A 49,889-nucleotide genomic window follows, 5' to 3' on the forward strand; every position below is an offset into this window, starting at 1 on the left:
ATCTTTTGCACAGCACGTACCAGAACAGGATACTGCTGTCCACGGTCATATATTTCATGCGATATAACGTGTCCTCATCCAGCATTCCCGCACGGTTTAACAGAATTCCCCGTCCGAAATACACCGCAAACAATCCCACCACAAATCCCGTCAAAAACAAAAAGTGCAGCGGGAGTTTTCCCGCAGGCAACATGGATCTGTTCCATTTCATATATTCTCGTCTCCCGTCAGGCGTTGTTAGTAATATATGCGGACAACATGGAAAATCATGCTTTCTTATTCGTCTTTCAGAAAAGAAAAAGCCCATCCGGACAGGTACTGCCTGTCTGGATGGGGTTCCCTAAAATCATTATGTAGCAGCCGGTCGTGACTGCTTTTGTCTGTAACGGAATTACTCACTCAGGTATTTGGACGCGTAAGTTAAAATGCCGCAGATTGTCTTGGCATCCTGGATCCTGCAGTCGTAGATCATCTGCTTTAATTCTTCTACGGAATAAGCCTCTACATTGATGAATTCATCTTCATCCAGATGCTGGTTTCCTCTGTCTTTCAGTCCTCTGGCCAGATAAATATCGATCTTCTCATTGCAGAATGCCACTGTGGTATAAATAGAGGTCAACAGTTCCACATGGTCAGTATGATACCCGGTCTCTTCCTGCAATTCCCGCATAGCTGCCTGATCCGTGGGTTCTTCTCTCCCGTTCAGTCCGCCTGCCGGAATCTCTAACGTCTCACGCTCCAGGGCATTGCGGTACTGACGCACCATCAGAAGCTTACCGTCTTCTCTCACGGCTACTACTGCAGCCGCCCCTTTATGGTCGATCAGATCCCATTTTGCTATATTACCGTTGGGAATCTGCATGGTATCCTGATAATAGTCGATAATAGCACCCTTTGCTACCAGATCACGGCTGATACGCTTGAATTCTTCCATGACTTATCATCCCTTCTCATCCAAATCGAATACTTACCTGTTTTCCAGTAATTTATCTACGCTCACCATCTTGACACAAAGCACGAACAGATCCGTAGCCATTGCCATCTCCTCCGGTGTGGGGAAGGAAGGCGCAATACGGATATTGGAGTCCTTGGGATCCTTCTTGTAGGGGAACGTAGCGCCTGCTCCGGTCAGAGTCACGCCTGCTTCCTTACACTTTGCCACGATAGCCTTGGCACAACCTTCCAGGGCATCAAAGGAGATGAAATATCCACCGTTGGGCTTAGTCCAGGTACCGATGCCTAAGCCTCCCAGCTCATTCTCCAGCACTTGCAGTACAGCCTCGAACTTGGGACGCATGATCGCTGCGTGCTTCTTCATATGTTCACGTACACCATTGATATCCTTGAAATAACGTACATGGCGTAACTGGTTGATCTTGTCATAGCCAATGGTCTGGATAGTCATGGACTTACGCATATCATCCAGGTTTGCCTTGGAAGATGCAATAGCCGCAATGCCGGCTCCTGCGAAGGTTACCTTGGAGGTGGAGCAGAACTCGAATACCATGTCCGGATGTCCTGCCTTTTCACACTCGGAAAGGATCTCTAACAGCTGATCCTGTCTGTCATCATATAAATGATGGATGGCATAAGCATTATCCCAGAAAATACGGAAATCCGGTGCAGCAGGCTGCAATGCAGCGAAACGTCTTACGGTCTCATCGGAGTAGGAATATCCCTGAGGGTTGGAGTATTTGGGTACGCACCAGATACCCTTGATGGCGGGATCTTCAGACACCAGTTTCTCTACCAGATCCATATCCGGTCCTTCGGGTGTCATGGGCACATTGATCATTTCGATTCCGAAATGCTCTGTGATTCCAAAATGTCTGTCATATCCGGGTACGGGACACAGGAACTTTACATGATCCAGCTTACACCAGGGGGTATTGCCTAAGATGCCATGGGTCATAGCCCGGGATACGGTATCATACATGATGGTCAGGCTGGCATTACCGCAGACGATCACATTCTCCGGCTTCACTTCCAGAATGTCAGCGATCAGTTTCTTTGCCTCAGGAATACCGTCCAGGCCACCATAATTTCGAACATCCATTCCATCCTCAGCCTTCATAGCGCTCTGAGAATTTACAACATCGAGATAATCCATTGTCATATCCAGCTGGTTAACTGCCGGTTTTCCTCTGGACATATCCAGTTTCAGGCCTTTGCCTTTTGCATCTTCATATGCAGCGTTCAGCTCTGCCTTCAATGTTAAAAGTTCTTCCTTGGATAATTCCTGATATGCTTTCATTTCGTACCATACCTTTCTCGTTTTTTCCCATAGGGAATACGCTTTCTTCTGTGGACGTTGGATAATCGTATACAATCATACACTTCGAATATCATACTATAAGAAAGTTCTTTGTACAATACCTTTTTTCGAAAATTTTATCAAAAAAGCTGCTGTGCTTTAACAGCACAACAGCTTTTCTTACTTCGTATGAAATTGTCATTTCTGACTGGTCAGTTATTTGGCGTAATCAATTACGCGGCTCTCACGGATCACATTTACCTTGATCTGTCCGGGATATTCCAATTCAGCTTCGATCTGCTTGGAAATATCTCTTGCCAACAATACCATATCGGCATCTGAAATCTGCTCGGGCACTACCATAACACGAACTTCACGACCTGCCTGAATAGCAAAAGATTTATCTACACCTTTGAAATTGTTTGTGATATCTTCTAACTGTCTTAATCTGCTAGTATAGGTTTCCAGTGTTTCCCTTCTAGCTCCCGGTCTTGCAGCGGATATTGTATCAGCAGCTTGTACAATACATGCAATCAGGGAAGTAGGCTCTACATCGCCATGGTGAGATTCCACGGCATTGATAACCGTAGCGTTCTCTTTATATTTCCGACACAGTTCAGCACCCAGCTGAATATGGGAACCTTCCATCTCGTGGTCTACTGCCTTACCGATATCATGCAGCAGTCCCGCTCTCTTGGCAAGTCTCACATCCAGTCCCAGCTCCGCTGCCAGAAGACCTGACAACTGTGCAACCTCGATGGAATGCTTTAATGCGTTCTGACCATAGCTGGTACGGAATTTCATCTTACCGAGTAATCTTACCAGTTCGGGATGAATGCCATGTACACCAACCTCCAGAGTTGCGGCTTCTCCCTCTTCCTTGATCATTACTTCGACTTCCTTCTGCGCCTTCTCTACCATCTCTTCGATTCTGGCCGGATGGATACGTCCGTCCACAATCAGCTTCTCCAGCGCAATTCTCGCTACCTCACGACGAATCGGATCAAATCCGGACAGGATTACTGCTTCCGGTGTATCATCTATGATCAGGTCTACACCTGTCATGGTCTCAAGGGTACGGATGTTACGTCCCTCACGTCCGATGATACGTCCCTTCATTTCGTCATTCGGTAACTGTACAACGGAAATTGTAGTCTCAGAGACATGGTCTGCTGCACATCTCTGTATAGCGTTAACCACATATTCCTTTGCCTTTTTGTCTGCTTCTTCTTTGGCCCGACTCTCCATTTCCTTGATCATCACGGCCGATTCATGTTTCACTTCATCTTCAACAATTTTCAATAAGTAGTCTTTTGCTTGTTCAGAGGTTAATCCTGAAATTCGTTCCAGTTCCTGCACACGCTGCTCATTCAGTCTGGAGACTTCTTCCTTCATGCGATTGAGGGATTCTTCTCTGGATGCTAAACTTGCCTCGCGCTTCTCGATGGCATCTGCTTTCTTATCGATGTTCTCTTCCTTCTGCTGAACTCTGCGCTCATACCGCTGGGCTTCCGCTCTGCGTTCCTTGATTTCTTTGTCCAGTTCATTCTTGGTACGAATGGACTCTTCCTTGACTTCCAGGAGTGATTCGCGCTTTTTGTTCTCTGCAGTCTTCAGAGCTTCATCAATAATCTCTCTTGCCTTCTCCTCTGCGTTGCCGATGGTTCCCTCCGCGTTCTTCTTCAGACGGTTCGTGGTAACCTTTGCTGTGATCAGCACTGCAGCTATAATGGCAATAGCAGAAACCACTAATACTATTACAATATTAGTGTCCACTACAGGAGCACCTCCTTATGAAATTTTCATTGTACATTTTGCTCCGATAATACAAATTATCGTTCATAATAGAATGCAATTTATGTACATTCTAACAAGCAATTCACAACAGTATTAGTGTAAACTGAAATTACACCCATGTCAAGTACAAGTCGCAATTAGTCCAAAAATAGTTCCTATATCAAAACAATCTTTGTGCATTATTTCTTGCTGTTATGCGTCATCCGGTATTCTCAGAAATCATCGCTATGCATGCCACCGATGGCTTTGCGGATAGCTTCTGCGGAGAATCCCTTTCTGGCCAGAAAAGCGTAGATTTTCTGACGTTCCTTCCAGTCTGTCTCTGCTTCCGGATCATAGTGCTTCTTATGAAGCTGTTCCCGGATCATACGCTGTTCGTCCTGCTCCCCACCGTTCTCCCGCCAGACCTGCCAGGCCTCTTCCATGGTAGCTGCCGGGATTCCCTTGCCCTGCAGATCCTGTTCGATCCGCCGCCTGCTGCGGCTGTCCTCGTGATAAGTAATATAATCCACGGCATATCGCAAATCATCGATATAATGAAAGCCCGCCACATAGACGATAGCCTGCTCTATGATCTCCGCCGGATAAAAGCCCTGCTGTAATTTTGTCCGCAGCTGTGCCGTCGTATATTCTCTTCCCTGCAACAGGTTCATGGCACGAAGCTTCGCCCGCTTGGGAAGTACCTCCTGCATGATAGTCCGATAGTCTTCCTCGCTTAATTGCTGTCCTTCCTTTATATGGTAAAGACGCAATTCGCCTTTGTACAATACAAAGGCGAATTCCTGATCAATATATACTTTGCTTCTCGATTTGGAAAGTTCCGTAACCTGTGTTACCAGCATGGATCTACTCTTCCTTCTCTGCTGCGGCAGTGACATCTGCCTTTAGTCCGTAATGATCTCTGACCTTCTCGGCAATCTCATCGCAGATGGCGGGATTGTCTTTTAAATACTGCTTGGCATTCTCACGGCCTTGTCCGATCTTGTTGCCCTCGTAGGCATACCAGGCACCGGACTTTGCCACAACGTCACAGCTGGCTGCCAGATCCAGAATATCTCCTACCATGGAAATACCTTCACCGAACATGATATCAAACTCTGCTTCCTTGAAAGGAGGTGCAATCTTATTCTTAACGACTTTGACACGGGTACGGTTACCGATCACTTCACCGCCCTGCTTCAGAGCTTCGATCCTTCTGACATCCAGTCGTACAGAAGAATAGAACTTCAGCGCACGTCCGCCAGTAGTGGTCTCAGGATTACCGAACATTACACCTACCTTCTCACGCAGCTGGTTGATAAAGATAACCGTACAGTTGGACTTGCTGATCACAGCGGTCAGCTTGCGCAGCGCCTGGGACATCAGTCGTGCCTGTAAACCCACATGGCTGTCTCCCATATCACCGTCAATCTCGGCCTTGGGTACCAGTGCGGCTACGGAGTCCACTACGATAATGTCAATGGCTCCGGAGCGTACCATGGTCTCCGTGATCTCCAGTGCCTGCTCACCGTTATCCGGCTGGGAAATGTACAGGTTGTCAATATCTACGCCGATGTTCTTCGCATAGACAGGATCCAGAGCATGCTCCGCATCGATGAATCCGGCAATACCGCCTCTTTTCTGTACTTCTGCGATCATATGTAAGGTAACGGTGGTCTTACCACTGGATTCCGGTCCGTAGATCTCAATGATTCTTCCCTTGGGAATACCGCCCAGTCCTAACGCTATATCCAAACTTAAAGAACCGGTGGGGATGGTCTCCACATTCATCTGTGCCGTGGGATCTCCCAGCTTCATTACCGCGCCCTTTCCGTACTGCTTCTCGATCTGGCTCAGCGCCGCATCCAATGCTTTAAGCTTATCGTCTTTTTCCATGTCAATCTCCTTTTTGTTCAAGGAACAAATGTTCTGCTTTTTATTTAGGATAAAACATTTGTTCGTGTTTGTCAATGTCTATTTTTATTATACATATTTTGTGTACATTAAAGCTCCCTCATAAGCATTCCCCCTTATTTTTTCGTTCCGATGATCGTCTGAAATTTTGGCGAATGCCTGAACATCCTGAAATGTCTGTCGATAATCAGAGATAAAAGATACAAAAAGAATGTATCACACATCCCCGCTTCCCGCAAGGACGCATGATACATTTCCTGTGTTTTCGTCACTATCTACAATTTTTTACCCCTTCGTTTTGAGGGTATCTCACAAAATATTTTTCTGTTACTTTTTACCAAAAGTAACTTTACTGAAGTATTTCAGAATACAGCTGCGCATAAGAATCAGTGCTGCAGAGGTAGTTGCCTCTCTGATCTGGCTGCGGGTTCCGGAGAAATGATACTCTTTCACCGTAACTTCTCCCTTTACGCTGCATCCGATATATACCAGTCCTACCGGCTTTTCCTCGGTTCCGCCGTCCGGTCCCGCAATTCCGGTCACTGCCACAGCCACATCCGATTTCATTAACAGTGCGGCTCCTTTTGCCATCTCTGAGGCAGTCTTGCTGCTGACGGCACCGTATTTGTCCAGCGTGCTCTTACGCACTCCCAGGAATTTCCGTTTTGCCTTATTGGAATAAGTCACCAGTCCGGCCTTGTAGCACTCCGATACCCCGGGGACATTGATGATCCTTGCCGCGATCATGCCGCCGGTACAGGATTCCGCGGTTGTCACCGTCAGATCATTGGCCATCAGCAGATCTGCTACCGCCATCTCCAGGGTAGTCTCCGCCTTGGTACTGTAAATATCCGCTCCGAAACGGGATTTCAGTTCCTTCACCACAGGTTTAATGGCTTTTCCAGCTGCCTTGGTATCTTCCCCGGAAGCGGTGACACGGATATGTACTTCTCCCGTCTTGGCATAGGTAGCTATCGTAGGATTGGTCTGTCCGTCGATCAGATCCTTCAGGGTATCCTCCACCTGGCTCTCCGGCACACCGCAAAGCTTTACCATCTGAGAACAGATCACCCCGGGAGTCAGTGTATCCAGATAAGGAAGCACCTGCTGTTCGAACATGGGAACCAGTTCCGCAGGGGGTCCCGGCAGCAACACAATACGGTTCTTCTCCGTCTCCAGAATAATGCCCGGCGCTGTTCCATTATCATTGTCCAGCACCTTCGCTCCCTCTGGCACCATGGCCTGTTTCCAGTTGTTCTCCGTGGGCTGAATATCTCTGACTGCGAAAAATTCGGCAATGCGCTCCATGCTGTGATCATCCACCGAGAGATTCTTTCCACAGACTTCCGCCACAGTCTCCTTGGTCAGATCATCCTCCGTGGGTCCCAGTCCACCAGATAACAGGATCACATCCGAACGCTCCATGGCACATTTCAACACACCTGCCAGTCTCTCCACATTATCTCCCACCACTGTCTGGTAGTAACAGTCCAGTCCGGCTCCCGCCAGCTTTTCCGCCAGATAAGCTGCATTCGTATTCACAATGTTCCCCAGTAATAATTCGGTACCTACACAGATGATCTCCGCTGTCATATCTTTACCGCCTTTCGCTGTCACTTGTCCTATATCTTTCCCACAGACAGTATACTACACTTCTCGGGCGGAGAAAAGGAAATATTTTACTCCAGAGAATTTTCACTTTCCACTTTTTCCTGATTCCAGAGCTGGTGTCGTATTTTTTCATCCGTTCCCTTGTGACTCCGCTCCCGCCACTGAGTAGGGGTGCATTCATACCTTTTCTGAAAACAGCGGTGGAAGGTCCGCATATTAGGAAATCCGCATTCGTAACTGATCTCTGTCACCGTCTTTCTGCTGTCCTTCAACAGATTGCAGGCCAGGATCATCCGCTGCTGCGCTACATAGGAAGGAAAAGAGATATTTAACTGGGAGGAAAAAATATGGGACAGATAATACGGACTAATACCCAACTCTTTTGCCACCTTCTGTGCCGTCAGTTCCCCGGTGATATTATCGTTGATATATTGCAAAAGTTTCTGCGTGATATTCAGATCCGAAGGCTTGTCCTTTTTGATCACTGGAATATTTTCATACATATCCGCCAACAGCGCCATCAGAAGTCCCTTGTCCTGCCGAAATGGCCGCAGTTCCTTATGCAGACCAATATCTGCCAGAATGTCCAGTACCATCTGTCCGTAACGGCTGAGCATGCTTTTCTGAAAACAGGGAGACTCCATATCATAATAGGTAAGTTCTTCCTGAAATTCCCCGATGGAATCCATATCTGCAATGATCAGAAGCATTCCCACCTCTCCCACAGAACTGTAGGAATGGAGCTGGTTCGGGTAGATCATTAGGCAATCTCCGGCAGTCAGATGATAGCTCACCCCCGCTACCGTAGCATCCATCTCTCCTTCCGTCACATGAACGAATTCCATATGCTTATGCAGATGGAACGGAAAATTCGGATGCCACCAGACATGACAGTCATAGACCTTTTTCCGGCTCTCATAAAACGGTTTTACTGTGTTCATACCAATCCCCATTCCTTTCACAGTCTGCAAACTTTGGGCCGCAGGCACAAAATTTAAAGCTCTCTGTATTCTACATACCATATTCCGTCCCGAATTTCTACCTGTTTTGTTAAAAATAGCAATTTTTGTCCCATATGTAATTTCTTTTTGTCGTGCAGTCCACACTTTTTTCACTTACAATAAGCTTAAATGAAAGCAGTTCCAATTTAAAAAACAAAAAGTGAGATATATTATGAATCGTACAGAAGCCAGAGAAAAAGCTACCGCACTGGTAGCACAAATGACAATAGAAGAAGCTGCTTCCCAGCTGTTACACTCGTCTCCCGCGATTCCCCGTCTGGGCATTCCCGCCTATGACTGGTGGAGTGAAGCCCTTCATGGTGTTGCCAGAGCCGGTACTGCCACCTGTTATCCGCAGGCGATTGGCCTGGGTGCAACTTTTGACCGTGAATTATTACAGAAAATCGCCGGTTCCATCGCTTTGGAAGCCCGGGCAAAATATAATGCTTATTCCCGCCTCGGAGACCGCACCCGGTACAAAGGTGTGACCATGTGGTCGCCCAATATCAATATCTTCCGTGATCCCCGCTGGGGAAGAGGCCAGGAGACCTACGGAGAAGATCCCGTACTTACCGCTTCTCTTGGCTGTGCCTTTGTGGAAGGATTACAGACCAAAAGAGACGGTTACCTGACCACTGCCGCCTGTGCCAAACATTTTGCGGTGCATTCCGGTCCCGAGGCTCTGCGTCACAGTTTCGACGCCAAAGCTACGAAGAAGGATCTGTGGGAAACTTATCTTCCCGCTTTTGAAGCTCTGGTGACACAGGCTGATGTGGAAGCTGTCATGGGTGCTTATAACCGTACCAACGAGGAACCCTGCTGTGCTCACTCCTATCTTATGGAGGAGGTGCTTCGCGACAAATGGCATTTTGAAGGACATTACGTTTCCGACTGCTGGGCGATCCGTGATTTCCACGAGGGACATCATGTAACTGCATTTCCGGAGGATTCCGCCGCTCTTGCCCTGGAAAAGGGTTGTGATTTAAACTGCGGCTGTACCTATGAATATATTTTACAGGCATATAAACAGGGAAAGGTAACCGAAGAAGAAATCCGCCGCAGTGCAGAACGTCTTTTCACCACCAGATACCTGTTAGGACTCTTCGATCACAGTTCCCTGGACGAAATTCCCTACAATGTGGTGGGCTGTAAAGAACATCGGGAACTGGCTTATCAGGCCGCTGTGGAAAGCTGTGTTCTGTTGAAAAATGACGGTACACTGCCTCTGTCCTTGAAAGATAACAAACGCATGGCTGTCATCGGCCCCAATGCCGACAGTCATGCCGCACTGGTTGGTAACTACAACGGTACCCCGCCCCGTTCCATCACTGTAGTGGAAGGAATTACAAGAATCTGCGAGGATACCGGCTGGGATGTCAATTATGCAGAGGGATGTCTGCTCTATGATGACCCTTCCGTACGAAAGGTATTTCAGAACTACCGTATCCCCGAAGCTGTGGCATTGGCAGAATCCTGTGACCTAGCCATTGTATGTGTCGGTCTCGACTCCACACTGGAAGGAGAACAGGGAGATGTGGGTAATGCATTTGCCAGTGGAGACAAGCCAGATCTGCTGCTTCCCAAGATCCAGAGGGATCTGGTAGAACAGGTCATCGCTACCGGTACTCCGGTGATTCTGATTGATCTGGCCGGAAGCCCCATCGATCTGTCCGCTTACGAAGATCAGGTGCCTGCAATACTGCATGCCTGGTATCCCGGCGGAGAAGGCGGACGGGCCATTGCAGACATCCTGTTCGGCAAAGTATCTCCCGGCGGCAAGCTGCCCCTTACCTTCTATTATAATGCCGGACCGCTGCCAGACATTACCGATTATCATATGACCGGACGCACTTACCGTTATTTTGAAGGCAGACCCTGGAAGCCTTTTGGTTTCGGACTCACCTACGGAGAATTGCAGATCACAGAAGCAAAAGTAACTGAAGTTGATTACACGAAGGAGATTCCTTCCGCACAAATCACAATACATTGCCAGAATCCCACGGATCGTGACTTAAGTGATGTCATACAGGTCTATGTCCATGTAAACGGTTCTTCCAACGAAGTTCCCAACCACAAGCTGGCTGCGTTCGAACGGATCCGTCTGGATGCCGGAGAAAGCAAAGAATTCCGGATCACCATTCCGCCCATGGCCTTTACCACGGTAGACAATTCCGGCAACAGAGTATTTGATGGCACTTCTGCTACACTTTATCTGGGATTTTCCCAGCCGGATCTCACAGAAGAAGATCAGAAGATCTATACAGGCAACAGAGGCCAGGTATTCGCGGTCACTTTATAATGAGCATTATGGTGGTAAACCATTTGCTATAGAGAGATGTATTTTTAAAACAAGGAGGATAAATCCTCTCCTCGCCATAAGGGGAAATTTCACTTTGTGAAATTGGATTTTCCTTCGGAAAACAAGGAGGATAAATCCTCTCCTCGCCATAGGGGCTCGGATTTTCCTTCGGAAAACAAGGAGGATTACAATGAAAAGAAACAAGATCTTAAGCCTGTTGCTGTCCGTTTCCATGCTGACTGCACTCACCGCCTGCGGAAGTCAGAGTTCCGATACTCCCGCAGCATCCACCACCGATAACGGAAGCACTACTGCTGCTACCGAAAGCACCGCTTCTTCCGATGACGGTTATGTACTGGACAAGGTTACCCTCGTCGTAGACGGTACCTTCAATGCATCTGTGGATGCTTATCAGGACAAATTCGTCGAACAATGGGACACAGCTGTCAGTGAAGCACTGGGCCATCCCATCAGTCTGAATATCCAGCAGTTAGACCATTCCAGCTATGTAGATGGCGTTGGCCGTCTGTTTGCCAGCGGTGATTACCCCGATGTCATTCTGCTGAATGCCGGTCAGTATGCAGAATATGCAAAAACAGGTCTTCTGTGGGATATGACAGCTGCTTATGATAATGCAAAGTTCCACAGCCACATGGTACTGCCCGCAGTAAACGAGAATGTCCGTATCGACGGCAGACAGTATGGTCTGTCCACCGGTCTTGGCGGCGGCTGTATCACTTATGTAAAGCAGGCATGGCTAGATGCAGTCGGCATGAAGGCTGAGGATATTACCGACTGGGATTCCTACTATGCAATGTTAAAGGCATTCACCGAGCAGGATCCCGATGGCAATGGCAAGAACGATACCTACGGCGTAGCTGCAGCAGGCTTTATCGGTTCCGAGGCTCCTTACACCAACTATCTGCCTCAGTTCTGGCAGAACGCATATCCCAGCTTCACCTATGATGAGAACGGTGTATGGTATGACGGTTTCAACACCCAGGAGACCAAAGATGCTCTGCTTCGTTTACAGCAGGCTTACGCAGACGGTGTCATCGATCCCGAATCCCTGACCATGGGTACCAAGGATGTCCGTGAAAAATGGTGGTCTTCCGATCAGTCCGGTTCCTTCGGTGCTTTCACCTACTGGTCCGGTTACTGGAACGATAACTTGGTTAACAACATGGATAAGAACGGTGTAGATTCCGGACTGGCAAGACTGGCCCCCATCGCTGAAATGGATGGCTACCTGAACAGAGAATCTCCTGTATACTGCATCATTGATGACGGTGACGGCGATGATTCCAGAGAACAGGCAATCTTCGATGCAGTCTTCGAGACCATGTTCGACGGCGGTACTGTACAGACCCTGTGGGTATACGGTGCAGAAGGCTACCATTGGTCTACTGAGGCTGAGACTATTGTTACCGGTGAAGGTACTGACAATGCCAAGACCTATGAATACAAAGACGGTGAGTTCCATCTGCGTCTGAATCCTTCCGATCCCAGTGCATTATGGAAAAAGAATGCTATCGATCCTTCTTCCATGATCTGCTCCTTAGAGAATGGTTTTGAATCCGCTACCGATCTGACCAAGGAATGTAACGAGTTCTTCTCCGAACACAGCGTAGACGCTCCCCACTCTGCTTCCTGTGACGGTATTACCAACTACGGCGGTACGATCAATGATGCCAAAAACGTAGTCATCGCCGAGGTTGTTGTAAAGGGCGGAGATGTAGATGCCGCTATGGACAATTATGTTAAGACTACCCAGGATATGGTAGACGAGATCCTCGGACAGCTGAATGCAGACTAAATAGTAAAAAATAACCGATTAGCAACCTGCTCCGCCGGGCGCACTAAAAAAGCCGCTTCACAAAAATGTGAGACGGCTTTTTACGGTAACTGGAAGGTTAGTTAAATACATTGGCAAAATCCACGAACTCCCGGAGCATACGATACACATGTCTCGATGTAAGGTCTCCGGATGTGAATTTTCTATGAAAAGTGATGAGTAGTTCTCGTCATGACGGGGCCGCCTACAGTCGACATCCATGTCGACAATCGGCTGACGCGGACATCGTGTCCGCTTTCCCCCTGCCTTTCAGCACTTTTCTAGAAAATATCAACATCCTCCGACAAACATCTTCGACATGGCACCGCATACGCCGGGAGTTCTGCGTTTTGGAAAGCTTTCAAAAAAACCAGTAGCCCCGGCTGGGTATAAGAATAAGCAGTGCCGTAAGCAGACGTCGGTACCATAGCGTCCCAAGGGACGCATTGCGGTCGTATTGTGACCGCTTATGTACCGCTACGCTCTGCGACAGGAGCGCATCGTACTAAAGTACGAGCGTGCCGCGTTTCTTATACCTTGCCAAGGGCTACGGGGATTTGATAGCATTTCTTAACTAACTTTCTATTTACTTCGTATCCTTCATAACATCTTTGTTCTTCACGAGATAATCGATCAGAGATACTACGGTGAGGATCAGTGCGATCCACATAATAATATCGGTGAGGATCTGTAACTGCGGGAAGTTGGCGATCATCAGACAGATCATAACCATCTGGAAGGTGGTCTTGAACTTGCCCCAGTAGCTTGCGGCGATGACTACACCGTTGTCGGAAGCGATCAGGCGGAAACCGCTGATGATGAACTCTCTGGCAATAATGATGATGACCACCCAGGAAGGGATGCGGTTCATCTCGATCAGTGCGATCATGGCGGAACATACTAACAGCTTATCCGCCAGCGGATCCATGAACTTTCCGAAATCTGTGATCAGATTGTATTTTCTGGCGATCTTACCGTCGATCAGATCCGTCAGACTGGCGATGATGAAGATAGCCAACGCGATCATATCCGTCACGAAGGTATTATCGCCGAACCATCCGGCCTGGCCTCCCAGCAACAGGATAATAAACGGCACGATCAGGATCACACGGAAAATAGTCAGCTTGTTAGGCAGATTCATCTTACTCATGGTATATCTCTCCTATCAGATCATATTCATTGGAATCGGTGACCAGAACCTTGACAAAATCTCCGGTCATCAGATTCGCTGAAGTATTTACAAACAGATAGCCATCCACATTAGGGGCATCTCTGTAGGTTCTTGCGACATAGGTCTCTTCGTCCGCTACCTTGCCCTCGATCATTACAGTCAGGATACGACCTACCATATCCTCCGCTTTGTCAAAAGCGATGGCCTGCTGCAGTTCCATCAGTTCATCTCTCCGGAATTCCTTGACTTCCTGCGGCACCTGATCTTCCATGGTGGCTGCGGGAGTATCTTCCTCCTGGGAATAAGGGAATACGCCCAGACGATCGAATTCCATCTCGTTAACAAAGCGATACAGTTCCTCAAAATCCTCCTGAGTCTCTCCAGGGAATCCGCTGATCAGAGTCGTTCTCAAACAGATATCGGGAATCTTCTCCCGAAGCTTACCGATGATAGCACGAAGTTCTGCCTGGTCGGTACGTCTTCCCATGCGCTTTAACACATTGTCGGAAGCATGCTGAATGGGAATATCCAGATAATTGCAGACCTTGGGCTCTGCAGCAATTGCATCAATCAGCTCGTCCGTGATCTCCTCAGGATAGCAATATAAAATACGGATCCAATAAATGCCGGGAATCTGCGCCAGTTCATGCAAAAGTCTGGGCAGTTCCTTTTTACCGTACAGATCCATACCGTACAGCGTGGTCTCCTGTGCTACCAGGATCAGCTCCCGTACGCCCTTGTCCGCCAACTCTGTGGCTTCTTTTAACAGACTCTCCTTGGGAACGCTGCGGTAATTGCCTCTAACCTTCGGAATAATGCAGTAGGTACAGTGTTTGTCACAGCCCTCTGCAATTTTCAGATACGCAAAATGTCCGCCTGTAGTGACAACACGGTTGGTCTCTGTCACAGGGGCGGCATTGATATCTTCATAATGATTCTGTTTCTGGCCTGCCAGAATCTCTTCCAGAGCGGCCACGATCTCATCGATGGCAGTAGTTCCGATAATGGCATCCACCTGCGGGATCTCCTTCTGGATTTCCTCACGGTAACGCTGTGCCAGACAACCTGCTGCGATCAATGCTTTGATCTGTCCGCTGTCCTTCAGTTCTCCCATCTGCAGTAATGTATTGATGCTCTCTTCCTTGGCATCACCGATAAAGCAGCAGGTGTTTACTACTACTACATCTGCCTCTGCTTCATCGTCCGTGAAGGTATAACCTTTTTCCTGGAGCATGCCAAGCATCTTCTCGGAATCGACAAGATTCTTGTCACAGCCCAGGGATACAAACAATATCTTCATGCGTCTTATGCTTCCTCATCATCACCAAGGATTTTAATCTTACCCTGATTCAGCTCTTCTACTGCGATAGACAGGGGCTTATCCACCTTGGCTGTTACCAGAGGCTCGTCACCTGCGATGATCTGTCTTGCTCTCTTAGCAGTTGCCATAACAATAGAATAACGGCTGTTGACTACAGGTGCTTCACCGGGTTCTACCTCGCTGTTTACTACTTTCATTAAATCGGTATAAGAGGGATGTAACATTTTATTTTGCTCCTTTCGCGAAACCTTTCAGTTCCTCTCTGATCTTTTTGATAAATTCTCTACGACGGGACGGTACATTTTTCGCTGCTTCCACATACTTCTGTACCGCTGCAGCACACTCGTCCAGATCGTCGTTCACTACTATATAATCATAGGCATCCATGCCTTCTGATTCTTCATAAGCCCGTGCCAGTCTCTGTGCGATCACATCTGCTGTCTCGGTTCCTCTGCCCACCAGTCTCTTCTGCAGTTCTTCTGCACTGGGAGGGGTAACAAACAGTAACAGGCTCTCCGGGAACTGCTCTTTGATCTTCATGGCTCCCTGGATCTCGATCTCTAAGATCACATCCTTGCCTGCCTGCATCTGCTCTTCCACATATGCTTTCGGTGTTCCGTAATAATTGCCGCAATACTGAGCATACTCGATAAATCCGTTTTTTGCAATATTTTCTTCAAATTGTTCTCTGGTACGGAAGAAATATTCTCTTCCGTCCTCCTCGCCTTCTCTGGGCTGTCTGGTAGTCATGGAAATGGACAACGCATAATTGTCATATTCCGATAACAGCTTTTTCACCAGTGTTCCTTTGCCGGCTCCGGAGAATCCGGAGATCACCATCAATATTCCCTTATTCTGCATCTTCTCTGTCCTCTTTTTCCTCTCCCGGCCACAGTGCCTGTGCTCTTCCCGCGATTGTCTCGGGAAGCAGTGCCGACAGAACGACCTGACTGTTCTCCATGACCAGTACCGCTTTCGTCTTCCGTCCCTGTGTGGCGTCGATTGCCTGTCCGGTCTCCTTGGCCTTCTGCACCAGTCGTTTGATGGGTGCGGCCTCCGGGCTGACGATGGCGATGATCTTATCCGTATTTACAATATTGCCAAATCCTATATGGATCAATCGGTTCATGGTATCACCTTTCGTAGCCATGCAGTTCCCATTCGCATAACCGCACGATATCGTGCTTCCCGCTGCTTCGCAGCTTGTTATTCAATATTCTGTATCTGCTCTCTGACTTTTTCGATCTCGGTCTTGAGCTCAATCGCACAGTTGGAGATCTCCAGATCGTTGGACTTGGACAGGATGGTGTTGGCTTCGCGGTTCATCTCCTGTGCCAGAAAATCCAGCTTTCTTCCGATACTGCCACCGGCCATCAGCGTACTCTTCGTGGTCTCGATATGGCTGCGCAGTCTCACCAGTTCCTCATCTACGCATACCTTATCTGCGAAGATCGTCACCTCGGTCAGAAGTCTTCCTTCATCTACAGTAGTATCGCCCAGCAGTTCCTTCACACGGTCTTCCAGCTTCTGACGGTACTCAGTAATGATCTGGGGAGAACGTTCCGTAATGAAATCCACCAGCTTCAGCATGCCATCCAGCTTGCTAATTAAGTCATCTCTTAAATGCTCGCCCTCGGTGATCCTGGTCTGTACAAACATCTCGCAGGCACCCTTCAGGGCTCTCTGCAGTTCTTTCCACAGTTCTTCCTCATCGATGTCCTGTTCTTCCATCACAAATACATCCGGATACTTGGACAAAGTGGACACTCGGATATCGCAGTCTAAGTCAAAATCACTGGCCATCTGCTTCAGGTATCCCAGATACTCCGCCGCCAGTTCCTTGTTGTAACGGACATTGGACGTGTTCTCGGAAAAATCCTCGTAGGTAATGAACAGATCTACTTTACCTCTGGAAATATAATTCTTCAGTTCACTGCGGATCGCAGATTCAAAGAAATTCAACTTCTTCGGCATTTTGATGTTCACATCAAGGTAGCGATGATTCACAGACTTCATCTCTACGGTAAACTTTCTGTTATTCTCGGCAGTTTCACATCTGCCAAATCCCGTCATACTCTTGATCATAGCTTCTCCTGTTGTAAGGGCGTGTAATACCTTCCGCAATTTACGGTTTTCATTCTATTATAGAATAAATATGCCCTTTCCGTCAAGTGCAGGTGCCCTATTTACACTATTTCCACTCGTCGTAATGCTCCAGAAAATGATGCTTCACACCATCCTCTTTGTAGGCGATGATCGTACGTAAGTTTACATTCTCCACACTCTTGAAAATATTCCCCTCGATAAAAGGGTTAGTCTGTTTCAGCGAAGCGATCAGGTTCTTAATCTCCATACGCTTGGAGGGACTGCTGCCATCGGTACGGCAAGTGGTACAAGTGTCAGTGAACCGGCAGGCACACTGAATAAAATGCAGATCATTGTAATCTCTCCAGTGCTTGATGTCATCCTCCCTGATCAGGTACATAGGGCGGATCAGCTCCATGCCCTCGAAATTCGTACTGTGAAGCTTCGGCATCATGGTCTGTACCTGTCCACCGTACAGCATTCCCATCAGGATCGTCTCGATGACGTCATCGTAATGATGTCCCAGAGCGATCTTGTTGCAGCCCAGCTCTTTCGCATGACTGTACAGATAGCCTCTGCGCATTCTCGCACACAGATAGCAGGGGGAATCCTCTATGTCATACACCGCATCAAATATCTGGGATTCAAAAATGGTGATGGGAATATCCATCAGCTTCGCATTGTTCTCAATGATCTTACGGTTTGCCTCGCTGTAGCCGGGATCCATCACTAAAAATACCAGTTCAAAGGGGAACTTGTTATGGCGTTTCAGCTCCTGGAACAGTTTTGCCATCAGCATGGAATCTTTACCGCCGGAAATGCATACAGCGATCTTGTCGTTTTCCTGAATCATATCGTATTCGTTGATAGCTTTGGCAAACCGGGAAAACAGGACTTTGTGGAACTTTTTGCGGATGCTCTTCTCAATTTCCCTTGCCCGTTCATTTTCCTTTTCTCCGGGCTGTTCCTTCTGCATCAGGTTCAGCAGCCATCCGGTATAGCCGCCCTGTAAGCTGTAGGCCTCCATTCCCTGTTCTCTGAAATACTCTGCAGACACCTTACTGTTCTGTCCACGGCTGCAATACAAAATTACTTTTTTATCCCCTGCTGCCGCCGCCAGTCTGTCTATAAGTTCACATTCGGGGATTGCAATGGCTCCGGGAATCATTCCATAGTTTACTGCTTCATCCCCTCTGGTATCCACCAGGATGTATCGGTCAAGGTCCCGGGACTGTAGTTCTTCCCATGTGATCTCAATGGGCCGTATTGTCTCTTTTTCTTCCATTTTTATATTCCTTTACTCTGCCCGAACAGGCAGTCTATTGTTTTTCCTCTCTCAGTCTGCTACACTGTTATTAAAAATATGGTAACTGAATCGTTACATTACATCCATAGAAAGGCACACAAATGATTCCTTATACTACTTTAGATTCCATTATAGCTCAAATGCCCGAACGCACCGGGCACACTCTGTTAGATGAAGACCAGGGGTGTGTAAAAGGGTGTCGTATGGGCGTATCCCTCTATCGCAACACAGAATATCACATGCCGCAAAAGCATGACGATCAGGAAGGCTTCTTCGTATTGGACGGAAAAGGATATGCTCTCATCAATGGCGAAGAAATCCCTCTGCTGCCCGGTACCGCCTTTATGGTACCGGCTCACACGGATCATGTGATCAGACGGGATCCCTCCTGTGACTGCTGTAAGGTTCTATGGTTCCATGCCGCAGTAGAATGATCCTCAGTCCCCACATACCGCCAGAAGCTCCGGCAGCTGTGCCTGAAGCTCTGTCAGGCTGTCGCACTTTTTGTCTACCAGCGCAAGAATCTCTTCTGTGGGCGGCAGCTGGTCCGGCACCATCACAGTATATAAACCTGCCGCATAGGCGGACCGGATACCGTTGAAGGAATCCTCCACCGCCAGTGCCTGTCCGGGTGCAACCCCAAGCTCCTCGCATGCCTTCAGATAAATATCGGGTGCAGGCTTGCCATGCTCCACCATGTCGCCGCAGATAATTTTCTGAAAATAAGATGTGATACCCGCTCTGTCCAGATGCTCCATAACTGCGGTCCTGCGTGTAGAGGATGCCAATGCTGTTGGAATGCGGTTCTCCTTCAGATATTCCAGGATCTCATGCACGCCCGGCTTCTCGGGAAGGCCTTCCCGTTCTTCCTTTTTCTTAAATCTCCGGCTGCAATCCTCATGCAATTCTTCAAAAGACACATCGATGCCCTGCTCTGCTTTCGCTGCCTCGAACACTTCCTTCGTGCCCTGCAGTGTCCTTCCGATACAGGCTTTGGAAATCTCGTCCACATTTTTAAGGCCCCTGGGCTCCGCCGCTTCTCTCCAGCACTCCATATACATCCTCTCGGTATCAAAGAGGACACCGTCCATATCAAATATCACTGCGGTTATTGTTGTCTTCATAATTCTCCTCACATCCAGAGCACCATCAGATTGTTACCCATACCGATGATCCTCATCATTTTGCGCGTAAATAGTAATCGATGATATCTGTCTCTTCCATGGAAATATAAGTTCCGTACATGGCTATGTTGCAGCACAATACCCTGCTTCCCGCAGGGAAGATCATCTCATATCCTTTAGACGAAGCCAGCCCCGGATATCTGTCATCCGCTCTTCCGTAGGAAAAATAAGCAGCGGAATTACCTATCTTCAAAGGTTTCGGTGCCCCAATCCCTCCGGCGATCAGAGCCTCGTCCTTTTTCCATTCAAAAAAGCTCCAGTTCTTTTTCTCTCCGAGTTGCCTTGGTTCTCTGCTTCGTTCCGTCAGCAGAATCTTACCCTGTGTATTTAAAAATGTCAATGCTCCCGTCTTTTTATCCACACGGATCTGAGCATATCCCGCTGTAATTTCCACCAGGGAAGGATTCTCCCGCACCGTGCATCTGAGGTCTCCTGCTGCCGTCACCGCCGCTTTCGGGAATTCACGACACTGCCCTTTGGCAAAACAAATCCGGAACAGATCCACCGCAAGGGGTGTGATCCGCAAGGTTCCGTAACTACTCAAAAGATCCACATAGCCCTTGCCCTTCATGACCATGCGCACAGCGCAGTCGATCCTGGAATGTCCGGCGGGCATCAGTGTTTTGGCATCCGGCATATCGCCGTACTCGCCGTTATTTTCTACCATCCGCGGCTCCTGTCTGCCGGTTGCTCTGCCAGCATTGCCGTTTCCTGCCCCGTATACTTTCGCAGGTGACGGCTGTCCCGTCCGCCTCGATTCAGGTCCCCCTGACTGTCCTGCTTTCTTCGGTGTAGCGCCGTCTGTTGTCCCCTGACTGTTTCTTGTCACGATGATCTTCTTTGGGCCGTAACGCTCTCTGGCCACACGTTCCTTTTCCGCTTCCTGTGCCCTCTGTCTGTAGATCTCTTCTTTTGTCTTCTCCGGCTCTGCCTGTTTTACCACCGTTTTCACCGGCTTCTTCTGGGCATCTGCGGCAAGGCGCATTCTCTGCTTCTGCTCTGGGGATACCGGATCTACGATCAGTCCGGTGAGTTTCCCCCGGTACAGCACCGTCAGTTCATGCAGGGCTCGGGTGGCTGCCACGTACAGCTGCTTCACATACCCGTCTTCCACCGGGTAATCTTCCTCCGAAGCGTTGAAGATCAGTACTGCATCGAATTCCAGACCTTTGGTGTATTTTAACGGAAGCACCATGACGCCCTCGCCGATCTCCCATTTTCCCGCATCTCCGGTATTCAGGTCCACGCTGCCCTGTAAGGCTGCTGTTACTTTTTCCGCCTCCGCTTCGTCAATGCAGACTACGGCAATGGTATCCAGCCCCTTGCTCTGCCATGCTTTGATGACCTGCTCCGCCTGTGTCACCTGCTCTGTAAAATCCACACATTTTTTCACCGCGACCGGTTCCCCATGACGTATGATGGGCTCCACCGAATAGACCGGAAAGCTTCCGTGATACAGAATGTCCGTGGCAAACTCCGAGATTTCCACCGTGTTACGGTAGCTTTTCTGCAAAATGCCGAAATAATCAAACTCTCCAGGCAGCATCAATTTCCGCAGTTCCGTCCAGTCGTTGAGACCGTAGCGGTCGGAAATATTCTGGGCCACATCTCCCATGATCGTATAGGTACATTTGCTCAGACAATATTTTAAAGACGCATAGGCCATCATGCCGAAATCCTGGGCTTCATCAATGACCACATGCCCCGCCTCCCGGATCACCGTGTCCTCCTTGATGCGCTTGTAGAGGTAGGCCATGGCCGCCAGATCATAGACATCGTAGCCACCTTCCGGCGCCTCGACCGTGAAATCTTTCTCCTGCTCTTCCTTCAGGAACTGTTCGTAGAGTTCCGCCACAGAGCCCTTCCATTCCCTTTTTCCGAAATAGGTCTCATAATAATGCTTGAGCTTCTGCTTTTCCGGCTGGGTATAGGAATAATATTTTCCGCTCAGCTCATTTTCCAGCCGTGCCATCAGATAATCCGTCAGTCTGCTGATTTTGTCCGCCCGGGACAGATCCTTTGTCTCTTTCAATAAGCGTGCAATGGTGGCCCGGTCCAGCAGCACTTTGCCAGTCTTTTCGATCACCACGTCCTCTCTGGGTATCGCGCGGTATTCGTAACGCAGGCAGAAATTCTCCAGCTCTTTAAACCAGACAAGAGTTCCCTTCACCGCCGGGGTCACACCTTTTACCACCGGCTTGATCTGCCAGGACTTGTCCCAGTCCTCGTACAAAAGCCTTACGAACAACTGCTCCATGGTCATCTGGGAGACACCGTAAACATTCAGTTCCGGCAGCACTCCCGTTATATAGTTTAAGAGCACCTGATTGCTTCCCACAATATAAAAATCTTCCGGTGCAAACTCCTGATCGTAGTTGTACAGGATGTAGGAAATACGGTGCATGGCCACTGTGGTCTTGCCGGAGCCCGCCGCTCCCTGTACGATCATGTTGTGCTGGGGCTTTTTGCGGATGACTTCGTTCTGCTCCTGCTGGATTGTGGCAATGATCTCGCCCAGCACCGCCTTTTTGTTCCGCGCCAGATATTTTGTCAGCAGTTCATCGTTGGCCACCACATCCGAATCGTAGAAGTCCTTCAGCTCATCATTTTCGATCTCATAGGTGCGCTTCCGCGACAGGGTGATGTCGTATTTTCCCTCCCCTTTTACGGAATAAGAGACATCCCCCAGGGCGGCATCGTAATATACGCTGGCAATGGGTGCTCTCCAGTCGATGACCTCCGGTTCTGCCGGGTTATCCGCAATGACACTTCTGCCGATATAGTAGACCTCGTCTTTTTTCAGTTTTTTGTCCCGGAAATCGATTCTGCCAAAGTAGGGCTTTTTCCTCGCCTGTTCCGCCCGGCGCAGATCCTGATTCACGAACTTGAAGCGGGCATCCGCATTGTGCCACAGGGTCTGGGCTTCCTTGTCGTTCTCGTCGAATTCCTCCTGCATGGCATGCAGTTCTTCCGCCAGAGCCTGTACACTCTGCCTGTTGGCATCCACCTTGCGCTGTGCGATCTCTAACGTATGCTGTAATCTTTTTTCCTCATCCTGCCTCGTAATGCCGGGTAAACTGCTCATATTCTCTCCTGTTCAAAACCATAAAAAAGAAAAAGCAAAGGAAGCCTGTCGAAGACTTCCTTTGTATGTATTCTAAATCACATTTTACCAGTCAGAGCCCCAGTCATCGTATCCTGAGTCCCAACTGTCATTGGAATCCCATCCGGAATCCCAGCTGTCATCATCCCAGCTATCGTTATTATCATCGCTGTACTCATAAGGAGTGTAATAGGACGAATCCTCAAAATCCTCATATTCCGCATCGCTGTCATAGCTGTAGGAATCGTAGTAATTCTCATAATCACTGTCCATCCAGGATTGCGACGGTGCGTATTGCCAGGAATTATCCTCCCACTCGTACCAGTCCCCGGAATAATAGTAATAGCTCTGGTCTCCATAAGTGTAGTAGCCGGTACTCGGTCCGCTTTCCCCTATGAGTGCAAAAATAACGGACAATGGTATGATTGCTATTATTGCTATCAGGAAAATCGAAAAAAGGGTTTTGGACAAGGCTTTTTCCGATTGCTTTTGCTGCGCAGAAGCAGTAGGCCCGGAAACCGGCTTTGCAGCTTTCGGCTGCTGGTGCGCCTTCTGTACGGCCACCCTTTCCTTCATCTTCTGGTAAAGTTCGTTGACCGCATAGGCTTCGTCCGATCCCTTGTAGCGTACCGCCCGGGTGCCATCCTCCTTGTTCTTATAGACGACAAAAGTGCCGTCGGTCTCATCCTTGTAAATACCGAAGGCTTTAGCTCCCTTGTAATCCTCACCGATAAAGGTCCGCATTTCCTCCAGCGGAAGGTTCATCTCCTTCGCCCAGGCTTTCAGTTCCTCAATGGTCTGAGGCACGCCGTTGGCATGACGGTTATAGTTGTTGTTTACTCCTCCGCAGTTCGGGCAGACCTGGTCGAAATCATTGATCCAGCTGCCACACCAGTCGCATTTTATCTTCATGTTCCCCTCCTGAAAATACACGTTGCAATAGTTTCTGTTTTATTGTACCACGTTCTGCACCTGCTGCCAACCTAGGAAATTGCCAATAAAATGCGGCTTTCTCTGAGGGTCTTGCTCTGGTCGTAATCATACTCTATGGTCTGGATACTGACATCCGGAAAACGGGCATGCAGCCGCTGCAAAATCCCCCGCTCGCAGACATGGCTGACCAGACATCCGAAGGGATGCAGGATCAGCACACTTCCACAGCCTTTTTCCACATATTGTATCACCTCTGCGGCAATCAGCCAGCCGTCACCGGTATTGCAGCCCTCCGCCAGAATCCCCTGCACTTTCTCCTTCAGTTCCGGGAACGGCAGATCCGTCTGGAACCGGTCTGTCTCCCCGATCACCGTAAGCAGATGTTTTTGTGCCTCACACAACCGGTGGAGCACAAAGGCACAGGCTTTCGCCATGATGGGATTGTGCTGGTACTTTTCTACCTTATACCGCTCTGTATCCACCAAATACAGACAGTAGTTGACGAAACCACCGCTGTAAGGCTCCATTCCCTGCCGGAGCAGAAAACTTTCGATATCGTCATTTCCCAGTTTCGAACATTTCATATAGATCTCACCGGTGATGCCGACTCTCTTTTTCTTCCCGGGTTTCACCGGTACCTTCGAAAATACTTCGCAGGCATACCGGTAATTTTTCTCTCTGGTGTGCCGTCCGTTCCTGTGTCTCCGAATGCTCTCGCACAGTTTCTTTTCCACCTGACTGCGGATGCGGTCCGTCTCTCCCGGATTCTGTTCGTAGGGCTTCACCTGCTGGTACAGGCACATGATCAGATCGCCATAGCATCCGGCAGCGATCCCACCGGACAACAGCCCCGGAGTAATACGAAAGCCGGTATGTTTTTCCTCTCCCATGAGATTTAAGGAAATCACGGGGATCTGCGCATACTCCGTCTGCCCCTGCTCCGCCATGCGGTACAACACTCTCTGGAGCAGATTGTAGATATTCCCGGCTCTGCAGGCACCACCCGCCTGCGGCTCCATAAAAGCGATCTCCCCCGGATCCCGCTCCCCGCTTTCCAGATATTCCAGGAACTGTGCAAGGATCAATACCGTCGGATAGCAATAGTCGTTACTGATATAGCGAAGTGCCAGAGTGCGGTCCTTCACCGGGTTCTTTAAAGTCTCGAAGGAATACCCCTCCGCCCGGAATGCCGCCTCCAAAAATACATTCGTGTACTCCAGCATCTCGCACAGCAGGATCGTACGGGTCTTCTTGTCATGACGTGTGAAATTTTTACATACTCTGTGCAGTTCCCCCATACGTTTTCCTCATCTGACCGGGTATCTCATCTGACAGGCCTTGTTCCATGATCATCATCAGCTTTTTTTAGTTTGTATTTTCTATTGGTATTCGTTCCTATTCTCTCAATATTTTCCATTTCAGAAATGATTGCCCTTGTTCTTGCCGGACTTAGCCCAATATAATCGGCAATTTCATTTGTCTTAGCTTCTCCATGTTGTGCGAGATACTCATATATTTTTGCAATATTACCGCTTGTTTTCTTTGCTTGTTTTCTTTGCTTGTTTTCTTCGCTTGTTTTCTTCGCTTGCTTTCTTCGCTTGCTTTTCTCACTTGTTTTTCAACAAATTCAAGTGTCAATATCGTCCGATCCGGATCAAACCGTTCTTCAATTACAGGTTCCTTCCATCCTTCATCTTCCCATGTATTAAATATATTAGGAACACCACTGCCGGAACGTTCACCGATATTAATAAGGTTAAACATCTTCATAAGAGATTTATTTCTCGGATCTGATTCTCCACCCTTACACATTTGTATTTTACCTGTCCTTATATATCCGGGATTCTCCAATACAAGTTTCTTAGGTTTTTTCACATCCATAATTATTTTATTATATACCCTGAAATAGAAATCACAAATATTTCCGGACCATTCCCCTGAACTGGATTGCAGACGATCTGTCCATCGAATAGCAGGATCAAGCATTTCACGATAATCCAGAAAGTATTCCGGAAAATGTCTTACAATGTTATATTCCTCTCCAAACATCAGCATCCCAGCCGCCGTAGGATGAAGTTGTCTGTCCTCTCTTGATATAGCTGCCGCGCCAATACTTCTCAAGTATTCACTATCGTTTAATCTTTCAAAAGGATGCCCCGGTTTCAATGTTCTGTGACGGTTTCTATATCCCTGTATCGTCTCATAGTTCAAATCCTCCATCGGGACCTCGTCCAGTACCTCCATATCCATAGTATTTTCAGCCTGATCACGAAGCATTGTTTTTACCTGTAGACGTGTACAACGATAATCGCCTTCATGATTTCTTCTAAATGTAGCGCCAAACAGATCATTATCAACATATACCGGCTTTTCTTCCCGTTTCGCCATTGGGACATGAATAACAATAATTAAATCCCCGTTTACATCATATATTTCTACATCATCGTCTTTTAAAATATTAGCACTTACTTTTTTGCGATTATTAATTGTATCCCAGAATTGCTTTATAAGTTTCTCTTTATCCGCCGCTTTAAGTCCTGTAGTATGCCAGGAACCATCCTTATTTTCTACAACACCAAGAATGATTACTCCACCATAGCAATTGGCAAATGCAGAATACTAGTCCCATAAGGACACTGGTAACCCTCCATTTGCCTTCTTAACTTCCCGACGATTATCTTCTTTGTATGAGTCAAATTTTGATATATCAAACAGATCCTTCAAACAATATATCCCCCTTTATTCATTTCCCGTCTTCTTTTCCTATATATAGCCACACAAATATTAACTGGTCATTTTTATTGTACTCATATCTTTGCCACAACGCAATGGTTCCCCAAAAATCTATTTTTATATTCCATTGTATTTCTTTAACTGCAACGCTTCCGTTGATTCTATGGTTGTATGCTTGCTACTTATATATCTACAAAAATATCCGTCAGTTCTTCACGGGATATCGCCGGTTCAAAATAATAGAGCTGTGTGTAAATTCCCGTATAAATAGTACTATCCTCAGGATCTGTGCCAAATGACATTCCACCGGTATCTACGATCCATTTCACTTTGTCATTTTCCCATACAAAATATAGGTTTCTGTCTCCACTGGTTAAATAATGCTCCCAGTAAAGAATATGTCCATCCAGATCATAATACTGAATTCCACCATCCGTATAATAATCTACATTATCTCTATAACTTATCTTTATGTAATCCTCATAGGATTCCCTTTGAAAAATATAATCCTCGGAGTCTCTTGCAGGGAAATTTCCAATAAAATCCAATTGCAGTCCATCATATTTTTCCAGACCATCCATGTTTATTAAAATACATGTATTTTTTATATCCGTGCTGTCTGGGACCGGTTCTTGAAATACAAAAACAGTATTTTCAGCAGAGGTCTTATAGGAGAACATTTTTATCCCTGCTATGTCTAATAATTCCTCTTTTGTTTCCATGTCCGCATTATATGTTTCCAGAAAATTCCTTACAAAGCCATTTTCACTCTGTCTGTCTGTTTTCATTTTGGATGTTAATACATCGTTTCCTTCATTGTCCCAGTAATATACCTGAACATCCTGCTTTCCGCAGCCGGAAAACATTAACATGAATCCTATTAACAATATGCTGATTTTTTCTTTCATTTTTCTCCTGACTTTCTATTTTTCCAGCATAAACCAGCCTTCTTCAATACGCATGATCATCTGGTTCTTATTCACCGGCACACAGACAATGTCCTCTCCATCCTGACATTTTATATTGCACACAAGAATCTCATCATCATAAATGCTCAGGCCATCGTGGATATCCATTTCCTGTTCAAAATCTTCCCGCCCCGTCTTTCTGACTTCTATTCCAACTGTCTGGCGGGCGGTCTCCAATATTCTGACTTCATCTTCCGAGACGATAACACTTTTTCCCAGCCAGTCTTCCGCCTTAAAATTCGTGCCCTGCAATATTCTTCCCGGCGCCTCCTTTTCTATTTCCTCAAAACCGCCTTCGTATGAGTTTTCATAGCTGTCCAGATATGCAATTTTCCATGTTCCGTTCAAATCTTTTTCACTCACCTTAGGGTCACAGTATTGAAACGGTTCTAGCAAATAATCCCCGCCGCAAAACCCATAGACTATATGTGTTTTATCTAAAATAACAATGTAATCCACGCAGTAGTCAGATTCATCATACATTTCATCAATATATCTAAGGAACCGGACCTGTTCTATATCCGCATAATCTTCTATCATCCAGAGAGAATCGATATCCAGCCATTCATCCTGAGTAGAATAAGAAACTATATCCGAATCATCAAATTGTATTTTTTCCCATTCCAGGTAATCCGGCCATGCCACAATGCTCTTTTCTACGGAATTTTCGCCAAGAATAACTGTCCTTCCCAAATAGTGCTGTCGAAAAAAATAACTGTATGCTCTATAGTACGTCGTGAGATGACGTGTAACCTTCCATTTTCCATTGTATGCCGCAGCAGTATTTTGGCCTTTGAAAACAACCACGCCTGCAAATACCAACAGCAACATGACTATTATTCTTCGAAATATTTTTCTTTTCACCCCTAAGTGCACCTCATTCTATGTATATATTTTTAACTGGTATATTAAGTTCTCTGATTATATTTTCTCCAAAAGGTAAAAAACACAATCCATCGTAAGAATAACAAACTGCTTATCACTGGAAATCATTATGTTCACTGCCGGAGATTTTCCCTTTATTCCATCTCTTGTGCCTCTTATTTCCAAATCCTGAAATTCATCATAATTTAGAATCCAGTCATATAATTCCGGATCTTCTTTTACGGCTTCACTTATATTATAGATCCAATTACGATCTATTATAGGAGATACCTCATAAGAAGGTTCTAAAACCTCACATTGATAACGTTCATATTTTTCAAGTCCTTCACTGGAAAATACATCTTCATTTATCACAATATGATTGCCTATGATGTCATGTCCCTCCGGATAATTCGTATAATCGTTCTGTATTTTTGTAAAGCCAAGCAATTTCGTAACTTCCCACTCGCCAAAAAACAATTCTTCAATTTCATCCATGGAAAATTCCTCTATCTTGTCATCTGCTTTTTCCGAATTTTGCTCTATCATTTCTTCCTCATTAACATTCTCCGTCTCATATAACGGTGCTAATAATCTTTCATATTTATCACCACTAAAAAAATCCGGAATCATCTTAATATCCTCTATATACCAGCCATCTTCACAATAAGATGCTTCTGTGCATTTTACTGTATTTTGACTTTTATCATTATCCTGGAATGAAATAAAACGAACCATTACCTTTCCATCTTTTTCAAACAATGTAGCACCGAGATAGACTTCATCATCAAATGTATCCGGCTGTTCTAAATCAATATCAGGATTATGAATAAAATTGTATGAATACTCCATCCAGCCTGTATTCTCCAAATGCAGAATAGAGATATTAACAGTACCGGAATCGGTTCCTCGTGTTGCTCTTTTCAACAGTACATCTGCTTTCCCATTTCCTGTTAAGTCACCGGTAGTAACTGTCGATTCACAATATCCTCTATAATCTTTTATTGCCACATCTATGCCATTTACATTTGCTATGATTGTTGTCAATCCAACATCACGTCTGTCAATCACACGCACCCTGTCTTCTTTTCCGTCTCCGTTTAAATCTGTTCTCGATTCAACTCCAAAATCGATGGGAATAGCGCTCTTCTGATAAATTGCTCCACTTTCATCAGTATCATGTGCACACCCCACTAAAAAAATTCCAATCATCATTAACAATACTATTTTTCTGACTACAAATTTTGTAACTGATAATGTTTTCATGCACCTTCCCTGCCTCATCCTATGTATTTATTTTCAGCTGATATCCTGAGTTTCATTATTAAAATAACATGCCGTTACATCATAGTTGCATCATTTTCCTGATAAAATAAAAAAGAACCGGCGGGCATTTTATTGCCTGTCGATTCTTTCTATGATTTTCATTTTCTAATTTTCCCTATTTTCTACCAGTGTTCCATACCCTTCATTTTTGCCAAGCTTATTAACCCATTCATCAATGCATAACTTATTTTCTTCCAGATAATCAGGACAGCCCGCCAAATTTTCAGCTTTAATTTTATCTAAATTTTTCCACCATTTGGGTAATCGATACAAAGTATGCGCAAAATGGCGGCATGAGCTGCACCACGCCCACATACCTCCTTTTTCATCTCCCTCTACATTTTTGCAGAAATACAGATGTCCCTCTTTTCCTCCACAAATAGGGCAAACTACGGGAAAGTCCTGCCTGTTTAAAGTCTCTATGTTCTCTAAAATGTCCATGATTTTATCATCATTGTCTTTCCACATTTATTTTTCCTCATTAATGTAGCAGCCCTGCCATATGCGTAGGAATACATACAATCCATCTTTAAATACGCATATTTTATTTTGATTATGCGCAAGTTTAAGAACACTCTATTTCATTATTATACGCATTATACGCATATTTAGCCATTTTTCAAAAGCATTATAAGCTGTCTACAAACTTTTAGACACACAAAAAAAGTGGAAACCTTGTATTTTCAAGGTTTCCACACTTTTCAAAAGAGCTGCTGACGGGAATCGGACCCGTGACCTCCGCACTACCAATGCGACGCTCTACCGACTGAGCCACAGCAGCATCACGTGACTGCTAACGCAATCACCGTGTTACATTTTATCAAAGGTATCTCACTTTGTCAATAGAATTATTTTAAATTATATATTTTTTTTGCACAATTCATTCATTATGCTTTCGGTGACCAGTCTGCGCATCTCTTCTGGGGGCATATCATCACCGATATGGTGGCACTGGTACATCAGATAGGAAATCATCCGAGCCAACAGCGCGTTGGTAATATAAGACAGCGGAATGTCCTCCCGCAGTTCTCCTTTCGCCCGTGCACTGTCTATGATCTGGCGGACCAAAAGATCCACCGGCCCGTTTTCCTTCTGTTCCGCTATCCGTTGCCGCAGAAGATTTCCCTCCTTGGAATGATCTGTCAGCAGATGCAGAAACGCCATGATGGCATCCACACACTGGGAATGTTCTTCCACCAGCAAAAGCATTCTGTGGATCTGGGTCTCCAGATCCGGACAGGTCTGAATCTGACGGGAGGCCTGTTCCGTTACTGTACGGATTTCATACAACAGAGCACAGACAATGATCTCTTCCTTGGAATCAAAATATTCATAAGCAGTTCCCTTGCCAATGCCCGCCAGCCCGGTGATCATGGACACGCTCATTTCCGAGATATCCTTGTCCTCCCGCAAAAGTGTGCTGACTGCCCGGTACATGGCGGTCACCTTGGGAGGCACCTGGTTCGGTGCCTCCAATCCGGTTATTTTACTCATTTTCCGCATCCCCCGTTTTTCCAGATCTTTGAGATTTTGCCAGCTTCTTAGCCGCTCTTCTCTCCTGTCTGCTCCGCTTATCGAAGATCAGATAGAAGGTCGGGATCAGGATCAGGGTCAGGATCGTGGAAGCCGTCAGACCGCCGATGATAACCAGTGCCATTCCCTGCATTATGACACCGTTATCGCCCAGTCCCAGTCCCATGGGGATCATGGACAGGATCGTTGTCAATGTCGTCATCAGGATAGGACGCAGACGGGTACTTCCGGAAGCCACCAGCGCATCCTCAGTGGACATTCCCTCTTCCCGCAGCATATTTGCGGAATCCACGAACAGAATACCGTTATTTACCACAATACCCATCAACATCAGAAATCCCATCAGGGATACCATACTAATGGTACTTTGCGTAATGAACAACAGCAGGAAGGATCCGATCAGTGCAAAAGGAATACACATCATGACCATGAAGGAGAATCTGGGGGATTCAAACTGCATTGCCATCACCAGGAATACCAGGAATGTAGCTACCAGAATTGCCTGCAACAATGCCTGGAACTCATCGTTCATCATTCCCGTCATCATACTGTCTGCCGGGGTTACAGAATCCGGGAATACCGTGTGATCCACCAGATCGTTGATAGCATTCTGGGCATCAAATATCTTCTCGGAGGTCATAGTGGACGTCACGCTGACCTGATACAGACCGTCCTGCTTCATGATGGTCTCCTGACTCTGTGCGTAATTGATCTCTGCAATATCTCTTAACGGTACCACGGTGCCAAAAGAAGTATCCAGTCCCAGATCCATCAGCAGGTTCAGATCATCATAGCTTCCTTCCGGATATTCCAGCCATACCGCATACTCCGAACCATCATTGGTGATCGTCAACGGATTCATACCGCTTAATACGTTATGTATGATCATGCCGACCTGAATGGGTGTCAGCCCGTACTGCATTGCCTTCAGAGGATCTACCACTACCTTGGCCAACGTCGTAGAGTTGGCCAGAGAGTTTTCTGTCTTTACGACACCGTCAATCTTCTCGATCTCTGCCTGCAGGTCTTCTGCGGCCTGTGCCAGTTCTGCCCTGTCACTGCCCTGTAAATCGATCTCATAGCTGCTGGTGCTCATCATGGAGCTCATACTGCTGCCGGAAGATGTTACCGTAACATCCATATCCGTCATACCGGCTGCAATCTCATTCCATTTATCTACTACCTGTGCTGTAGTCAGGGTTCTCTTCTTGATGAGATCTGCAGTAAGGGTTGCACTGGAGCCGCTGATGGATACGGAATAGAATTCCACATCCGGTTCCTCTTCAGCGATCTGTTCCCACAGCTTCAGTGCTTCATCCTCTTTTTCCAGTGTGGTACCGGAACGGAAATTCACCGTAACCGCCACGACTCCTTCATCCGCTGCAGGAATCAGCTCCATGTCCAGCGTTCCTGCCAGCAGAACCGTGCCGATCATCAGAGCCACAGCCACACCAACGACAGTCCTTCTGCGCTTCATCAGCTTCCGCAGGATCCTCTGATACCATGTGGTAAATTTCTTCAACAGCTTATCGATGGGCAGATTTTCTTTTTCCTTCGGTTTAAATACTGTGTAGAACAACGGTACCAACATCATAGCTGCGATCAGGGATGCCAGCATGGCAAATACAATGGTGAATCCCAGCTGCTCAAACATCTGTCCGGACAGGCCCTTCATAGTGGCCAGCGGCAGATATACCACGATGGTGGTAATGGTGGAAGCGATAATAGAAGCCGTCACTTCCTTCGTTCCCTCTAAGGCTGTCTGTTTCAGATCCGGTGTACTCTTCTGTCTTCGGAAACAGCTCTCGATCACAACGATGGAAGAGTCTACCATCATACCGATGGCAATGACCAGAGATCCCAGTGTTACAATGTTCATGGAGAATCCCATCATGCTCATAAGGATCAGAGTCAGGAACAGGGAAATGGGCATGGAGGCTCCGACGATCAGGCTGGCCTTGAAATCGCCAAAGAATAGGAACAGCACCGCCATGGTCAATACAACACCCAATAACAGGGTCTCGGCTACACTGGTCAGGGAGCTGATAATGGAGGAACTGGCATCATAAGTAACTTCAAATTCGATGGCCGGATTCTCCGCCTGGATCTGCTGTAATTTTTCCTTCACATCCCGGCAGGCATTTACCGTACCGGCACTACTTTTGTTCTTAATGCCGATGCTGACATTGTCCTGTCCGTTGTAACGGCTGATACTGGAAGCATCCTTGGATGCCGTAGTAACATTTGCAATATCCTGTAAGGTAATGACCTGTCCTTTGGTAGTCATCAGGGGTACTTCCCGCAGCTTCTGTACCGTATTGTACTCCATGGACGTCGCCACGCTGATGTCCTGACTGCCCTGGGTCACGCTGCCTGCAGGATAAGTAAAGTCTACGGTTCCCAGCATCTGTGCCACACTGGACATGGTCAGACCGTACTGCTTCATCAGGGTCTCATTGAGTTCTACTTTGATATAATCCTCGGAACCACCGGTGACGGATACCTGTGCCACGCTGGACAGAGATTCCAGTTCCGGTACCACGGATTCATTGACTACTTTTAACATATCCACATCGCCGACTTCCACTGCGGAGATCGTCATGACATCCATACTGTTCATGTTCATCTCAATGATGGTAGGCTGATCCACGTCATCCGGCAGACTTAACTTCGCCGTCTCCATGGCCGCACGGAGATCGTTGTGACATTCATCAATATCCACACCGTATTCATAGGTGAACAAGACCATACAATAATTTTCAAAGGAATAGGAATTCACGGAATCCACACCGCTCAGGGTGGAACCGGAATCTTCGATAACGGATGCCACGAGTTCATCCACGCTCTCCGGGTCTGCGCCGGGATAGGTAGCCATGACGATGAGCATAGGCATCTCAATGTCGGGCGTCAGTTCCATCTTGAATCCGAAAATGGAGCTGATGCCGAATACTGCCAGTGCCAGGATCACCAGAAAACAGGATACCGGTCTTTTCAGAGCAAGCTTTGTCAAATTCATTCTGCTGCCTCCCCTACTCTTCTGCCTTCACCGGTGCGGTGACTTCCACACCGTTCATCAGCTTGGGAGACCAGCTGGTGATCACGGTATCTCCGGGCTGTATTCCCTCAGTAACAGAAATCTGTGTATCATCAAACAGATCTGTGGTCACATAGGTCTTCACGGCCTTGCCATCCACACTTAAATATACATAAGAGCCGGTATTATCATAGTACACGGCATCATAAGGGATCAGTACCGCACTGTCGTTCGTATGATAGGTATCGGTCGTCAGTTTCACGGATACACCGCTGGGCAATGCACTGCCATCGGCATTTACCGCTGCTTTGATCTGGAACAGACCGGTCTGCTGGTTCACTGCCACTCCAATCTCGGTAATGTTACCGGTATAGCTGGCATTTCCTCGCTCCACAGTCACTTCCTGTCCCATAGTCAGTGTATTTTTCACAGCTTCGCTGACCTGAAAAGTCACGGTCATCATATTTTCATTGGCAATGGTGTACGCAGGATTGCTGCTTCCGGCAATGCCGTTGACTTCCACTCCCTTGCTCTGAATCGTACCGGAGATGGGAGCCTTGACAGTGTAGTAGGATAATGCCAGTTCCGCACTTTCCACGCCCACATTTGCCAGCTGTTCACTGGTGGACAGCTGCTTCTTCGTATCCTCCAGTGCCTGTCCCTGGGACAATGCCTGGGAACGATCCACAATATTCATGCTGCTCTTTGCTGCATTGTAAGCGGATTCCGCCTGCTGTAATCCGGCCACCAGAGAATTTCTGCTGGACTCCAGCTGTTTCTTCGTTCCTTTCAGTGTCTCGATCTGCGTCTTCATCTGCACAACACTTGACGCATTTCCGCCGCTCACACTGGATGACGCTGCTTTTATGGCATTCTCCAGCTGTGTAATATTTGCATTGCATGCGTCGATCTGATCTGAAAGATCATCATAGTTCTGGTCATAGGCATTTTTCGCCTGGACATATGCGATCTGTGCCTGATCATACCCGGACTGTGCCTGCACTCTGCTACTATCCATCTGGATATTGGCGGATTCCTGCTGTGTGGTCAGGGCACTGTCTGCCTGCTGCCTTACATTGGCCGCACTGAGCTGCGCCTGTTCTAACTGTAATTTTGCTGCGGAATCATCGATCTTGAACAGAACATCCCCGGCATTGACCTGATCCCCCACCTCAAAATAAGTATCCGTCACCGTGCCGGAGGCAAAGGGAATGACATAGACCAGTTCCTGGGGAGAAACCGTCCCCACAAAGCTGTTCTGCAGGGTCAGTTTTCCGGTCTGAGCCTGCTCCATATCTACAACGACCGCAGAGGTCTCCGCAGTGTCCTGCACCGCATTGCTGCCACAGCCTCCGAGCAACAGGCTGCCTCCCATCAACAACGCCATTCCGATGCTGCAATTTCTTTTCCATGTATTGTGCATGATCTTTTCGCCTTTCTGAATAGTTATGAATATGTATTTGCTTTATTAACCGACCGGCCGGTCGGTCAGCATTTGCAGTATACTCCTATGCCGGGTTTTAAGTCAATATTCCAACTCTGCAGATTCTATTAAAAAACTATAAAAAACACATTCCTGAAAAATTTTTTCAAGAATGTGTCCTCTTCTCTCATTATTTTGCATCACACCAGTTTCCGGATTTTGCTCTTCAGACGCTGTAAGGCATTGTCCGTAGACTTTTCGTCTCTTCCCAGCACCTTGGCGATCTGGGTATAGCTCATTCCCGTCAGGTACAAATCCAGCACCTGTTTTTCAAAGCTGCTGAGTTCTGTCTCAATAGCTCTCTCCAGATCTTCCACCCGCTCCTTGTCCAGGAACAGTTCCTCCGGACTCATCTGGGTTCTGGCCGCCAGAGCCTCAATAAGATTTTTCTCCTCATTGTCCGTGCCCTCGCTGCTTCGCTCATACAGAGATACATAGCTGTTGAGCGGTGAGTGCTTCAGGCGCTTGGAAGCCTGCACTGCCGTGTACATCTGTCTGCTGATACACAGATCTGCAAAGGTATAAAAGCTGGCATCTCTGCCGCAATCATAATCCCGCACTGCCTTGAACAGCCCGATCATCCCTTCCTGGATCAGATCTTCGCTGTCTCCGCCCAGAATATACATGGATTTTGCCTTGCTTCGCACCAGATTTTTATACTTGTCGCAGATGTAATCCATCACCTGTCTGTCACCTTCCCGCAGCTGGTCGATGAGTTCTTCATCCGTCATCTCTTCATATTTGAAATGCTCTGCCATGCTTTCCCCTTTTTTTCCACTCCTATATTACGCCTGTAGTCTCTGACGTACGATCTCGTAAGCCAGTACACCGGCTGCTACGGAAGCATTTAAGGAATCGATATCTCCCTTCATGGGAATGGACGCCACCATGTCGCATTTTTCCTTCACCAGACGGCCTACGCCCTCACCCTCGTTGCCAATGACCAGACCGATGGGGCCCTTGAGATTCAGATCGTACATGGTAGTCCCGCCCATATCCGCACACACGAACCACAGACCTTCCTTTTTCAGATCTTCGATGGTCTTCGCCAGATTCGTCACCTTTGCCACCGGCGTATAGTTCAGTGCTCCGGCGGAGGTTCTCGCTACCGTAGCGGTCAGTCCTGCTGCACGATTCTTCGGGATGATGACACCATGGGCACCTGCCAGATTGGCGGTACGGATGATAGCTCCCAGATTATGAGGATCCTCGATATTATCCAGCAGGAAAATAAAGGGCGGCTCACCCTTTTTCTTCGCTGCTTCCAAGATGTCATCTACCTCTGCGTACTCATAAGCTGCCGCATAAGCGATAACGCCCTGATGCTTTCCGGTCTCGGATAACTGGTCCAGACGCTCCTTGGTCACATATTTTACTAATGTGTCATGCTTTTTTGCTTCTCTTTTGATGGTCATCATCGGACCGTCCTGACAGCCATCCAAAATGAACAGCTTGTCAATGGGTTTGCCCGAACGATACGCCTCAATCACGGCATTTCTGCCTTCTATGGTAAATTCCTGATATCCCATGTTTGTCCTTTCTATTGTGAATTTTTATTACAGTTCCATGCCTGCCAGACGGATGCCGTCTTTGATCAACTGCAGCAACCGGTCGATCTGTCCCGTCAGGTACAGATAGCCCATCAGTGCTTCAAAACCGGTAGCTCTGCGGTAATCTGCCACGGAAGCGTTTTTCGCGGTGGTGTATGATTTGGCGTTGCGTCCTCTGCGGTACACCGCTTCCTCTTCCTCCGTCAGTTCCGGAAGCAATGCCTCGATCATGGCAGACTGCGCCGGTGCCTTTACATAACGTGTCGTCTTTTTATGCAGATCATTGGCGGAACGGTTAGCTCTCTCCACCACCACGCTGCGGATCACCAGTTCATAAATCCCGTCTCCGATATAGGCCAGTGTCAGCGGAGAATACGCCCGGACATCCTGTCCTTCGCAGGCAAATGCTTCCTTTATTTTCGTAAGAAGGGTTATGCTCTCTTCCATTTTACACCCTCTCTGGTATCTTCCAGCACAATGCCTTTGGCTAACAGCTCGTCACGGATCTCGTCGGCTCTTGCGAAATTCTTCGCCTTTCTGGCTGCCTGACGCTCTTCAATCAGTGCCTCGATATCGCTGTCCAACATTTCCGCTTTCTTGTCTACGATCAGTCCACAGATATCGGACAGAGTCACGATTTCCTGTTTCAGAGCCTCCAGAAATGCCTTGCTGCTGTCTGCTTTCGCATTGGAGTTGACGAATTTTACCAGCTCGAAGATAGCCGCCAGCGCATCCGCAGTGTTGAAATCATCGTCCATAGCTTCATCGAATTTGGTCTCAAAGCCCTGTGCCTCGGTAACTAACTGCTTCTCTTCTTCGGACATTTCGGCATCTGCTGCCTTTTCCAGCAGGAACTTCAGGTTATCCACGCTGGTAACGATTCTCTCGTAGCCGTTCTTTGCTGCTTCCATCAGATCTGCACTGAAATTCAGCGGGCTTCTGTAATGTGCGGACAGCATGAAGAAACGAAGTACCTGCAGATCATATTTTTCGGAGATCTCACGAACAGTAAAGAAGTTGCCCAGAGACTTGGACATCTTGCGGTTGTCAATGTTCAGGAAGGCATTGTGCATCCAGTATCTTGCAAAAGGCTTGTCATTGGCAGCCTCGGACTGTGCGATCTCATTCTCGTGATGAGGGAAGATCAGATCTTCGCCGCCGGCATGAATGTCGATCTCCTCACCCAGATAACGCTTACTCATAACGGAGCACTCGATGTGCCAGCCGGGACGGCCCTGACACCAGCAGGAATCCCAGTAAGGCTCGCCTTCTTTCTTCGGCTTCCACAATACGAAATCCAGGGGATCTTCCTTCTGATCCTCACCGGAGACTAACAGGGAACGGTTACCGCCCTGCAGATCGTCCAGGTTCTTGTGAGACAACTTGCCGTAGTCCTTGAAGCTTCTGGTCCGGAAATATACCGTACCATCCGCTGCGGGATACGCATGCCCCTTGTCAATCAGAGTCTGGATCATATCCAGCATGCCGCCGATCTCCTCGGTAGCCTTAGGGTTCTTGGTAGCGGGCTTGATATTCATTCCCTCCATGTCTTTTTTGCACTCTGCGATATAGCGCTCGGAGATCACGCTGGGCTCCACACCCTCTTCATTGGCCTTCTTGATGATCTTGTCATCCACATCTGTGAAGTTGGATACATAGTTTACTTCGTAACCCTTGTATTCCATGTAACGGCGCACCGTATCAAATACGATCATGGGGCGGGCATTGCCGATGTGGATCAGGTTGTATACGGTAGGTCCGCAGACATACATTTTTACCTTGCCGGGCTCTAAGGGCTTAAATTCTTCTTTTCTCTTGCTTAAGGTGTTGTAGATTTGAATGCTCATTGTTTATCCTTTCCTGATTGCGATTTTTGCAATGATATATCTTTATTTTATCACACTGTCTTGTCATTTTCTGCAGATTGGGGCTGTTCCCCGGTCTCCGCACTCATTACCACCAGCCTGCGCAGCTGCTTTAATTCATCTTCCATCTCCAGCACGCGGTTGGTCAGTTCGGAGTTCTCACGCTGCAGTACCGTGATGTCTTCCCGCACCGGATCGGGGAGATCTGTCTGGTTCATGGTCTCCTGGGGGAGGCTTGCGTTGTTACGCTTCACCACACGTCCCGGTACACCTACCACCGTAGATCCGGGAGGCACTTCACTTAAGACCACGCTTCCGGCACCGATCTTCGAATTATCTCCGATGGTAAAGGAACCCAGTACTTTCGCACCCGCACTGATCATGACGTTGTTGCCGATGGTCGGATGACGCTTGCCGTGCTCCTTACCGGTTCCTCCCAGTGTCACTCCCTGATACAGGGTCACATTATCGCCGATAATGGTAGTCTCACCAATGATGACACCGTTACCGTGATCGATGAAAAATCCCTTGCCGATCTGTGCGCCGGGATGGATCTCAATGCCGGTCTTGCGCACACCGCGCTGGGAAATATATCTGGCCCAGAAATAATGTCCGCTCACATACAGCTTATGCGCCAGTCTGTAATGGATCATGACCTTGAAGCTGGGATACAAAAGTACCTCCATGGAGGAATGGATCGCCGGATCACGCTCCTTGATAATACGGACTTCTTCTTTTAAATTTTTGATGATGCCCATGTTCTCACCTCGAAAAAAATACCGCGGATAAATTTCATCTTAGAGACGAATTTATCCGCGGTTCCACTCTACTTAAGGGACAATGCCCTTCCCTCTGGCGTTCTACGCCCTGTGTAGAACACCGTGCATATAACGGATGCTTACCGGATCCGGATACTGATTACTGTTAACGTTCCCCGGATCAGCTCACAGGCGCACTTCCTTTTCCTCGGACGAAAGCCGCTCCCAGCTTCTAACGGCTTCTCTCTGGCATCCTACCTAAAAGTACTTTTCCTGTTCCATGCCTTTATTCTATAAATGATAATTCCTACTAAATAAGATATGCAAAAATACGGGTTTTGTCAACCCCGGAGTTTTCTACATTACAGCTTTTTCCAAGGTTTCCCTCACATATTCATTCAGTGACATCTGGCATGCAGTTGCATGGATCACAAGCTGCTTATGAGTCTCAGGCGCGATCCGGATATTAAAGCTTCCCTTGTATGCTTTTTCCGGAGCTTTCCCCTGTCCTTCACACAGTTGCAGATAATCATCTACCGCCCCATGAAAATCCTCTACCAGACTCCTGGCATCGGTTCCCTCATAAGAGATCAGGGAACGGATCCCCATTACCTTTCCGAAAAAAATCCCATCCTCCTCGGAAAATTCAACACTGCCGACATACCCTTTATATTCCATCGTATTTTTCAAATCAATCCCTCCTGTTCCAACAGATCACATAATTGTCTGACCTGGTATGCTTTCAATTCCTTTTGCGGATGTGGCTTATGCAGTAATATACTCCCGTGCTCCTCACTGGTAAACATCACTCTGGAACCGCTGGTTTTCCCCTTATTGGATTTCGTAAATTCCAGATAGTCCAATAAAACTTCCGCATCATGAAAGGTAAATGTCTTAGGTCTGCTTTTTAACTGTTCAATTAGTTTTTCCTTTTGTCCCATTTGTACCCCTTGTTAATTATATTATATTTTTTCCGTCGCCTATTTGCAACTGTTTTTAGTTGCAAATATAAAATAAAAATATATTCTCTATTTGCTTTCAATGAATCTGGGAATTTCTCCGACATTGGATCCTATAGAAAATAAATCAGATAATAGAAAAGGTCCTATGCCATTTATATTAGCATAGAACCTCTGTAATCACAATAGTATTTTATTCTTCCGGTAGTACCCACTGCCCCTCCGGCGCAGCAGCTGTTTTCTCCCTTACATAGATTTCATCATTTGGAATCCAGTACCAGCACCGGCGGATGTCCGCCTGCAGGCTTCCGGTCTCCTGTAATTTTTCCCCATCATAGGTGAAAAATACGGTTCTCGCTTTTGCATCGTCTCCGGTCTCATACAATGCAATCACGATCTGCTCCCCATCCGGACTGTAAGCGAGAATGCTGTTGTCCAACAGTCTTGCATGGCGGTCTACATTGTTACCTTCCACTCCGAAGGTGTAATTCACCGGACTGTTACCTTCCACATCCTTCCAGGCGTCTGTCTGTAGTGTGATCCGCTCCGCTGCAGCATCTCCATCCAGATCGATCAGCGCATAGGTCTCAGAAAAAGTTCTCTGGGACACATCGCATACCATACCGGGATGAGATAAAATATCCTCCCGCCATTCCATAGCATACCGGTCCCTTGACACCTGATCCAGTCTGTCGGCTCCGGCGTCCAGACCACTGATGGAATACTGCTGATAGAGTTCTCCGTTGCCATTATAGACCGTCACGAAACCATTCTGTACTTTCATGGAAAACGGAAGTACCGGTTCTGCCGTTTCTTCCCCGGTCAATTCCCATCCGGTATCACCTGCCAAGCTACAGTTCTTCACCGTATACAACGTAGTTTTCCCATCCTCCTGTAAATACTCCGCCGCTTCTGTCATATAAAATTCTGTCATATAGAATACCCTGCTGCCCATCCAGCCGATACTGCTGTCCTCCTGCACCTTTTCATTATAGGCGTTGGAAGTATTGTAGTAAGTCCGGTCACAGATTGCCGCAGATGCCATATTCTCCGGGATACCATCCGCAGCCACACACCGGAATGTATGATTATACATCACATAAATTCCACAGTTGGATATCTGAATATGAATACCGGAGCCGGAATAACTTCCGATCTTCGTCTCCAGATACTCCGTATACTGTCCGGCCGACATATTTTCCGGAGAATACGTTTCGTATTCCGCATAAACTCTCCGGGCGGACTGCTCTCCCGGGAGCGGACCAATCTTCTGTCCGGATGCCGCGCTCACATCTCCGGTGGATAACAGCCAGATTTTCTGTTCCTCCTCCGCCAGCACCATGGGAATCTCGATCACAGAACCATCCTTCTCAAAAGTATACTCCACATTGACCACCGATCCTTCTCCCATGTGGTCATCGCCATAGAGCTGGTACTGTCTTGCCGCCTCGTAGAGGACTTCCGTCACCTCACCGGTACCCTTTCCCAGCGAAAGGAGCTGCTTTGCTGCCGTCACAGGGTCCTTATAATCCTCGTAGAATCTGTGATCTTCCGACCCGAGTCGCTCCTCCAGACGGCTGAGTTGGAACATTTCCCAGCTTGCAGGACTCCCGGCATACCTTCTGTGATTCACATACCATCCCTTCTCCTGTGCAAAGGAATGAGTACTCTCGATCCGCTCGGGGGAATAAAATTCCGAGAAATCGGAGCGTGTTTCAAACGTTACATACGACAGCTTTTCCGCATAAATATCCCATTCTTCCTGCGTCCAGACAGCCTCATCGGAGTACTCCGTATCGCTGATATCCACCGGCTCATTCTGAGCAGACGGTGCAGCTTCCGTAGGCAGTTTTTCCTCACTGCGGTTTCCTCTCGGATCACTGCACAGGCAGATGATGAGTGCTGCGATCACCGTCACCGCACCGATGAGGATACAGAACGGAGGCTTGTGATAATCCAGCACATGACGGATCCTGTTCTTCACATGATCCTCTCCGAAGGATAGCAGCGCGCAGATCGTACCACCGCGGTATTTTCTCCACCTGCCGTCGCTGGCTTCCTCCAGCAGTGTATAAGAATAGACCTTCTTGCTTTCCTCTCCCAAAAGCTTTACCACTTTTTCGTCGCAGGACATCTCACAGTCCATATTCATCAAGTAAAATGCCAGCCACACCAAGGGATTGAACCAATGCACACAACAGATAAAAAGCACTGCAGGTTTGATCAGATAGTCTCTTCTCTGCAAATGCACCCTCTCATGGCACAACACTACCTCTCTGCTCTCCCCGGCAAGCTCCGCCGACAGATAAATGGTCGGATGCAGGATCCCCATGACAAAAGAAAGGTGTCCACCCTTAATCTCACAAATTCCTTCTTCTACTTTGTGAACTCCGTTTTCCGGCTGACGCAGGCGGTAATACATCCGCAGATAGGAAAACAGATGATAACCGGCGAACCCAACAAATCCGATCAGCCACAAATACGGTAACACGATTCCCGCCAGTGTTTTCAGCATCTGTGTACTGTGCGTTGCAAACATTTCCGTGGTTGGATCGCTCGTTGCAGGCATTCCTGTCTGTCCGGTTACCATAGAGGGCTCCGGCGAAAGTATCTCCGGCTGACTGCCATCGTCACTATCGGTCTGCTCCGCCATGCCTGAAATCTGTATTGCTTCCGCGGTTGAATTTTCAAAGGTTGCTTTTTCTCCGGATGCTGTCAATGCGGTGCTCACCGTCTGTCCCGTTACCAGCCGCTGTGGAATCAGACTGATCTGTATCTGCGGAAATGCCGGGCAGCATAGGCGCAGAAACACGATTCCCCACAACAGATAAGAACACCATCTGGGAGCCCTGCGAAGCACCAGTCTCGCCACCAGCACCAGCAAAATGCAATAACTTCCCACCAGGCTCAAGTTGCAAACGATCCCAAATACCTTCTCTAAAATCTCCCTCATCCAATCTCCTCCGTCAGCTCTTATAATCCTCGATCATAGCTTCGATCTCAGCGATCTGCGCTGCACTGAGCTTCTTGCTCTGGATAAATGCGGCGATCATCTTCGGCAGGGAACCGCCGTAAGCCTTCTCCACGAAAGCCTCCCCCTGAGCTCTGTGATATTCCTCCTTATTCAATACAGAAGATACGATGGCATTCTCATTTTTGAAAATACCATTCTCACAAAGCTTTTTAATAAACGTATAGGTAGTGGATTTCTTCCAGCCGAACTTCTCAGCGCACTGTTTTACCAGTTCTCCGGAACCGATGGGTTCCTCCTCCCAGATCAGCTCTGCAAATTTGTATTCCGTCTCCGTCATCTGATACATTTCTGTTCCTCCTTGTATCCTTCTTAATCCAGCGCCTGCCATATGCAATCCTATTGGTTCTCTTGCGCTCATCACACCATAAAAGGTCGATAGTATACAGACCTTATTTCTAATTAAAGTCTATATCCTACCGACCCATTTGTCAAGCTCTTATTTTCCGAAATTATCAGCTCTTCGGGCATCCGCCGCAGCTTCCACATCCCCCTTGCATTGCCTGTGCCGTAAGATCAAACGGCGTAGTCACCAGGCAGATTGCCTGAGAGGAGATTCCCTCTCCGCTGCCGGTGAATCCCAGTCCTTCCTCCGTGGTAGCCTTCACATTGACCTGCCCAACATCGATCAGCAGCGCTTTCGCGATATTTTCCCGCATGGTATCGATATGCGGGCGCATCTTCGGTGCCTGTGCGATGATCGTCGCATCGATATTTTCGATAAACACATGATTCTCTTCCAGCAGCTCGCCCACTTTTTCCAGCAATTTTATGGAAGAAATGCCCTTGTATGCTGGATCTGTATCCGGGAAATGTTTCCCGATGTCCCCCAGCGCAGCTGCTCCCAGCAGTGCATCCATGATGGCATGGAGCAGGACATCCGCATCCGAATGTCCCAGGAGCCCCTTTTCATAAGGTATTTTCACGCCACCGATGATCAGGTCTCTTCCCTCCACCAGACGGTGTACGTCATATCCCATTCCGATTCTCATATTTACAACCTTTCCGCAGACGTTATCCTTTTTCAAAAAGTACCGACTGTCCCGTTGCGGCCAGTGCCGGGTGCCAATGCCGTCCGCAATATACTAAATCTCTATCATTATTGTCTCGCCACAGCACAGTTCATCAGTTCCTCCGTGCTGTCGAATAGATAGACGGTATAAATGCCGTCCTCATATACCTTTTCGCCCTGCTTTAATGCCGGAGCCTCTGCATATTCCGCACATTCCTCCGACGTCAGAAGCAAGAATGTCTCCCCGGTATGATACCCTTCCTCATAATATTTCATGGGAGAAGACCACTTGAAATATTCCAGATGTTCGGGATCTCCGATGTTGCCGATCTCCACTTCGCCATTGGTAAGCTCTGTAATGATATTGGCATTATTATAAGTAGCAAAGCCAAAATCATACCCGTTTTCCGCAAGGAACTGCGCCACGGGACGCTTCGTTTCGTTCTTGTCCACCGTCAGGAAAGACATCACCGTTTTACCCGTACCAAGGATCAGACAGATTGTAAGCAGCGCCGTCACCGCCAGACGGTCAAATGGCATTTGCTCCTCTTCCAGATAAAAGCACAATACCGGCAGTGCAAAAATAAAAATCGTAATATAATACCGTGGCACCATGGTACTGGTGGTGAAAATAAACACAAACAGATTCAGTACAAAGCTGACTTTCAGGAAAAGTGTGATCAGGCTGCGAAATCCTGTACTCTGCTCCGTCTTTCCGCTCTTCACCGTAACATATCCGTAGATGCCCAGCATTGCGAAAGCCGCCATGGTCACAATACCACGCAGGGATAAAAAGCCCTTGTCGGGAATATAACCAAAAAGCATTAACAGACAGCCTGCTGCATTCTGGATCCGGTCAAACAGCACCCCGTGGTACAGAGCGATGAAATTCGTGGCACCGTAGGTCTGGAACACATATTTATGGCTGATCCATACCACATTAATGCCGTAGCCCGCTACTGCGAAAAACGCTCCCACTACACTGTAGAGAAAATATTTCATCCGGGTCGTAGGCAGCAAGGCACGAAAATGCGCCTTTGTCATCTCTCCCCGGAAACTCTGGAACTCCTCTCCACCCAACAAATAGAAAAAAGAAGTCAGTACCAACGGGCACTGTAATGCCAGCAGGTAACGTACGCCGGACATTCCACAGACAATAGCCAGCAGCACATAGAAGATCCACAGGCTGATCTTGCGTTTTGTACTGTATTCTCCGCTACACAACCGCAGATACATACCGAAGAACCACAGCACCAGGATCACGTGGGACATGTAGGTATTACCCATCTGCATATGCGTCATCATAGTCTCGGAAAAAGGCAACAGCAGCAGACAGGAGCTTAACACTGTAAGTCCGCGGGATACTTTTAACGGCTTCATAAAATAATAATAGGAAGCCAGCATCAATCCATAAAATACCAGGTTCGTGATCGTGCGGATCACATGCCAGTTGCTGCAGATGCGAAACAGCGGTCCCATGATCAGCTGTGTATACAACACGCGGAATTCCGTGGAATAATACCAGTTTGTCGTGGAAAAAATGTGGTGTTCTTCGGAAAGGATCCGGGAAAAGATCATCTCCGCCGCCATATCTGAATCCAGCCAGTGATCCTGACTGATGATATTCAAGCCAAGCAGGAGCAGAAGCGTCGCTCCCAACAGGATATAAGGTATCTGTTTTTTCAGTGTTTTCATACCGCAGACCTTTCTGAATTATGCCTATCTATTCTTTCCTAACTATACACGATTTGCCGCAAAAGCACAACTGCGGCTTTTGCGGCAAATACATAAAATTCCTCATCTACTTAAGATTTTTTTCTCTTGGGGAAGCTGTTGCCGATGCCCGGCTCTTCCCGCTTCTTTCTCTTTTTTACTTCTCTCTCCGCTCTGTCCCCGGAGTATTTACGGTCCGCTGCCTTTTTGTCGCGGCCGCCCCATTTTCTTCCGTCCTCGCGGTTCTCGTCTCTGCGGTGTCTTCTGTTCTCGCCGAAACCGGTGCTGCCATCGTCTCTGCGATCTCTGTCACTGCGGCCGAATCTTCTGCGTTCCCCGTCTTCACGGCCAAGCTTCCGTCTTCCGTCTCCTCTGCCGAAGCTGCGACCTTCACCATCGTCTCTGCCGGACCGGCCTCTGTCCCCGAAGCGATTGCCACGCTTTGTATATTCATCTGCGGCGATCTCCTCGCCCTTGTCACCGACCTGTAATTTCAGCATGGCAGCTGCCAGCTCCAGTGCATCACAGCCTTCCTCTTCCATCTTCCGCTGTAAAAAGCTCTTCATCAGCTCGATGTCTTCATGCTCATGCAGTTCCCATGCCTTGTTCAGATATTTGTCTGCTTTCGCTTTCAGCACCTTCGCAGCACCGGGAAGCTTTTTCTCCGTGATGGTGGTGTGGCAGACTCTCTCGATCTCGCGGATCTTGTAGATCTCCCTGCTATTGGCAAAAGTGAAGGATCTGCCCTTTCTGCCGGCACGACCGGTTCTGCCGATACGGTGCACATAGTACTCGATATCCTGCGGAATATCGTAATTGATGACAGCTTCCACATCATCCACATCAATACCTCTGGCTGCCACATCCGTAGCGATCAGGATACTGGTTCCACCGTTACGAAAACGCTTCATGACCGCGTCACGCTGCGCCTGGGACAGATCTCCATGCAGTCCTTCCGCCTGGAATCCCTGCTCCTTTAATAAATCCGACAGCTCGTCCACCTTTTTCTTCGTATTACAAAAGATCAGGGTCAGCTTCGGCTGATAATACTCTAACAGTCTTACGCAGGCGGCATCCTTGTCCTGATTTTTCACACGGTAGAATTTCTGGGATACCAGGGGAATGGTCAGCTCCTGCGCTGCCACCTTTACTAATTTCGCATCGTTCTGGAAACGGTCTGTGATCTCCAGGATCGGCTTCGGCATGGTCGCGGAGAACAGAGCGGTCTGGTGCTCTCCGGGGATCTGACCAAGGATCAGCTCCATATCCTCACGGAAGCCCATGTTGAGCATCTCATCCGCTTCATCCAGTACCACCATGTTCACCAGATCCAGCTTAATGGTGCGTCTGCGCATATGGTCCATGACACGTCCCGGGGTTCCCACGATGATCTGCACGCCCCGCAGTCCCGCGATCTGACGGCTGATATCCTGTCCGCCGTAGACCGGCAGCACCTTAATGCCGTGCATGTATTTTGCGATCTTCCGCAGTTCTTCCGCTGCCTGGATCGCCAGTTCTCTGGTGGGGCACAAGATAATGGTCTGTAACTTTTTCACATCCGGATTGATGTGCTGGATCGCCGGAATGCCGAATGCAGCAGTCTTGCCCGTTCCGGTCTGTGCCTGTCCGATAATGTCCTCACCCTGTAATAAATAGGGAATCGCCTGCTCCTGGATCGGAGACAGCTTCTCAAAACCCATCTCACGAATCGCACGGACGATACGGTTATCCAACAACGGCTCGATCGATGCGATACCGTCCTGCTCCTTTACCTCTTCTACTTTTTCCACTTCTTCATTTTCCAAAAAATAACTCACAAAATACTCCTTTTTAGCACAAAAAAAGAAATCATTGCGATGCGCTTCTGATTTCTTCCATCAAATCTCAACAACATTTCGTAGTATAGCACGGAAGCATTGAAAAAACAAGTAAATTCATGTACTATATAGAAAATAAACCACTTTAGAGGTCATTATGATACAGACATTACACATCGTACCGGAATATAACGAAGAACTGATCTATCCCGCCATCTGCAAAAGTATGGAGGCTTTGAACATCGCCGCAGACTTGCGCCCGGAGATGAAGATCGTCATCAAGCCGAATCTCGTCATGGCGAAATCCCCGGATTTTCCCGCCACGACCCACCCTCTGGTCATAAAAGCTGTGATCAGGTGGCTGCGAGAGCAGGGCATGCAGCACATCACCATTGCGGAAAGTTCCGGCGGTCTCTACAATGCCGAAGCCATGAAACACGTATATCACGTATGCGGCATGGATACTCTGGGCGAAGGTGCTGAACTCAACATGGACTTTTCCGCACAGACCGTAAATTGTCCGGCAGGATTTAAAAATCACAGTTTCCACCTGATCACTCCTATCGTGGAAGCCGATTATATCATTAATATCTGTAAACTGAAGACCCATGCCATGACCGGCTATTCCGGCGGCATCAAGAATCTCTTCGGCACCATCCCCGGTCTGGAAAAGCCCCAGATGCACTACCGCTGGCCGGAGATCGAAGATTTCTCCAACATGCTCTTAGAACTGGCTCAGACCGTAGCTCCCAATCTCACCGTCATTGACGCCATTGATGCCATGGAGGGTAACGGTCCCACCGGCGGCACTTCGCATCCTTTGCATATGCTGCTGGCGGCAAAAGATTTCTATACCCAGGACTGCTTCGCCGCAAAACTTATGGGATTAGAACCTACAGAGATCGTCATGCTGCGTCAGGCACTGGAAAAAGGTCTGGCTCGCCCTAAGGAGTTGGCGCTTGTGGGAGATCCGGTTCCGGAAGGCTTATCTCCTTTTCAGAAGCCGGATACCATAAAATTAGATTTTACCAACGGTGTGCCGAAATTTTTACGCAAGCCTTTCATGTTCGTGGCTTCCCGACTGTTGAAATCCTATCCGCAGCTGACCCCGGAGAAATGCGTGGGATGCGGAAAATGTGCGGAAAGCTGTCCGGCACATGTCATCAGAATCGAAAATCGCAAGGCGAAATTCAAGAGAAAAGGCTGCATCTCCTGCTTCTGTTGTCAGGAAATGTGCCCCATGAAGGCTATCAGTGTAAAGAAAGCCCTGTAATTTCCTGCTTTTTGCTATTATTGTTCTAATTGCATACAAAATTTTTACAAAAATATCAAAAAACGTGTTGACAAAGTGGGACACGCATTGTATACTGAACAGGTCGGTTGCGAGAGCAACGAAATGGAATCTTAGCTCAGCTGGGAGAGCATCTGCCTTACAAGCAGAGGGTCATAGG

General features: G+C 47.7%; 44 protein-coding genes, 1 tRNA gene and 1 other annotated feature (1 of these 46 only partly in view). Of the genes, 4 read left to right on the top strand and 41 right to left on the bottom strand.

Annotated features, from left to right (window positions below):
* The 8 genes from ACLTOH_RS08405 to ACLTOH_RS08440 form a co-directional block, all read right to left on the bottom strand.
* Positions 1 to 211, bottom strand: partial view of a stage II sporulation protein M gene (locus ACLTOH_RS08405; protein ID WP_022313228.1) — the start only. 389 nt of this gene lie to the left of the window's left edge; only the first 211 of its 600 coding nucleotides appear in the window; its start codon is at positions 209 to 211; its stop codon lies off the left edge, out of view.
* Between the two features lie 180 nt (positions 212 to 391).
* The gene (locus ACLTOH_RS08410; protein ID WP_022313229.1) at positions 392 to 934 is read right to left on the bottom strand and encodes an NUDIX hydrolase; all 543 of its coding nucleotides are present in this window, start codon (positions 932 to 934) and stop codon (positions 392 to 394) included.
* 33 nt (positions 935 to 967) lie between these two features.
* Positions 968 to 2,254 (bottom strand): aminotransferase class I/II-fold pyridoxal phosphate-dependent enzyme, encoded by a 1,287-nt coding sequence (locus ACLTOH_RS08415; RefSeq protein WP_118669034.1) that lies wholly within the window; start codon positions 2,252 to 2,254, stop codon positions 968 to 970.
* A 216-nt stretch (positions 2,255 to 2,470) separates the two neighbouring features.
* Entirely contained in the window at positions 2,471 to 3,982 is a 1,512-nt protein-coding gene (gene rny / locus ACLTOH_RS08420; protein WP_412223932.1) for a ribonuclease Y, read from the bottom strand.
* A gap of 281 nt (positions 3,983 to 4,263) precedes the next feature.
* Complete coding sequence (locus tag ACLTOH_RS08425; RefSeq protein ID WP_262594380.1) at positions 4,264 to 4,893, bottom strand: regulatory protein RecX; 630 nt, start codon at positions 4,891 to 4,893, stop codon at positions 4,264 to 4,266.
* A 4-nt stretch (positions 4,894 to 4,897) separates the two neighbouring features.
* On the bottom strand, positions 4,898 to 5,926 hold the full coding sequence (gene recA, locus ACLTOH_RS08430) for a recombinase RecA (RefSeq protein WP_227062016.1): 1,029 nt from the start codon (positions 5,924 to 5,926) through the stop codon (positions 4,898 to 4,900).
* 345 nt (positions 5,927 to 6,271) lie between these two features.
* Positions 6,272 to 7,537 carry a competence/damage-inducible protein A gene (locus ACLTOH_RS08435; RefSeq protein WP_227062014.1) on the bottom strand — a complete coding sequence of 422 codons (1,266 nt, stop codon included), beginning with the start codon at positions 7,535 to 7,537 and terminating at the stop codon, positions 6,272 to 6,274.
* A gap of 86 nt (positions 7,538 to 7,623) precedes the next feature.
* Positions 7,624 to 8,496: a helix-turn-helix transcriptional regulator gene (locus tag ACLTOH_RS08440; protein WP_262594381.1), complete on the bottom strand. Its 873-nt coding sequence runs from the start codon at positions 8,494 to 8,496 to the stop codon at positions 7,624 to 7,626.
* Between the two features lie 220 nt (positions 8,497 to 8,716).
* Between ACLTOH_RS08440 and ACLTOH_RS08445 the strand changes: the two genes are divergently transcribed.
* Positions 8,717 to 10,855, top strand: a complete 2,139-nt coding sequence (locus tag ACLTOH_RS08445) for a glycoside hydrolase family 3 C-terminal domain-containing protein (protein ID WP_262594382.1) — start codon at positions 8,717 to 8,719, stop codon at positions 10,853 to 10,855.
* 190 nt (positions 10,856 to 11,045) lie between these two features.
* Entirely contained in the window at positions 11,046 to 12,671 is a 1,626-nt protein-coding gene (locus ACLTOH_RS08450; protein ID WP_262594383.1) for an ABC transporter substrate-binding protein, read from the top strand.
* A gap of 604 nt (positions 12,672 to 13,275) precedes the next feature.
* Here ACLTOH_RS08450 and pgsA read toward each other — a convergent pair.
* The 7 genes from pgsA to ACLTOH_RS08485 all read right to left on the bottom strand — a co-directional run bounded on the left by pgsA (position 13,276) and on the right by ACLTOH_RS08485 (position 18,551).
* Positions 13,276 to 13,830 (bottom strand): CDP-diacylglycerol--glycerol-3-phosphate 3-phosphatidyltransferase, encoded by a 555-nt coding sequence (gene pgsA, locus ACLTOH_RS08455; protein ID WP_117466760.1) that lies wholly within the window; start codon positions 13,828 to 13,830, stop codon positions 13,276 to 13,278.
* Position 13,831: 1 nt separating this feature from the next.
* Positions 13,832 to 15,160 (bottom strand): 30S ribosomal protein S12 methylthiotransferase RimO, encoded by a 1,329-nt coding sequence (gene rimO / locus ACLTOH_RS08460; RefSeq protein WP_337762833.1) that lies wholly within the window; start codon positions 15,158 to 15,160, stop codon positions 13,832 to 13,834.
* A gap of 5 nt (positions 15,161 to 15,165) precedes the next feature.
* Entirely contained in the window at positions 15,166 to 15,405 is a 240-nt protein-coding gene (rpoZ, locus tag ACLTOH_RS08465; RefSeq protein WP_022153806.1) for a DNA-directed RNA polymerase subunit omega, read from the bottom strand.
* 1 nt (position 15,406) lies between these two features.
* Positions 15,407 to 16,042: a guanylate kinase gene (gene gmk / locus ACLTOH_RS08470; RefSeq protein WP_337762835.1), complete on the bottom strand. Its 636-nt coding sequence runs from the start codon at positions 16,040 to 16,042 to the stop codon at positions 15,407 to 15,409.
* Positions 16,032 to 16,310 (bottom strand): DUF370 domain-containing protein, encoded by a 279-nt coding sequence (locus ACLTOH_RS08475; RefSeq protein ID WP_262594385.1) that lies wholly within the window; start codon positions 16,308 to 16,310, stop codon positions 16,032 to 16,034. Before ACLTOH_RS08475 ends, gmk begins: the two co-directional genes overlap by 11 nt.
* 77 nt (positions 16,311 to 16,387) lie before the next feature.
* On the bottom strand, positions 16,388 to 17,266 hold the full coding sequence (locus ACLTOH_RS08480) for a YicC/YloC family endoribonuclease (protein ID WP_262594386.1): 879 nt from the start codon (positions 17,264 to 17,266) through the stop codon (positions 16,388 to 16,390).
* Between the two features lie 106 nt (positions 17,267 to 17,372).
* The gene (locus ACLTOH_RS08485; RefSeq protein ID WP_337415393.1) at positions 17,373 to 18,551 is read right to left on the bottom strand and encodes an ATP-binding protein; all 1,179 of its coding nucleotides are present in this window, start codon (positions 18,549 to 18,551) and stop codon (positions 17,373 to 17,375) included.
* A gap of 122 nt (positions 18,552 to 18,673) precedes the next feature.
* Here ACLTOH_RS08485 and ACLTOH_RS08490 point away from each other — a divergent pair, with 122 nt between their 5' ends.
* On the top strand, positions 18,674 to 19,006 hold the full coding sequence (locus ACLTOH_RS08490) for a cupin domain-containing protein (RefSeq protein ID WP_227062001.1): 333 nt from the start codon (positions 18,674 to 18,676) through the stop codon (positions 19,004 to 19,006).
* Positions 19,007 to 19,009: 3 nt separating this feature from the next.
* On the opposite strand, the gene ACLTOH_RS08495 is transcribed toward ACLTOH_RS08490, so the two are convergent.
* The 26 genes from ACLTOH_RS08495 to ACLTOH_RS08620 form a co-directional block, all read right to left on the bottom strand.
* Positions 19,010 to 19,696 (bottom strand): HAD family phosphatase, encoded by a 687-nt coding sequence (locus tag ACLTOH_RS08495; protein ID WP_337418603.1) that lies wholly within the window; start codon positions 19,694 to 19,696, stop codon positions 19,010 to 19,012.
* A gap of 55 nt (positions 19,697 to 19,751) precedes the next feature.
* The gene (locus ACLTOH_RS08500) at positions 19,752 to 22,841 is read right to left on the bottom strand and encodes an AAA family ATPase (RefSeq protein WP_412223918.1); all 3,090 of its coding nucleotides are present in this window, start codon (positions 22,839 to 22,841) and stop codon (positions 19,752 to 19,754) included.
* A gap of 84 nt (positions 22,842 to 22,925) precedes the next feature.
* Positions 22,926 to 23,771 carry a hypothetical protein gene (locus ACLTOH_RS08505; RefSeq protein ID WP_412223921.1) on the bottom strand — a complete coding sequence of 282 codons (846 nt, stop codon included), beginning with the start codon at positions 23,769 to 23,771 and terminating at the stop codon, positions 22,926 to 22,928.
* A 71-nt stretch (positions 23,772 to 23,842) separates the two neighbouring features.
* Entirely contained in the window at positions 23,843 to 25,090 is a 1,248-nt protein-coding gene (locus ACLTOH_RS08510; RefSeq protein WP_412223923.1) for a hypothetical protein, read from the bottom strand.
* Positions 25,091 to 25,116: 26 nt separating this feature from the next.
* Complete coding sequence (locus ACLTOH_RS08515) at positions 25,117 to 25,317, bottom strand: winged helix-turn-helix transcriptional regulator (RefSeq protein ID WP_412223934.1); 201 nt, start codon at positions 25,315 to 25,317, stop codon at positions 25,117 to 25,119.
* On the bottom strand, positions 25,242 to 26,378 hold the full coding sequence (locus tag ACLTOH_RS08520) for an ATP-binding protein (protein ID WP_227062045.1): 1,137 nt from the start codon (positions 26,376 to 26,378) through the stop codon (positions 25,242 to 25,244). Before ACLTOH_RS08520 ends, ACLTOH_RS08515 begins: the two co-directional genes overlap by 76 nt.
* Before the next feature lie 329 nt (positions 26,379 to 26,707).
* Entirely contained in the window at positions 26,708 to 27,433 is a 726-nt protein-coding gene (locus ACLTOH_RS08525) for a hypothetical protein (RefSeq protein ID WP_227061992.1), read from the bottom strand.
* Between the two features lie 15 nt (positions 27,434 to 27,448).
* Positions 27,449 to 28,186 carry a hypothetical protein gene (locus tag ACLTOH_RS08530; RefSeq protein ID WP_227061990.1) on the bottom strand — a complete coding sequence of 246 codons (738 nt, stop codon included), beginning with the start codon at positions 28,184 to 28,186 and terminating at the stop codon, positions 27,449 to 27,451.
* A 228-nt stretch (positions 28,187 to 28,414) separates the two neighbouring features.
* Entirely contained in the window at positions 28,415 to 29,623 is a 1,209-nt protein-coding gene (locus tag ACLTOH_RS08535; protein ID WP_227061988.1) for a hypothetical protein, read from the bottom strand.
* Between the two features lie 165 nt (positions 29,624 to 29,788).
* Positions 29,789 to 30,151: a hypothetical protein gene (locus ACLTOH_RS08540; RefSeq protein WP_227061985.1), complete on the bottom strand. Its 363-nt coding sequence runs from the start codon at positions 30,149 to 30,151 to the stop codon at positions 29,789 to 29,791.
* A 240-nt stretch (positions 30,152 to 30,391) separates the two neighbouring features.
* Positions 30,392 to 30,464: transfer RNA gene (locus ACLTOH_RS08545), tRNA-Thr, on the bottom strand.
* 77 nt (positions 30,465 to 30,541) lie between these two features.
* Entirely contained in the window at positions 30,542 to 31,177 is a 636-nt protein-coding gene (locus ACLTOH_RS08550; protein ID WP_412223926.1) for a TetR/AcrR family transcriptional regulator, read from the bottom strand.
* Positions 31,170 to 34,232: an efflux RND transporter permease subunit gene (locus tag ACLTOH_RS08555; protein ID WP_412223927.1), complete on the bottom strand. Its 3,063-nt coding sequence runs from the start codon at positions 34,230 to 34,232 to the stop codon at positions 31,170 to 31,172. The genes ACLTOH_RS08550 and ACLTOH_RS08555 overlap by 8 nt, the downstream gene beginning before the upstream one ends.
* Positions 34,233 to 34,245: 13 nt before the next feature.
* Positions 34,246 to 35,673 (bottom strand): efflux RND transporter periplasmic adaptor subunit, encoded by a 1,428-nt coding sequence (locus ACLTOH_RS08560; protein WP_412223929.1) that lies wholly within the window; start codon positions 35,671 to 35,673, stop codon positions 34,246 to 34,248.
* Positions 35,674 to 35,873: 200 nt separating this feature from the next.
* Positions 35,874 to 36,491, bottom strand: a complete 618-nt coding sequence (gene sigH, locus ACLTOH_RS08565; protein ID WP_337415116.1) for an RNA polymerase sporulation sigma factor SigH — start codon at positions 36,489 to 36,491, stop codon at positions 35,874 to 35,876.
* Positions 36,492 to 36,518: 27 nt separating this feature from the next.
* Entirely contained in the window at positions 36,519 to 37,262 is a 744-nt protein-coding gene (rlmB, locus tag ACLTOH_RS08570) for a 23S rRNA (guanosine(2251)-2'-O)-methyltransferase RlmB (protein ID WP_118692551.1), read from the bottom strand.
* Between the two features lie 27 nt (positions 37,263 to 37,289).
* Entirely contained in the window at positions 37,290 to 37,730 is a 441-nt protein-coding gene (locus tag ACLTOH_RS08575) for a Mini-ribonuclease 3 (protein WP_412124117.1), read from the bottom strand.
* Positions 37,715 to 39,124: a cysteine--tRNA ligase gene (cysS, locus tag ACLTOH_RS08580; protein WP_118504119.1), complete on the bottom strand. Its 1,410-nt coding sequence runs from the start codon at positions 39,122 to 39,124 to the stop codon at positions 37,715 to 37,717. The genes ACLTOH_RS08575 and cysS overlap by 16 nt, the downstream gene beginning before the upstream one ends.
* Before the next feature lie 56 nt (positions 39,125 to 39,180).
* The gene (cysE, locus tag ACLTOH_RS08585; protein ID WP_227061977.1) at positions 39,181 to 39,906 is read right to left on the bottom strand and encodes a serine O-acetyltransferase; all 726 of its coding nucleotides are present in this window, start codon (positions 39,904 to 39,906) and stop codon (positions 39,181 to 39,183) included.
* A gap of 38 nt (positions 39,907 to 39,944) precedes the next feature.
* Positions 39,945 to 40,196, bottom strand: a binding site (T-box leader).
* A 67-nt stretch (positions 40,197 to 40,263) separates the two neighbouring features.
* Positions 40,264 to 40,596 (bottom strand): type II toxin-antitoxin system HicB family antitoxin, encoded by a 333-nt coding sequence (locus ACLTOH_RS08590; protein ID WP_117466726.1) that lies wholly within the window; start codon positions 40,594 to 40,596, stop codon positions 40,264 to 40,266.
* Positions 40,593 to 40,847 carry a type II toxin-antitoxin system HicA family toxin gene (locus ACLTOH_RS08595; protein WP_118504022.1) on the bottom strand — a complete coding sequence of 85 codons (255 nt, stop codon included), beginning with the start codon at positions 40,845 to 40,847 and terminating at the stop codon, positions 40,593 to 40,595. Before ACLTOH_RS08595 ends, ACLTOH_RS08590 begins: the two co-directional genes overlap by 4 nt.
* A 211-nt stretch (positions 40,848 to 41,058) precedes the next feature.
* On the bottom strand, positions 41,059 to 43,818 hold the full coding sequence (locus ACLTOH_RS08600) for a M56 family metallopeptidase (RefSeq protein ID WP_412202069.1): 2,760 nt from the start codon (positions 43,816 to 43,818) through the stop codon (positions 41,059 to 41,061).
* A gap of 13 nt (positions 43,819 to 43,831) precedes the next feature.
* Positions 43,832 to 44,185: a BlaI/MecI/CopY family transcriptional regulator gene (locus ACLTOH_RS08605; protein ID WP_347475431.1), complete on the bottom strand. Its 354-nt coding sequence runs from the start codon at positions 44,183 to 44,185 to the stop codon at positions 43,832 to 43,834.
* 166 nt (positions 44,186 to 44,351) lie between these two features.
* A complete protein-coding gene (gene ispF / locus ACLTOH_RS08610) occupies positions 44,352 to 44,888 on the bottom strand; it encodes a 2-C-methyl-D-erythritol 2,4-cyclodiphosphate synthase (RefSeq protein ID WP_227733693.1) in 537 nt (178 codons plus the stop codon).
* Between the two features lie 107 nt (positions 44,889 to 44,995).
* Complete coding sequence (locus ACLTOH_RS08615; protein ID WP_412223931.1) at positions 44,996 to 46,603, bottom strand: hypothetical protein; 1,608 nt, start codon at positions 46,601 to 46,603, stop codon at positions 44,996 to 44,998.
* Between the two features lie 110 nt (positions 46,604 to 46,713).
* The gene (locus ACLTOH_RS08620) at positions 46,714 to 48,438 is read right to left on the bottom strand and encodes a DEAD/DEAH box helicase (RefSeq protein WP_412202096.1); all 1,725 of its coding nucleotides are present in this window, start codon (positions 48,436 to 48,438) and stop codon (positions 46,714 to 46,716) included.
* Positions 48,439 to 48,595: 157 nt separating this feature from the next.
* On the opposite strand from ACLTOH_RS08620, the gene ACLTOH_RS08625 reads away from it, so the two are divergent.
* A complete protein-coding gene (locus ACLTOH_RS08625; protein ID WP_118545582.1) occupies positions 48,596 to 49,711 on the top strand; it encodes a DUF362 domain-containing protein in 1,116 nt (371 codons plus the stop codon).
* The last annotated feature ends 178 nt before the right edge of the window (positions 49,712 to 49,889 follow it).

The sequence above is a fragment of the Waltera sp. genome (assembly GCF_046969025.1).
In the GTDB taxonomy this organism is placed as follows: domain Bacteria; phylum Bacillota; class Clostridia; order Lachnospirales; family Lachnospiraceae; genus Acetatifactor; species Acetatifactor acetigignens.

Bases quoted from the DNA above. Each gene is read 5' to 3' on its own strand.
- ACLTOH_RS08410 (WP_022313229.1), bottom strand. From the start codon at position 934: ATGGAAGAATTCAAGCGTATCAGCCGTGATCTGGTAGCAAAGGGTGCT.
- ACLTOH_RS08435 (WP_227062014.1), bottom strand. From the start codon at position 7,537: ATGACAGCGGAGATCATCTGTGTAGGTACCGAATTATTACTGGGGAAC.
- sigH (WP_337415116.1), bottom strand. From the start codon at position 36,491: ATGGCAGAGCATTTCAAATATGAAGAGATGACGGATGAAGAACTCATC.
- ACLTOH_RS08535 (WP_227061988.1), bottom strand. From the start codon at position 29,623: ATGAAAACATTATCAGTTACAAAATTTGTAGTCAGAAAAATAGTATTG.
- ACLTOH_RS08605 (WP_347475431.1), bottom strand. From the start codon at position 44,185: ATGTATCAGATGACGGAGACGGAATACAAATTTGCAGAGCTGATCTGG.
- ACLTOH_RS08555 (WP_412223927.1), bottom strand. From the start codon at position 34,232: ATGAATTTGACAAAGCTTGCTCTGAAAAGACCGGTATCCTGTTTTCTG.
- ACLTOH_RS08495 (WP_337418603.1), bottom strand. From the start codon at position 19,696: ATGAAGACAACAATAACCGCAGTGATATTTGATATGGACGGTGTCCTC.
- ACLTOH_RS08595 (WP_118504022.1), bottom strand. From the start codon at position 40,847: ATGGGACAAAAGGAAAAACTAATTGAACAGTTAAAAAGCAGACCTAAG.
- gmk (WP_337762835.1), bottom strand. From the start codon at position 16,042: ATGCAGAATAAGGGAATATTGATGGTGATCTCCGGATTCTCCGGAGCC.
- ACLTOH_RS08475 (WP_262594385.1), bottom strand. From the start codon at position 16,310: ATGAACCGATTGATCCATATAGGATTTGGCAATATTGTAAATACGGAT.
- ACLTOH_RS08615 (WP_412223931.1), bottom strand. From the start codon at position 46,603: ATGAAAACACTGAAAAAACAGATACCTTATATCCTGTTGGGAGCGACG.
- ACLTOH_RS08505 (WP_412223921.1), bottom strand. From the start codon at position 23,771: ATGAAGATAAAATGCGACTGGTGTGGCAGCTGGATCAATGATTTCGAC.
- ACLTOH_RS08485 (WP_337415393.1), bottom strand. From the start codon at position 18,551: ATGGAAGAAAAAGAGACAATACGGCCCATTGAGATCACATGGGAAGAA.
- ACLTOH_RS08490 (WP_227062001.1), top strand. From the start codon at position 18,674: ATGATTCCTTATACTACTTTAGATTCCATTATAGCTCAAATGCCCGAA.
- ACLTOH_RS08560 (WP_412223929.1), bottom strand. From the start codon at position 35,673: ATGCACAATACATGGAAAAGAAATTGCAGCATCGGAATGGCGTTGTTG.
- ACLTOH_RS08500 (WP_412223918.1), bottom strand. From the start codon at position 22,841: ATGAGCAGTTTACCCGGCATTACGAGGCAGGATGAGGAAAAAAGATTA.
- rpoZ (WP_022153806.1), bottom strand. From the start codon at position 15,405: ATGTTACATCCCTCTTATACCGATTTAATGAAAGTAGTAAACAGCGAG.
- ACLTOH_RS08550 (WP_412223926.1), bottom strand. From the start codon at position 31,177: ATGAGTAAAATAACCGGATTGGAGGCACCGAACCAGGTGCCTCCCAAG.
- ACLTOH_RS08480 (WP_262594386.1), bottom strand. From the start codon at position 17,266: ATGATCAAGAGTATGACGGGATTTGGCAGATGTGAAACTGCCGAGAAT.
- ACLTOH_RS08525 (WP_227061992.1), bottom strand. From the start codon at position 27,433: ATGAAAGAAAAAATCAGCATATTGTTAATAGGATTCATGTTAATGTTT.
- ACLTOH_RS08425 (WP_262594380.1), bottom strand. From the start codon at position 4,893: ATGCTGGTAACACAGGTTACGGAACTTTCCAAATCGAGAAGCAAAGTA.
- ACLTOH_RS08440 (WP_262594381.1), bottom strand. From the start codon at position 8,496: ATGAACACAGTAAAACCGTTTTATGAGAGCCGGAAAAAGGTCTATGAC.
- rlmB (WP_118692551.1), bottom strand. From the start codon at position 37,262: ATGGGATATCAGGAATTTACCATAGAAGGCAGAAATGCCGTGATTGAG.
- ACLTOH_RS08510 (WP_412223923.1), bottom strand. From the start codon at position 25,090: ATGGGGGAACTGCACAGAGTATGTAAAAATTTCACACGTCATGACAAG.
- ACLTOH_RS08415 (WP_118669034.1), bottom strand. From the start codon at position 2,254: ATGAAAGCATATCAGGAATTATCCAAGGAAGAACTTTTAACATTGAAG.
- ACLTOH_RS08600 (WP_412202069.1), bottom strand. From the start codon at position 43,818: ATGAGGGAGATTTTAGAGAAGGTATTTGGGATCGTTTGCAACTTGAGC.
- ACLTOH_RS08540 (WP_227061985.1), bottom strand. From the start codon at position 30,151: ATGTGGAAAGACAATGATGATAAAATCATGGACATTTTAGAGAACATA.
- ispF (WP_227733693.1), bottom strand. From the start codon at position 44,888: ATGAGAATCGGAATGGGATATGACGTACACCGTCTGGTGGAGGGAAGA.
- ACLTOH_RS08450 (WP_262594383.1), top strand. From the start codon at position 11,046: ATGAAAAGAAACAAGATCTTAAGCCTGTTGCTGTCCGTTTCCATGCTG.
- ACLTOH_RS08625 (WP_118545582.1), top strand. From the start codon at position 48,596: ATGATACAGACATTACACATCGTACCGGAATATAACGAAGAACTGATC.
- cysE (WP_227061977.1), bottom strand. From the start codon at position 39,906: ATGGGCATCATCAAAAATTTAAAAGAAGAAGTCCGTATTATCAAGGAG.
- pgsA (WP_117466760.1), bottom strand. From the start codon at position 13,830: ATGAATCTGCCTAACAAGCTGACTATTTTCCGTGTGATCCTGATCGTG.
- recA (WP_227062016.1), bottom strand. From the start codon at position 5,926: ATGGAAAAAGACGATAAGCTTAAAGCATTGGATGCGGCGCTGAGCCAG.
- rimO (WP_337762833.1), bottom strand. From the start codon at position 15,160: ATGAAGATATTGTTTGTATCCCTGGGCTGTGACAAGAATCTTGTCGAT.
- ACLTOH_RS08575 (WP_412124117.1), bottom strand. From the start codon at position 37,730: ATGGAAGAGAGCATAACCCTTCTTACGAAAATAAAGGAAGCATTTGCC.